Annotated in this window: 47 protein-coding genes (1 of these 47 running past the window's edge); 13 read left to right on the top strand and 34 right to left on the bottom strand. The window is 51.3% G+C overall.

Annotation, left to right across the window (positions count from 1 at the left end; all coding sequences use genetic code 11):
* Positions 1–91 precede the first annotated feature (91 nt).
* The 4 genes from JTN23_RS16525 to JTN23_RS16540 all read right to left on the bottom strand — a co-directional run bounded on the left by JTN23_RS16525 (position 92) and on the right by JTN23_RS16540 (position 2,389).
* Positions 92–577: a YdeI/OmpD-associated family protein gene (locus JTN23_RS16525; protein WP_247236100.1), complete on the bottom strand. Its 486-nt coding sequence runs from the start codon at positions 575–577 to the stop codon at positions 92–94.
* 55 nt (positions 578–632) lie between these two features.
* Entirely contained in the window at positions 633–950 is a 318-nt protein-coding gene (locus tag JTN23_RS16530) for a hypothetical protein (RefSeq protein WP_247236101.1), read from the bottom strand.
* Positions 951–1,559: 609 nt separating this feature from the next.
* Entirely contained in the window at positions 1,560–1,970 is a 411-nt protein-coding gene (locus tag JTN23_RS16535; RefSeq protein ID WP_247236103.1) for a hypothetical protein, read from the bottom strand.
* Positions 1,967–2,389: a DoxX family protein gene (locus JTN23_RS16540; RefSeq protein ID WP_247236104.1), complete on the bottom strand. Its 423-nt coding sequence runs from the start codon at positions 2,387–2,389 to the stop codon at positions 1,967–1,969. The genes JTN23_RS16535 and JTN23_RS16540 overlap by 4 nt, the downstream gene beginning before the upstream one ends.
* A gap of 368 nt (positions 2,390–2,757) precedes the next feature.
* Here JTN23_RS16540 and eat point away from each other — a divergent pair, with 368 nt between their 5' ends.
* Positions 2,758–4,086 carry an ethanolamine permease gene (gene eat / locus JTN23_RS16545; RefSeq protein WP_247236106.1) on the top strand — a complete coding sequence of 443 codons (1,329 nt, stop codon included), beginning with the start codon at positions 2,758–2,760 and terminating at the stop codon, positions 4,084–4,086.
* 30 nt (positions 4,087–4,116) lie between these two features.
* Positions 4,117–5,232, top strand: a complete 1,116-nt coding sequence (locus JTN23_RS16550; RefSeq protein WP_247236107.1) for a flavin-containing monooxygenase — start codon at positions 4,117–4,119, stop codon at positions 5,230–5,232.
* Positions 5,233–5,241: 9 nt separating this feature from the next.
* Here the strand turns inward: JTN23_RS16550 and JTN23_RS25845 are convergent, their stop codons facing one another.
* Both JTN23_RS25845 and JTN23_RS16560 read right to left on the bottom strand, forming a co-directional pair.
* Positions 5,242–5,445, bottom strand: coding sequence for a PIN domain-containing protein (locus JTN23_RS25845; RefSeq protein WP_262918556.1), 204 nt, complete (start codon positions 5,443–5,445; stop codon positions 5,242–5,244).
* Between the two features lie 12 nt (positions 5,446–5,457).
* Positions 5,458–5,703, bottom strand: a complete 246-nt coding sequence (locus JTN23_RS16560) for a UPF0175 family protein (RefSeq protein WP_247236109.1) — start codon at positions 5,701–5,703, stop codon at positions 5,458–5,460.
* Positions 5,704–5,848: 145 nt separating this feature from the next.
* Between JTN23_RS16560 and JTN23_RS16565 the strand changes: the two genes are divergently transcribed.
* From JTN23_RS16565 to JTN23_RS16595, 7 genes are all read left to right on the top strand, one after another.
* Positions 5,849–7,084, top strand: coding sequence for a nucleoside recognition domain-containing protein (locus JTN23_RS16565; RefSeq protein WP_247236110.1), 1,236 nt, complete (start codon positions 5,849–5,851; stop codon positions 7,082–7,084).
* A gap of 12 nt (positions 7,085–7,096) precedes the next feature.
* Positions 7,097–8,431 (top strand): APC family permease, encoded by a 1,335-nt coding sequence (locus JTN23_RS16570; RefSeq protein WP_247236111.1) that lies wholly within the window; start codon positions 7,097–7,099, stop codon positions 8,429–8,431.
* Positions 8,432–8,494: 63 nt separating this feature from the next.
* Positions 8,495–9,367, top strand: a complete 873-nt coding sequence (locus JTN23_RS16575) for an alpha/beta hydrolase (protein ID WP_247236112.1) — start codon at positions 8,495–8,497, stop codon at positions 9,365–9,367.
* 34 nt (positions 9,368–9,401) lie between these two features.
* On the top strand, positions 9,402–10,739 hold the full coding sequence (locus JTN23_RS16580; protein ID WP_247236114.1) for a DEAD/DEAH box helicase: 1,338 nt from the start codon (positions 9,402–9,404) through the stop codon (positions 10,737–10,739).
* 744 nt (positions 10,740–11,483) lie between these two features.
* Positions 11,484–11,870, top strand: a complete 387-nt coding sequence (locus JTN23_RS16585) for a T9SS type A sorting domain-containing protein (RefSeq protein WP_247236115.1) — start codon at positions 11,484–11,486, stop codon at positions 11,868–11,870.
* A gap of 341 nt (positions 11,871–12,211) precedes the next feature.
* Entirely contained in the window at positions 12,212–13,024 is an 813-nt protein-coding gene (gene fdhD / locus JTN23_RS16590; protein ID WP_247236116.1) for a formate dehydrogenase accessory sulfurtransferase FdhD, read from the top strand.
* Between the two features lie 186 nt (positions 13,025–13,210).
* Positions 13,211–15,523 (top strand): FdhF/YdeP family oxidoreductase, encoded by a 2,313-nt coding sequence (locus JTN23_RS16595; RefSeq protein WP_247236117.1) that lies wholly within the window; start codon positions 13,211–13,213, stop codon positions 15,521–15,523.
* On the opposite strand, the gene JTN23_RS16600 is transcribed toward JTN23_RS16595, so the two are convergent.
* The 9 genes from JTN23_RS16600 to JTN23_RS16640 form a co-directional block, all read right to left on the bottom strand.
* Positions 15,516–15,941: an ester cyclase gene (locus tag JTN23_RS16600; RefSeq protein WP_247236119.1), complete on the bottom strand. Its 426-nt coding sequence runs from the start codon at positions 15,939–15,941 to the stop codon at positions 15,516–15,518. The two genes, JTN23_RS16595 and JTN23_RS16600, sit on opposite strands and share 8 nt — an antisense overlap.
* A gap of 204 nt (positions 15,942–16,145) precedes the next feature.
* The gene (locus JTN23_RS16605; RefSeq protein WP_247236121.1) at positions 16,146–16,796 is read right to left on the bottom strand and encodes an HD domain-containing protein; all 651 of its coding nucleotides are present in this window, start codon (positions 16,794–16,796) and stop codon (positions 16,146–16,148) included.
* Positions 16,797–16,861: 65 nt separating this feature from the next.
* Positions 16,862–17,719 carry a helix-turn-helix domain-containing protein gene (locus JTN23_RS16610; RefSeq protein WP_247236122.1) on the bottom strand — a complete coding sequence of 286 codons (858 nt, stop codon included), beginning with the start codon at positions 17,717–17,719 and terminating at the stop codon, positions 16,862–16,864.
* A 91-nt stretch (positions 17,720–17,810) separates the two neighbouring features.
* Positions 17,811–18,275, bottom strand: coding sequence for a hypothetical protein (locus JTN23_RS16615; protein ID WP_247236123.1), 465 nt, complete (start codon positions 18,273–18,275; stop codon positions 17,811–17,813).
* Position 18,276: 1 nt separating this feature from the next.
* Positions 18,277–18,714: a DUF6010 family protein gene (locus JTN23_RS16620; RefSeq protein WP_247236124.1), complete on the bottom strand. Its 438-nt coding sequence runs from the start codon at positions 18,712–18,714 to the stop codon at positions 18,277–18,279.
* A 76-nt stretch (positions 18,715–18,790) separates the two neighbouring features.
* A complete protein-coding gene (locus tag JTN23_RS16625; protein ID WP_247236125.1) occupies positions 18,791–19,381 on the bottom strand; it encodes a TetR/AcrR family transcriptional regulator in 591 nt (196 codons plus the stop codon).
* A gap of 107 nt (positions 19,382–19,488) precedes the next feature.
* Positions 19,489–20,439 (bottom strand): homocysteine S-methyltransferase family protein, encoded by a 951-nt coding sequence (locus JTN23_RS16630; protein ID WP_247236128.1) that lies wholly within the window; start codon positions 20,437–20,439, stop codon positions 19,489–19,491.
* 151 nt (positions 20,440–20,590) lie between these two features.
* The gene (locus JTN23_RS16635) at positions 20,591–20,914 is read right to left on the bottom strand and encodes a nuclear transport factor 2 family protein (RefSeq protein ID WP_247236129.1); all 324 of its coding nucleotides are present in this window, start codon (positions 20,912–20,914) and stop codon (positions 20,591–20,593) included.
* A 20-nt stretch (positions 20,915–20,934) separates the two neighbouring features.
* Positions 20,935–21,729 carry an SDR family oxidoreductase gene (locus JTN23_RS16640; protein ID WP_247236130.1) on the bottom strand — a complete coding sequence of 265 codons (795 nt, stop codon included), beginning with the start codon at positions 21,727–21,729 and terminating at the stop codon, positions 20,935–20,937.
* 125 nt (positions 21,730–21,854) lie between these two features.
* Here JTN23_RS16640 and JTN23_RS16645 point away from each other — a divergent pair, with 125 nt between their 5' ends.
* Entirely contained in the window at positions 21,855–22,229 is a 375-nt protein-coding gene (locus JTN23_RS16645) for a winged helix-turn-helix transcriptional regulator (RefSeq protein WP_247236131.1), read from the top strand.
* A 90-nt stretch (positions 22,230–22,319) separates the two neighbouring features.
* On the opposite strand, the gene JTN23_RS16650 is transcribed toward JTN23_RS16645, so the two are convergent.
* The 19 genes from JTN23_RS16650 to JTN23_RS16740 form a co-directional block, all read right to left on the bottom strand.
* On the bottom strand, positions 22,320–23,057 hold the full coding sequence (locus JTN23_RS16650) for a DUF72 domain-containing protein (protein ID WP_247236132.1): 738 nt from the start codon (positions 23,055–23,057) through the stop codon (positions 22,320–22,322).
* A 295-nt stretch (positions 23,058–23,352) separates the two neighbouring features.
* Positions 23,353–24,105: a DUF6615 family protein gene (locus tag JTN23_RS16655; RefSeq protein ID WP_247236133.1), complete on the bottom strand. Its 753-nt coding sequence runs from the start codon at positions 24,103–24,105 to the stop codon at positions 23,353–23,355.
* Between the two features lie 372 nt (positions 24,106–24,477).
* Entirely contained in the window at positions 24,478–25,374 is an 897-nt protein-coding gene (locus tag JTN23_RS16660; protein WP_247236134.1) for a toll/interleukin-1 receptor domain-containing protein, read from the bottom strand.
* A gap of 404 nt (positions 25,375–25,778) precedes the next feature.
* The gene (locus tag JTN23_RS16665) at positions 25,779–26,924 is read right to left on the bottom strand and encodes an aldose epimerase family protein (RefSeq protein ID WP_247236135.1); all 1,146 of its coding nucleotides are present in this window, start codon (positions 26,922–26,924) and stop codon (positions 25,779–25,781) included.
* 48 nt (positions 26,925–26,972) lie between these two features.
* Complete coding sequence (galK, locus tag JTN23_RS16670; RefSeq protein WP_247236136.1) at positions 26,973–28,148, bottom strand: galactokinase; 1,176 nt, start codon at positions 28,146–28,148, stop codon at positions 26,973–26,975.
* Positions 28,149–28,384: 236 nt separating this feature from the next.
* Complete coding sequence (locus JTN23_RS16675; RefSeq protein WP_247236138.1) at positions 28,385–29,320, bottom strand: D-2-hydroxyacid dehydrogenase; 936 nt, start codon at positions 29,318–29,320, stop codon at positions 28,385–28,387.
* A 224-nt stretch (positions 29,321–29,544) separates the two neighbouring features.
* Positions 29,545–33,006: a DUF1080 domain-containing protein gene (locus tag JTN23_RS16680; protein WP_247236139.1), complete on the bottom strand. Its 3,462-nt coding sequence runs from the start codon at positions 33,004–33,006 to the stop codon at positions 29,545–29,547.
* A gap of 32 nt (positions 33,007–33,038) precedes the next feature.
* Positions 33,039–34,313 (bottom strand): Gfo/Idh/MocA family oxidoreductase, encoded by a 1,275-nt coding sequence (locus tag JTN23_RS16685; RefSeq protein ID WP_247236142.1) that lies wholly within the window; start codon positions 34,311–34,313, stop codon positions 33,039–33,041.
* Positions 34,314–34,470: 157 nt separating this feature from the next.
* Positions 34,471–36,189, bottom strand: coding sequence for a GMC oxidoreductase (locus tag JTN23_RS16690; RefSeq protein WP_247236143.1), 1,719 nt, complete (start codon positions 36,187–36,189; stop codon positions 34,471–34,473).
* A 361-nt stretch (positions 36,190–36,550) separates the two neighbouring features.
* Positions 36,551–37,087, bottom strand: a complete 537-nt coding sequence (locus JTN23_RS16695; protein ID WP_247236144.1) for a gluconate 2-dehydrogenase subunit 3 family protein — start codon at positions 37,085–37,087, stop codon at positions 36,551–36,553.
* 76 nt (positions 37,088–37,163) lie between these two features.
* The gene (locus tag JTN23_RS16700; RefSeq protein ID WP_247236145.1) at positions 37,164–38,138 is read right to left on the bottom strand and encodes a sugar phosphate isomerase/epimerase family protein; all 975 of its coding nucleotides are present in this window, start codon (positions 38,136–38,138) and stop codon (positions 37,164–37,166) included.
* A 105-nt stretch (positions 38,139–38,243) separates the two neighbouring features.
* Positions 38,244–39,908, bottom strand: coding sequence for a RagB/SusD family nutrient uptake outer membrane protein (locus JTN23_RS16705; protein ID WP_247236146.1), 1,665 nt, complete (start codon positions 39,906–39,908; stop codon positions 38,244–38,246).
* Positions 39,909–39,964: 56 nt separating this feature from the next.
* On the bottom strand, positions 39,965–43,483 hold the full coding sequence (locus JTN23_RS16710) for a TonB-dependent receptor (protein ID WP_247236147.1): 3,519 nt from the start codon (positions 43,481–43,483) through the stop codon (positions 39,965–39,967).
* Positions 43,484–43,711: 228 nt separating this feature from the next.
* Positions 43,712–44,779: a FecR family protein gene (locus JTN23_RS16715; RefSeq protein WP_247236148.1), complete on the bottom strand. Its 1,068-nt coding sequence runs from the start codon at positions 44,777–44,779 to the stop codon at positions 43,712–43,714.
* Between the two features lie 128 nt (positions 44,780–44,907).
* Entirely contained in the window at positions 44,908–45,513 is a 606-nt protein-coding gene (locus JTN23_RS16720) for an RNA polymerase sigma factor (protein ID WP_247236149.1), read from the bottom strand.
* A 374-nt stretch (positions 45,514–45,887) separates the two neighbouring features.
* On the bottom strand, positions 45,888–46,967 hold the full coding sequence (locus JTN23_RS16725; protein ID WP_247236151.1) for a phytase: 1,080 nt from the start codon (positions 46,965–46,967) through the stop codon (positions 45,888–45,890).
* A gap of 49 nt (positions 46,968–47,016) precedes the next feature.
* Positions 47,017–48,285, bottom strand: coding sequence for a right-handed parallel beta-helix repeat-containing protein (locus JTN23_RS16730; protein ID WP_247236152.1), 1,269 nt, complete (start codon positions 48,283–48,285; stop codon positions 47,017–47,019).
* A 48-nt stretch (positions 48,286–48,333) separates the two neighbouring features.
* Positions 48,334–51,054: a TonB-dependent receptor gene (locus JTN23_RS16735; protein WP_310586725.1), complete on the bottom strand. Its 2,721-nt coding sequence runs from the start codon at positions 51,052–51,054 to the stop codon at positions 48,334–48,336.
* 298 nt (positions 51,055–51,352) lie between these two features.
* Positions 51,353–53,014 (bottom strand): tetratricopeptide repeat protein, encoded by a 1,662-nt coding sequence (locus JTN23_RS16740; RefSeq protein ID WP_247236156.1) that lies wholly within the window; start codon positions 53,012–53,014, stop codon positions 51,353–51,355.
* A 221-nt stretch (positions 53,015–53,235) separates the two neighbouring features.
* On the opposite strand from JTN23_RS16740, the gene JTN23_RS16745 reads away from it, so the two are divergent.
* The 3 genes from JTN23_RS16745 to JTN23_RS16755 form a co-directional block, all read left to right on the top strand.
* Positions 53,236–54,192: an isopenicillin N synthase family dioxygenase gene (locus tag JTN23_RS16745; protein ID WP_247236158.1), complete on the top strand. Its 957-nt coding sequence runs from the start codon at positions 53,236–53,238 to the stop codon at positions 54,190–54,192.
* A 127-nt stretch (positions 54,193–54,319) separates the two neighbouring features.
* The gene (gene chrA / locus JTN23_RS16750) at positions 54,320–55,492 is read left to right on the top strand and encodes a chromate efflux transporter (RefSeq protein ID WP_247236159.1); all 1,173 of its coding nucleotides are present in this window, start codon (positions 54,320–54,322) and stop codon (positions 55,490–55,492) included.
* A gap of 91 nt (positions 55,493–55,583) precedes the next feature.
* A protein-coding gene (locus tag JTN23_RS16755; RefSeq protein WP_247236160.1) for a serine hydrolase domain-containing protein crosses the window boundary here: on the top strand, positions 55,584–57,671 show its 5' portion. The gene runs 882 nt beyond the window's last position; the window shows 2,088 of its 2,970 coding nt (coding positions 1–2,088); the start codon lies at positions 55,584–55,586; the stop codon falls past the right edge of the window.

Below are 57,671 nucleotides of genomic sequence, written 5' to 3' on the forward strand. Positions count from 1 at the left end.
ATCAGATAAACTTGCTGGAGGAAGATCCAGCCTTAATTCAAGTATTCTTCCGCAAGAAGGAAGTTGCATTCTTTACGGATTAATTCACGCATCAATAAGGCTTATCTCTCCCAACAAACCTTCCTCTCCCTAAAAGGAAATCTATCGCTCTGACTACGTTCCTATCGACACTTTCTTCTGACTTCAGACGGGAAATATAACGTACTATTTCAAGTTGTAAAGAGGGGCGCAAGCCATCAAATACTCGCTTGGCTTCGTGATTTTCGTCCAACGCCCTTATCAACTTTGGGTGAGGAGTTATAACTCGTTGTTCCGGGTCAAACTCTATCGTTACGTTAATGACTTCCCCGATTCGCCTGGGAGAGTTCTTCAACATTTTCAGATTAATGTACAGCCGCCAAATTCCATCATACTTTACTAGTGTTTGTGTATAGGGTTTGTCATTGATTGTTCCTCTTACTTGTATAGGTCCTTTATCCTTGCCCGCTTGTTTGAATAGTTCAGTCAAAACCTCGTCAGGTAGAAGTACATATGGATTTATTCCAATGATTTGAACTTCAGCTTTTAGTTTTTGCATTCCTCTATCCTTGTCGAGTTTGTAGTGTCTTCTTGCAATGACAGCTTACACGTGGCTATGTTCTCTCCATTTTCTTTCTCACCTCCTCTATCTGCCCGGCCAGAAATAGTGCATATAGCTCCTCAACTTCTTCCCAGTTCCTGGCGGTATATTCGATTTGTTCATCAGAGTCCGAGCCAAATTCTCCTACTAGGTTCAGATTCTTATTGACCTCCAATACATACTCATCTTCGTCAAATATCCCCACCCAGAAGGCTCCCTGCTCATCGTCCACTTCCTGTACTTCTGAAATGGCTTCCTTTACATCATCGATAGTAATTGATTCGATTGAATCACTCCAGGCTCTCTGAAGATAGTTTTCTTCTGTATTCATATTTTCCTTTAAATTAGATTCAATTATAGGTTCCACTCAGGGAGCTACTGCTCCGGAGGCCTTTTTCAATTCTTTATCTATTAATTGCTGGTAACGATCTAGTGTATGAGCAGTAGCGGGTTTTACCCCCCTAACCTGTCAGATAGCACCGTTTCCCTTCAAAGTTTCAAGTTAGCAATTTCCTCGCGATTGCTCATGCACATGGTTGGCAGATGGCTCCATAGAAGTTCCATAGGATTGAGCCGCGGCGGCGGGCCACTCAAGAAGCTTTTCTATCATCGACTTCACACGAGCTCGTGTCCATGCTTCAACATCAAAATCATGCTGCTGCCCCCCAAATTTAACTCCAGCACTAGTTCTTTCAACTGCTTTTCTGTCAGTCGGTAGACAGACCCCTAGGGGTTTACGCCATCCTAGACCCGCCTAGCCTTTCAGGAAAGGAACTATTCATTAACCCAAGAACAGTATCATAGGTTTTTCTGCCAAGAATATCTATGTCAATAAATATCTAAAATTCAGCATGCCCACAATCATCATCTTTGGTAGCCAAATAGCCATCAAGGCTCATAAAATGTATGGGATTACTTTTCGATTTTCATAAAATTTGATTCATGAAAATAAGAAAGGAATGGAAGCAAACAGTCCAATAAAGGATAGGTATGCTACATTCGTGAGAGTACCGCTTGGAGCATTTACAACAATGTCTGTATTTCTATTTGCAACAACAGTAATTTTAAATTTTTCAGAATGTAATTCACGACCCCAGGTTTGTTTGGATACAATATGTATTTCGTAAGATTCTGGAGTAACGGATTCTATTTTGATCGTCTTAAAACTCTCACCATTAATTACAAGGCTATCATTTAATGTTATAAAGGCATTTCTCAGTTGCCTAGTGCAGTGAATAGTAATACTTCCCTTATTAATACCACTTGATAGGTTACCATCGGAAATAGATTTTGGTAAAGAAGCACAGGAGGCAATGCTTAACATAGCAACTGCCAAAACAACTACTCTCATGGATTAACTTTTTTGTCTATAAATGCATCTACTGAATAATTACCCGCACCGCTTACCATTAAAGAGAATGATGTTAGGAAAAACAAAAAAGCTAATTCCTTTACAGCAAAGGGGTCTTGGCCATGTGCTACAAAAACGGCAACAGCCATTGTAACAAAAATCAGAAAAGAGAAGAAACGAGTTAAAAGGCCAAGACAGAGGGTTAGCCCGCCAATAAACTCAGCCAAAATTACGAGTCCAAGTGCTGTTTTAGATCCTAAACCTATGGGGTCAGAGAATTGGGAAGAATAAACTGAAAAGCTTGAAAGTTTATCAATTCCATGTATAGCCATCAAAGAGCCCACAGATAAGCGTAGAATGACTAAACCAATGTCATATTGGTTCTTTGTCGTTTTAAGAAGTATTTGATTGATTCGCATAAAACATTTTATTTTTATGCAAATGTCCGGTAGTGTGAAGACTTGAAATTGTACAAAATTTACCCTTCAGACTATACTTTGTTATTCAGAAATCGGCTTGAAGTAACACCATAAAACTGCTTAAATATTTTAAGAAAGCGTGATTGGTCATATAATTCCGACTTCAACTCAAACCGTATAAAGTTCAATATATCAACTATTTTCAACTTTTGTACGGCATAATCAACTTGATTCGGCTTGATGTACTGACTAAGGCCAACGTAGAAGATCATAGTCACTTTTATCCAAATTGACCACAGGACTCCCCCCTTGCATTACCACCCACAATTTACGAAATTGGGAGGATAACCTAAACCTTCCCGTTCAGTATGTCGCAGGACACCTCCCAACTTCAACGTACCCTGACCCCTACGCTACTGTGGGGGCTGGGCGTCGGCTATGTGATATCCGGTATGTACTTTGGCTGGAACCTGGGCCTTGAGAAAGGAGGTACTGGGGGTATGGCCATCGCAACGGGAGTGGTGGTGGTGATGTACGTCTGCTTCACGCTCAGCTACGCCGAGCTGGCCTGTGCCATTCCCAAAGCCGGAGGTGCCTTCGACTACGCCGGCCGGGCCATGGGAGTGCGGGGTGGCTTTGTGGCGGGGATGGCGCAGAACATTGAGTTTCTGTTCGCCCCTCCGGCCATTGCGGCGGGCATCGGGGCCTACCTCAATCTTTTCCTGCCGCAGCTCTCCCCTACCGCCATTGCCATTGGGGTGTATCTGCTCTTTACCCTGCTCAATGTGTGGGGTACGCACGCAGCGGCTACCTTTGAGCTGGTGGTGACGGTGGTGGCGGTGGCCGGGCTACTCCTTTTCGCCGGAGTAGCCTTACCCGAGTTCAGTACTACGGCCCTTACCGAAAATGGACTGCCCAACGGCTGGACGGGTGTACTGGCTGCCATTCCCTTTGCGATCTGGTTCTTTCTGGGTATTGAGGGGTTGGCCAACGTAGCCGAGGAGAGCATCAATCCGCAGCGCGACCTGACCCGTGGCTTTGGCTCGGCCATGCTGACGCTGGTAGCGCTCTGTGCCCTCACCTTCGTCGCCTCCGTCGGGGTAGGCGGCTGGGATGGTGTCGTATACGATGCTGCGGGACAGCCCTCCGACTCGCCCCTGCCGCTGGCCCTGCAGCAGCTGGTTGGCGAAGGACATATCCTGTACACGCTGGTGGTAGTGTTCGGGCTGTTCGGACTGGTGGCTTCGTTTCATGGTTTGTTGCTGGCCGCCGGGCGCTCTACCTACGAGTTCTGCCGCATGGGCAACGGCCCCGCCTGGCTGGGCAAGGTACATCCCCGCTTCCGCACCCCCGCTCCGGCCTTGTTGGTTAATATGCTGATCGGGATAGCCGCCCTGGCTACGCGTACCACGGCCGATATTATTGTACTTTCGGCCTTCGGAGCCCTCCTGATGTATAGCTTATCCGTAATTTCTTTGTTAATTTTGAGAAGGACGGAGCCCGGGCTACCGCGTCCGTTTCGTACGCCGGGTTACCCGCTGGTACCTTACGCCGCCCTCCTGATCTCGGTAAGTTCTTTGGTGGCATTGTGCCTCTTCAACCCGCAATCGGCGCTTATATTTGCATTGATTATGGTCGGGAGCTTCCTGTTACACCGGTTACTGCCCGGCAAGCGCCTGGAAGCCGATGCCGCCTGAATACTACCCGTTGTAATACTTAATAAAGCCATGGATATCATCATTATAGGAGCCGGTCCTTCGGGACTGGCCGTAGCCGGACGGCTGGCCGAGAAAAAGGTACCGTATCTGATGCTGGAAAAGGGACAGCACATAGGCGAAGCCTGGCACCACCACTACGACCGCCTGCACCTGCATACCGACCGTCGGTTTTCGGGGCTTCCCCACCGGCCTATCCCCCCATCGTACCCGGTATTCGTACCTAAAGACAAGCTCATCAGCTACTGGCAGGACTACGCCGAGTACTACGGCATCAGGCCCCAATTCAATCAGGAGATAAAGAAAATTTACCGCCACGGCGAGCGCTGGAAAGTAAAAACAGCCACCAACGAATTTGAGGCCGATCAGGTAGTAGTGTGTACGGGCTACAACCGCGTACCTAATATCCCCCACTGGCCGGGTGACAAAACGCTATTCGAAGGAGAGATCATCCACAGCAGTCAGTACCGCAACGCGGAGCCGTACCGGGGCAAGCGGGTACTGGTAGTGGGCATGGGCAACAGTGGCGCCGAAATAGCCCTGGACCTGAGTGAGAACGGCGTGGAAACCTACCTGTCGCTACGCAGCCCGGTCAACATCATGAACCGGGACATTGGCGGCAAGCCCACCCAGCTATCGGCTATAGTACTAAGTACCCTGCTGCCCAACTGGGCCTACGACCAGCTGTCGCGTTTTATCCAGAAGCGAACCATCGGGGATCTCAGCGCCTACGGGATCGCTACCCCCACCTATGCCCCCGCCAAAGGCATCCGGATGGGCCGTATACCCGTACTGGACGTGGGTACCCTGGCCCAGATCAAAGCCGGCAAGATCAAGGTAAAGCGGGATATTGAGCATTTTCTGGCCCACGGGGTGCAGTTTATCGACGGTACCCACCAGGAGTTGGACGCCGTGATACTGGCTACGGGCTACCGGGCTCTACTGGGTGAACTAATAGAGGGACTAGGACCGCGCCTCAACGAGCGGGGCTGCCCCGGCCAACCCTGGTACGACGACCTGCCGGGCCTGTACTTCCTGGGCTTTTCGGTACCGCTGACGGGCATCCTCCGCAATATCAATATTGAATCGGGCAAAATTGTGAAAAGACTATTGGCAGAAAGAGAGTAAGGCTATTCTCTATTCCTCTGCTTCTTTGAGAATTGCTTGAAGTAGAGCTGGTGAAACTCTATAATCTGTATTAATAAGTTTTTCTACAAGTACCCTTAGATCTGGTACAACGCCCATTCTTTTTGCTTCCATAAGTACTCCTAAAGTACCTATTATCTTGAGGCCTAAATCTTTTGCAATGGCTCGTCCTTTCTTTTCGTCTACTATTAACAGAGGGTTTGTTCGCTATAACCTTCTCCATTCCACCAGGTCTGAAAAGTCGTCAATAGCTTCATCAGCAGTGTAGCCAAATACAGAAAAACCATACTTACCAAGCATTTCTATAAAGGCCCGTTTAGACAAACCAACTATCTCCGCTGCCTGTCCAGCCGTGAGCTTGCCTTTTTCATATAATCCTCCTGCTACCAACATCTTCAGCTCAAAGGGGTCGGTCTGCGTGGAGGCGGGAATAGTTATGGTGATATTTTCCATAGGCATTGTATTGGCCGTAGTTGTTAGAAGTTAATATAACCACATTTTTTGAGAATTAGCACGAAAATTCAATTAGTTTTAACCCTTTGTTGTGCAAGTATCACCGAAGTAATCGTTAACTGGTAGCTGTAGTAATACCTCCTCCATGGCTCTGAATTACATTTTTGTTTTTTTCTTCGTCATTGCGTTTATCATTGCGCTTTTCAAGTTTATTTTCCTGGGTGACGTCCTGACGTTCAAAGCCATCGTAGAGGGCATGCTGGACATGGCTGAGGTGGCTGTGATGGACATAGCCCTGCCCCTGGCCGGGGTGATGACCTTCTTCCTGGGTATCCTCAACGTGGGTGAGCGGGCCGGGGCCATTAATGTACTGGCGCGGGTGATTGGTCCATTCTTCAATAAGCTGTTTCCCGAAGTACCCAAAGATCACCCGGCCAACGGGCAGATGATCATGAACTTTGCGGCCAACATGATCGGCCTTGACAATGCCGCTACCCCTTTTGGGCTTAAAGCCATGCAGAGCCTGCAGGAGCTGAACCCCGACAAGGATACGGCCTCCAACGCCCAGATCATGTTTCTGGTACTGCATACGTCGGGCTTACAGATCATCCCCCTTAGTATCATCGCGCAGCGGGCTATTTTGGGCGCCGAGAGCCCCTCGGATATATTCATTCCCTGCGTAGTGGGTACCTACGTCACTACGGTAGTGAGTATGATCATTACAGCCTTCTGGCAGCGCATCAACCTGTTTAACCGCACGGTACTATTGGGACTGGGAGGTGTAACGGCTGTATTGGGACTGTTGCTGGCCTACCTATCTACCCTTCCCAAGGAGCAGATCGAGACGGTATCGGTGGTGGTAGGTAACTCTCTGCTCCTGCTTATTGTAGCCGGATTCCTGGCCGGGGCGCTCTATAAGAAGGTCAATGTATTTGAGGCCTTTATAGATGGGGCCAAAAATGGCTTCTCCACCTCCGTTACTATTATCCCCTACCTGGTGGGGATGCTGGTGGCCATCAGTGCCTTCCGCAACTGCGGGGCCATGGACTACCTCGTCAACAGCCTCAAGTACCTTTTCTCCTTTGCCAGCTTCAATACCGACTTTACCGATGCCCTGCCCGTAGCCCTCATGAAACCCCTGAGCGGGAGCGGTGCCCGAGCCCTGATGATCGACGCCATGAAGCAGTTTGGCCCCGATTCGTTCATCGGGCGTCTGGTATGTATCTTCCAGGGATCGGCCGATACTACCCTGTACATTGTGGCGCTCTACTTTGGCTCGGTTGGGATCAAGAATACCCGCTACGCCATAGTAGCCGGCCTTATCGCCGACTTTGTGGGCGTGCTGGCGGGTATCTGGCTGGGGTACCTGTTCTTTCATTGATAAAACTCCATTATGGCTGAACCCTCCAGTACCATTCGCCCGCAGATCGGCCCCTTCGATCTGGGCATGATTGTCGTTAGTCTCGTAATTGGTATTGGTATCTTCCGGACGCCCGCTATAGTGGCCCGGCAGGCGGGGTCACCGGAGATTTTCTTTTCGGCCTGGGTAGCCGGGGGACTCGTCAGCCTCATCGGAGCCTTTGTATTTGCCGAGATTGGCTCACGGCACCACTTCCCGGGTGGGTTTTACAAGCTTATTTCGACAGCCTTTCACCCCCTGTACTCCTTCATGATCAACTGGGTGATCGTGCTTACGTACGGGGCCGGTATGGCCGGAGTAGCCCTGATCGGGGCTGAGTACATCAATCCGCTGCTGCCTACTGCCTGGCACGGAGCTACGGGCATACGTAGTACCGCCATCGCTACGCTGGTATTTTTCTACGTCGTTAATATGCTGGGCATACGGTCGGGAGCCCGCACCCAGAATCTCCTCAGCGGCCTCAAAATCGGGATGATGCTCATGCTGTGCGCGGGGGTATTTATGGATGTACCTCATATAGCTACCTCTGCGGTGCCCGTACCTGACGCATCCGGCTCTTGGTTTACGGCCTTTGGGGCCAGCCTCATCGCGGTATTCTACACCTATGGCGGCTATCAGCAAACCCTCAACTTCGGGGCCGATATCAAAGATCCCGTCCGCAATACACCCCGCGGTATCTTCATCGGGATAGCACTGATCTTGGGCCTGTACCTGACTCTCAACTATACCTACTACCACGCGCTGGGCTTCGAGGGCCTACAGGCCTCCAACCTCATTGCCGCCGATACGGCCCGTGCCCTATTTGGGCCGTGGGGACAGGTCTTCTTTTCAGTGGCAATATTCCTGTCGGTACTGGGCTTTATTAATGCCAATATGCTATCGCTGCCCCGGGTGTACTACGCCCTGGCTGATGATAATATACTTCCTCCCGCTTTCAAAAGGGTTAACTCCCGCACGCAGGTACAGGAGTTTGCCCTCACATTCCTGATCGTGACTACCCTGGCCTCGCTCTGGCTCCTGGATACCTTTGAGCAGATCGTCAACTACGTAATGTCGGTGGATAGCATCGCGCTGGCGAGTGCGGCGGCTACGTTGTTTGTATTCAGAAAGAAGGCAGGTCCTGATGATCCGCATCAGGGCTTTAAAGTAATGGGCTACCCCTGGCTTCCGGCCTTCTTCGTGCTGTTCCTGCTTGTGATCGCTGCTAATGTCATCATCACCGATCCTTCGTCGGCGCTTATCGGCTGGAGCCTCTTTCTGGGCGGTGCTCCGCTGTACTGGGTACTGCAGAAGGTGGGGAAACAGTAAGGGAGGTTTTCGGGTTCAGGGGTAAAGATCACCGTCTGAACTAGCCTCACGAACCGTACCGCCGTGCCATCCAAACGCCCCACTACAACTCTACCGCTCACACTTCCGCTGCTGGGGGTACTGCTGGTAACCCTGGCTGGTTGCTCCCTGCGGTCTGTCCATCGGACCAAAGATATTACCTATACACAGGCTGACGCGGCTAAGAACGTACAAGAGCAGCAGCTGAATGTATTTGCTCCGCGCAAACGGGACGCTATTAAGAATGTTCTGGTGTTTTTTCACGGTGGGAGCTGGAACTCCGGCAACAAGGACCTGTACAACTTTTTCGGGAATCGCTGGGTTCGTAAGGGCATCGTCACGGTAGTAGTAGGCTACCCGCTCAGTCCCCAGGCCAACTACCACCAGATGGCTACCGCAGCGGCGCAGGCGGTAAATTGGGTCAGGGATAACATCCGGCAGTACGGCGGTGATCCGGAGCGTATCTTTGTGTCAGGACATTCGGCGGGTGGTCACCTGGCTGCGCTCATTTCCCTGGACAAGGAGTACTTCAACACATTAGGCATAGCCAACCCCATCAAAGGTACCATCCTGATCGACGCGGCCGGACTGGATATGCATGGGTATCTGATGGAGCAACGGTTTGACAGCGGCCATACCTACCTCCAGACTTTTACCACCAGTCCTGAGGTATGGAAAAAAGCCTCTCCTATGTATCACCTGCACGAGGGTATGCCTCCCATGCTCATCTACCGCGGTGGCAGGACCTACCCCTCCATCATCAAAAGTACCGAACGGTTTATCACGGCCCTCAAAACCCATGTACCTGCCCCAAACTACCATATCCAGCAAGGCAGGAGGCACGTCGGCATGATACTCCAGTTTTTCTTTACCTGGAACCCACGCTACGACCAGATGCGCCGATTTATGGAGGAATAGCTCTACCTTTGTACTCTATTGTAATACCTGTGCTATGACTTTTGACGAACTGAATCTAAATAAGCCTTTACTCAACGCGCTGAATGACCTGGGCTACACAACCCCTACTACCATTCAGCAGAAGGCGTTTCCGGTGGTAATGTCGGGAAAAGATGTGTGTGGAATAGCCCAGACGGGTACCGGTAAAACACTGGCTTATCTGCTTCCCTGTCTTCGTCTGCACCAGTTTTCTAAGGAGAAGCTCCCGCAGGTCCTGATCCTGGTACCTACCCGCGAGCTGGTGGTACAGGTGATAGAGACGATCCAGAAGCTGAGTACCTACATGAGCCTGAGCGTGGTGGGACTGTACGGAGGCAGCAACGTCAAGCCCCAGGTAGCCGAGCTCCAGCAGGGGGCCGACGTAGTAGTAGCTACGCCGGGGCGACTGATTGATCTGGCCCTGAATGGTACACTCAAAGTAAAGGCAATCAAGCGGCTGGTGATTGACGAATTTGATGAGATGTTGAATCTAGGCTTCCGTAGCCAGATCGATACCATACTGGACCTGCTGCCCCAGCGTCGGCAGAATCTGCTCTTCTCGGCTACCCTGTCACCGGAGGTGGAGACGCTTCTGGATACCCACTTCAATGCTCCGGTGCTGATCGAGGCGGCCCCCGTGGGTACCCCGCTCGAGAACATCACCCAGACCGGCTACTACGTCCCTAATTTTTATACGAAGGTCAACTTCCTGAAATGGGTACTGAGCCAGGATACCGACATGACCAAAGTACTGGTATTCGTGGCGACCAAACAAATGGCCGACCAGCTTTACGAAGAGATAGAAGCCCGGTTCAGAGAGGGAGTGGGCGTGATCCACTCCAACAAAGCCCAGAACAGCCGCTTCAACACCGTGAAGCAGTTTCAGGAGGGGCAGCACCGTATCCTGATCGCTACAGATATCATAGCCCGCGGACTGGATGTAGCGGAGGTATCGCACGTAATCAATTTTGACATTCCCGACGATCCCGAGAGCTACATTCACCGGATCGGACGGACGGGCCGGGCTGACAAGAAAGGCATAGCCATCAGCCTGGTGACGGAAAACGAGAAGGAGAACCTGGCGGCCATCGAAGGCCTGATGAACTACATCATACCCGTAGCGGAGCTACCGGCGGAAGTGGAAGTGTCGGAGGTACTGACGGAGGATGAACAGCCGAAGGTGTACATGAAGAATGCCCCCGTTAAAGTAACCCGGCCGGAAGATGGCGGTGGCGCCTTCCACGAAAAGATCGACAAGAACAAAAAGGTGAACGTTCGTCGGGACCATAAGGAAGAAAAACGATTGAAATACGGCCGCCCCATCAAGAAAACCCGAAAAAACAAGGGAGACTAGCCAACAGGTAGTCTCCCCTACTCCTTTATATCCTCCCCGTCCACCTGGCTACTTCCCTCATAGTGCTGATCAAAAGACAAGTGGTAGAGGCTACTTCCTCCGCCCGGAACTGTATAGTGAACATCTACTTTACCAGATAGATGGGAGGCCTGATCAAAGGCTATCCCCATCACAACTACATACAGAAACAGAAGCCTGAGAAGCGTATGGTACAGCTGAGGTGATGACCTGTGTGTGTATATGGCTCCAGCTAACCATTCACAACCAGATACAGGTAGTAGAAATGCTGCCTGCGAGGTACTTATCCTTTCATTTCCCTACTCATTTTGCGTCACCTTGTCCACCTCGGGAGGCTATACCATCCACCTGATTATTCCTTTCAGCCATCAGCTTCCGGTACCCATTCGGCACAGGTACGTTTTATTTTAGAAATATATAAAAATAGTGCAAGTTCTATTTTTAAACTATGGCTTACCATCCTAAAAATAAGTTAGAATACAATAAACTATATGTTGTACTTTTTCTATAAGTATGGTACTATTCTAATATATACATAGGATCGTAGAATGAACTTTAAAAAGCAAAAGTTTATCTATTGACTTATATACAAGGTTTTATCTACGTTTGTATCAACCAAGAGCAAAAAACAAGAGCTTCTGGGGCCAGTTATTCAAGTACTAAGGCAAGACATTATCAGTATTAGAATAATACAACAACATCACAAAAATTAACTTAGAAATTACTATGAAAAAAGCATATTTAGTTCTGGCAGTTTTGATGGGAGTATCAACTGCAAACCTGGTTGTAGCAAACGACGAAACTAAGAAAGTAGAAGTTCGTACTAACGATTCAGAAGAACTTAACATCCAGGCTACAAAAGACCTGAAGTTCAGACTGACCGCTCAGAGCCTGCCTAACCGCGCTTACATCGCGATCCGCAACGCCGATGGTAAAGTACTTTACTACGAGTACGCTACCAAAACTGAGAACTTCTCTAAGATTTTCGACCTGTCGAACCTGGAAGATGGTACATATACATTCGTAGTAGAAACTACCAATGGCTACGTTGCGAAGCCTTTCGAAATCAAAACCGAAGTTACTCGCACAGTATCTGCTAACCTCGTTAAATAAGTCATGAGTCAACGGACTACCGTTTAGCTCTTGCCTGATTACTTGAAGGGAGCCGCCCATTTGTACAAATGGGCGGCTCCTTTTTTTATCCCCCCTGCCTTATTAAATGCCACCTTTGCTGCGTAGTTTCGGACAGAGCCTCACTTTTAGTTTGGGCTGGGCTCTGCCCCTCAAGCCCAGAAAGGCGTACTATGAGGTGGTGAAGGCTTAATGTAGAGTCTATGAGTTTAGAGTTAATGAGTACTTTGAGTTTGAATGCATGAGTAATGTACTGGTAACAGTATCTCTTTATAGTATAAAAGAAGCCTGTTGCATAAAGCATACAGCTTACCGCTTAGAATATGTCTTCCCCTACCCTACATACCTCCATTCACAAATACCGGGACGGGCAGCTACGCGCGGCTGACGACGTGCTGGCGGTGGAGGAACCGCTGGGCATAGCGGTACTGTACGGTCCTGACCGGAAGCGGAAAAACCTGGCCGTGACCATGCGGACGCCGGGGCATGATGAAGAACTGGCGCTGGGGTTCCTGTTTACCGAAGGTATCATCCGCAGGGCTGATGAAGTAGTGGAACTACGACGGGATGACGACAATCGGGTAACAGTGATCCTGCGGGAAGAGGTACTCCTGGACGTACAGAGTCTGGATCGTAACTTCTACACGACTTCCAGTTGCGGTATCTGCGGCAAGGCCTCCATTGAGGCCATACAGGTAACGTCCGAGCTACGTACCCACGCTGAATGGCACATTTCCCCTGCCCTGCTGCACCTCTTGCCGGACCGGCTACGTCAACAGCAGAGCCTATTCGAGCATACCGGGGGGCTACACGCCTCAGCCCTCTTCGATCAGTCGGGACAGTTGCTGTCAATACGCGAGGACGTCGGAAGGCACAACGCGCTGGATAAGCTCATAGGTTCAGCGCTACGATCCAACCAGCTACCCCTGAGTCAGTACCTGCTGCTACTGAGTGGTCGGGCCAGTTTTGAATTGATCCAGAAAGCCGGCATGGCCGGAATCACCTTTATAGCCGCCGTGGGTGCCCCTTCCAGCCTGGCCGTTCAGCTCGCCGAAGAGCTGGGTATAACGCTGGTAGGTTTTCTCAGGGAGAACTCGTTTAATGTGTATACAGGGAGAGAGAGAATTTATCTGTAAGGAGGAAAGGAGGAAAGTGTCAAAGGGGCTTTTATCTTTAAGCATCCAAAAAACTTCCTACGCTGGCTTATCTACAAACTGTACTTATCCTCCCTTTCGCGTTAGCAAATGATGAAACAAAAACGCCTTTCCTCCTTTTATTCTTTCCTCCTTTAGTACCTTTACTACTACTATTGCCAACCGACTATGACTACTCAACCACCCATCCCCCAGGCCGAAAATCCGGCCCGACTGACCGGTCTGAAACTAGACGAGCCCTACGTCGTAGCCGCCGGTATGGAGGCCGTAGCCGTGAGTATGAAGACAGTTTATGAGGAGGCGGGCGTCAACCGGGGCTTGAAAGCACTTTTTAAACTGAATCAGAAAGGTGGGTTTGACTGCCCGAGTTGTGCCTGGCCCGATCCGGATGGCCACAGGTCGGCCATTGCGGAGTATTGTGAGAACGGGGCGAAAGCCGTAGCCGAAGAAGCCACCGAAAAGGCTCTTTTTGCCGATTTCTTCGCGGAGCATTCCGTGGCCGACCTGGCTCAGCTATCGGATCGGGACATCGGGAAGCAGGGACGGGTGGCCGAGCCTATGTACCTGCCCGCCGGAGCTGCCCACTACCAGCCCATCAGCTGGGAAGCGGCGTTTGATATGATAGCCACACATCTCAATAGTCTCCAATCGCCGGACGAGGCGGTGTTCTATACCTCCGGTCGTACCAGCAACGAGGCAGCCTTTCTGTACCAGCTTTTTGTCCGCGAATACGGCACCAACAACCTCCCCGACTGCTCCAACATGTGCCACGAGTCCAGTGGAGTGGCCCTGCTGGAATCGGTAGGTATCGGAAAAGGCAGTGTCACCTTAGAGGATTTCTATGAGGCGGAGGTTATTATCGTGATGGGGCAGAATCCGGGTACCAACCACCCCCGTATGCTGACGGCCTTACAGCAGGCCCACCGCAACGGGGCCAAAATCATAGCCGTCAATCCACTGCCGGAGGCCGGGCTGATGGGCTTCAACAACCCGCAGACCCTGAAAGGAGCCCTGGGTATGGATAGCCAGCTCACGGACCTGTTTCTGCAGGTAAAGCTCAACGGCGATATGGCGCTGCTACAGGCCATCGAGCGACTCCTGCTTGATGAAGAAGAGAAGCAGCCCGGCTCTGTATTTGACCACCCTTTTATCAACGAACATACCGAAGGCTACGAAGCCCTTATCCAGCACCTGCGGCAGCAGAACGCCTCCAAACTGGCCGCCCTCAGCGGCGTGCCTCTGGCTCAGATCCAGGAAGCCGTCAGCCTTCTGAAACATAAGAGTAAGATCATCATCTGCTGGGCGATGGGCCTTACCCAGCACGCCAACGCGGTGGATACCATCCGGGAGGTAGTGAACCTGCTGCTGCTGAAAGGTAGCATCGGCAAACCCGGTGCGGGTACCTGCCCAGTCCGTGGCCACAGCAATGTGCAAGGCGACCGCACCATGGGTATCTGGGAAAAGCCGCCTAAATATCTGCTGGATAATATCAAGGCTAGATTTGGCTTTGAGCCTCCTCACCACCACGGCTTCGACACCGTAGAGGCCATTCGGGCCATGCATGAGGGCCGGGCCCACGTATTCTTTGCCATGGGCGGCAACTTCCTGTCTGCTACGCCCGATACGCAGTTTACGGCCGAGGCGCTGCGCCGCTGTCGGCTGACGGTACACGTATCGACCAAGCTCAACCGGAGCCACCTGGTACATGGCCGGGAGGCGCTGATCCTACCTACCCTGGGCCGCAGCGACCGCGACCTCACCGGAGGTACCGACCAGTTTGTCAGTTGTGAAAACTCCATGGGCGTGGTACAGGCCTCGCGGGGCGTGCTGGAACCTGTCTCTGACCAGCTCCTGAGTGAGCCCGCTATTGTATGCCGACTAGCCAAAGCCACCCTGGCCGGACGTACCCGCATCAACTGGGACACGTACGAGCAGCACTACGACTTTATCCGGAACGAAATTGCGCAGGTCATACCCGGCTTCCGGGACTACAACGAAAAGGTACGCCAACCGGCCGGCTTCTACCTGCCCAACGGTGCCCGCGAAAGGAAGTTCAACACCCGCAACGGCAAGGCCAATTTCAACGTGGCGCTTGCCACCGTGCCTGCCCTGTCCGAAGGTGAGTACCACATGATGACTATCCGCAGCCATGACCAGTTCAACACCACCATCTATGGCCTCGACGACCGCTACCGGGGCGTACGCAACGAGCGGCGCGTAGTATTTATGAATCCCAAAGACATATCAGCAGCCGGCTTCACACCGGGTGAGGTAGTGGACATCTACAATACAACCGACGGCAAAGAGCGCGTAGCCCGCACCTTTATTCTGGTAGCCTACGACATCCCACCGCGCTGCATCGCCACCTACTTCCCCGAAGCCAATGTACTCGTCCCCATCAGCACCACCGCCAGCAAGAGCAACACACCCGTGTACAAGACGGTACCGGTGAAGCTGAGGAAGGGGGAGGTAGCTATTTAGAACCGGCTTTCAGATGAGCTAATACTACGGGAAGCGTGTTGATGCCCCAATGCTCGATGTATTTTCCGTTTTGGATGCGGACAATATCAATGACATCAATGCTGATTGTCTGACCCGTTGGTACTATTCCCAACAGTGTGCCGGTATGCGTACCGCTGATATTTTTTCGGGTCGTTACCAGATCGCCTTCTGCCACCTGTTCATAAATTGTTACTTTCAGGTCGGGCATAGCAGGACGTAAAATAGTATTAAAGGTGTTGAGCATACCTTGCGGGCCATTATCAGATCCAGGTACCGCCGCATGGTTGATAAAGGCTTCATCCATCAGCTCCCAGAAAGTGTTCAGGTCTCCTTTTTCAATAACTTCCTGGTTGAAGCGGCGAACCACAGCTTTGTTCTGTTCGGTTTGAGATTCCATGTACTTAACAGATTTACATTCTATCTTTGGTTGAGTGGTAACGCGAGGCCCTGGCTGACAAGCAGGCTCAGATCCAGTACCACCGCGTCCCTGTTATTACTTTAGGTATTTATGCAGCAAAGGTAAGCCTGCCCCAAAGACGTACGCTAAAAATCATAAATGTTAACAAAAGAAGCCTCTGATAAGAGGCTTAGGGGCAACCAACTACTCCGACCAGGGAGAGTGCAGTATACAATCGCAGAAGTTCTTTCGGTGAAAGTTAGGCATCATAAAGGCACAAACATCGGCTTTGATATTCCCAAAGGTAGTTTCGGTTTTGTGTTCAAAGCCCGAAAAGAAGGTGGGGATAATCTTCTTTTTGAAGTCCGTTCGGGGAAAGGCGGCAATAATCTCCTCCCGCGTAGCGGCACTCAGGTTTTCATATCCTTCGCCCATTACGTCCAGGCCAACTCCTGAGTACAAAAGAGCTACTTCGGTTTCTTTGTGCTCAGCGATACCAATAGTTGTATGCAGGGCAATGGCATCCCAAACCAACTGTACAGACTCTTTCGGCAAGCCATGACTCTTCAGAAAATCACGGGCCGCATTGGCACCATCCACTTCAAACCGAAGGTCGGGGCTGCTGTACTTCGAAACCAGGCCCAGATCATGGAATACCGAGGCAATGTAAAGCAGCTCAGCATCGTAGGGTACCCCCCTTCGCTGGCCATTGAGCGAGGAGAATAAGAACACCCGTAAGGAGTGGTTATAGATAAATTCGGTGCCATGATCCAGCAGGAGTTCGGTAGCCTGTCGGGCCATGGTACTGTCGGGAATGTTGATCCCGGCCACGGAGGTGAATGTTGTAGTAGCCATATCGCTTTTTGTTTTTGACAAAAGTATAGGCTTATGAGGCGGTGGAGAATGTCAAAAACCGACTACTACCTGTCAGAATCTACATACACCCTTCTGAATTCATGGGGGGCTATGCCGGTGTTCTTTTTAAAGAAATGGCTAAACTGCTCCGGGCTGGTAAAGTTGAGGGCAAAGGCAATCTCTTTGACGGGGCTGGCCGAAAACAGCAGCGAACGCTTCGCTTCGGCTATGAGCTGACCATTTATAATCTCTTTGGCTCCTTTTCCACTGCTTCGTTTGCATATTTCGGTGAGCTTGCGGGCAGTTATATGCAGTTGGTCGGCAAACCCGGCTACTTCATGCCGTAGCTTGTACTGAGTACTCACCAATTCAATGTACTGGCGGTATAGTTGCTTTTCTTCATCATCATAGCCCTGATGCAAACTCGCATTGATATTCGCTATCTTGATCATGATTATCTTCAGGTAAGCGGCCAGGGCGTCCAGTTTGTTACTATAGCCAGGTTTCTCATTTTCCTGGTATAGCGCCCGGAACAAGAACAGGAGTTCCTGTAAGTCAGCGGGGGAAATATGTAGTTGCTGGTTGGCTTCCGCATTATTAAAGAGTACGGCCTTGCAGTTGCTGGCACTGGCCGGTGCTTTTTCCCAGAAGCAATTACCGAATAGTATTTCATAGCCTTCCAGTTGTACCCCTTCCACAAAGGCTTTCACCTGCCCTGTCGCCATCAGCAGCAGCTGATTTGCCCCCAACACATAATGGCCATCGTCAATCTGTATAGCTCCACTAGCCTTTACAATCAGGTAAATTCTATTGTACCGCAACCTGACCGGCCGGCTCTCTACATCCTGACAGGTTTGCAAAAGCTTTACCGAAAAAGAGTCCTGAACCTCCTGGTCCATTATAATAGGGGTAGCAAGCAACATAGTAGAAATGCTTAAAGGCACAAAGATAGTAGGCAATTTACCCTTGGTCGTCCCCAACGGCTTTTACTAATGTACTGAATTTTGACTACACCTAAAATGCCCGGAAATTAGGTCGGCTTGTGAGGGGTGAAAATGACCAGGGTATGGAGGTCAGGACGATGAAAAGTCCTATGGCAAACCAGATCGCCATAGTCCTGAACTTCTCGGCGTCGGTCGGTCTGCGTTTTGCTTTTGCTGAACCGATTGTAATAACTACAACGGCGGTGATCATCATGGAGCTGTGCTCCATTCCGAAAAAGCGGATTTCTCTCTGGTGAATAGCGTTCCAGAAATTGTGCAGAAAGTAGTCAACAATTGGGCTGATGAAGTAAAGCACCAGTCCCAGGGTCAGTTGAATGTGTGCAATGGTAGCAGTCCAATGCCGGACGGAGTTATCGAATCCTCTAAACTCCCTCTTGGAAAGCCAACCTCTATAAGCATGAACTATGGCAAATAGTAAACTGGCCAGTACCAGCCAACGAATGGATGAATGTAAGGCTAATAGGATTGAATACATTTTATATCGTGATCATCTTTTGCTTCCGGAAGAGATTCCAAACCGAAGGCGCTCCAAAAAAGAACCAAACAGCAAGAATGGGGTCGCAAACAGCACAACCTGCCGAGGAAGAGGGTTCAAGATACACGATTGGACTTCCGTATACATGGTGTAGTAAATCCCAAACGGTATGAAGCAACCAACCAATCCCAATAAAGTAATAATGCTTTAGCCCTTTGTAGGCTACAAATAGCATTATTGTACCAAACATAAATTCCCACACACCCAAACCGCCACTCCAATACACACCGCCTGCCCCTGCAATAAGTATGGCATTGATCTTTTGTCGGCTGGGCTCTTTTACCAATGACATCAGGGCAATAAAAGCAAAAGCAATCAACACCGCAGCCAGTGCATTGGTGAGTGTAAATTCAGGAACTACATGATTGGGTGTATCCATATCCATTAACTGGTTCTCTATTTCGGTGCTAAGGTAAACCGAAAACATACTAACTAGTATGTTTTCGTACAAAAAATTATTTCAGACTATCCAGGTACCTTCTAAGCTCCTTTAAATAAGGCATATATACTTTTTTACTATTCTCCAGCTTTCCGTAGTTTCGTATACCCCAATAGCCCGACATGACAAACAGGGTTACCTGCTTCGCGTTCACATCTTTACGTATAGATCCGTTTTCCTTTCCTTTTTCGATCGTAGCGGTCAATACCTGGGTCCACTGCTGGGTCAGTTCGTCCAGTACTTTGCTGAACTCGGCGTTCCAGGGTGTCATTTCCTGCGTAAAATTGGCAACAGGGCAACCGTATTCCACTTTCAGAAACTCATTTTCCATGAGCAGATGGTGCATCAGGTTGTAAATAGCATCCAGTGGATCCAACCCCTTTTGCAGAGGTTCAATAAAGCTACTGGTAAGGTTGGGTTTCAGTATATCGTTGATAATGGCAAGACCCATTTCGTCCTTTGTCTTGAAATGGTAGTAGAACGCCCCTTTCGTTACTTGCGTAGTAGCTATAATGTGGTCAATGCTTGTAGTCTGGTAGCCATTCACATAAATCAGCTCAAACGCTTTCTGTAAAATCATCAGCCGGGTTGCCTCTGCCTTCTTCATAAAAGATACTGCTTAGTATTTTTACAAAGGAACGAAGAATTTAGGAAGAAGTGGCATCTAAGGTAGCTTCAGCCTCACGGCTGTATCAGCGTTCAATAATGTTTTCTTCAGGCTGTACGGGTCTGACTGGCAATGGTACGAACATGCTCTTCGTCGGTACCGCAGCAGCCGCCAAATACATTGAGGTGAGCAAAGAGGTCTTTAAGCCTTTTATTTTCTATACCCAGCTCCTGCGGGTCGCCTCTATCTAATGTTGTTGCCTCATCCAACTCCGCATGACTTTTACACGAAGCATTCGCTCTGATTCCTCGTATACGTTTGGTCCACTGTTGGTTCTTTCCTGCCTGCAATTCATCAACAAAGTGCGTGGGGTGAGCGCAATTGATCATAAAGTAAGCTGGCGGGTTCGCCACACTTTGGTCGACTTGCTCAATGGCGTCCTTCAGCCGCATCCCCGTTGGTAACTTCCCGTCGGTCTCTACCGTAAAGGAGATGACCACCGGCAGGTTGTTGGCATTCGCTGCCCGGACTATACCGATGGCTTCTTCCACATAATTCATGGTGATTGCTGAGACCATATCAACGGACGTATCAGCGAAAACCGCTATTTGTGCAGTATGATACGTTTCTGCCTCTTCGGCAGTCATCCTGTTTCCTGGCGTATAGCCGTCGCCGCGTGGGCCAATGCAACCACTCAGCACAATGCTGTCAATATCACTCTCGAACTCCTTTTTAAGGTCTACAAGAAGCTGAACTGCCTTTGTATTGATTTCAGTCAAGGCTGTTGCAGGATATCCCAGTTTATGGATCCAGTCAGGATTGGCCCGCCAGGTAGGACTTTCGAGGATGAAGTTCGTCCTGAACTCTTTGGCAATGTTCAGGTATCGTCGGTAATACTCTTTGATAGCCTGGTAGCCTTTCTCATCTTTCAGTAAGTCAAAGGCAGCAAAGTAAGGAAGGTCAAAGCCTTCCAGAAAAACCAACGTCGTTTCCAGTCCGCCGTCTGTTAGGAACAGCTCAGCAGACTCATTTGGTAGATTTGATTTGATCCGTGCCATGGTGTAGGTCTTGGTTGTGTATAGTACTTAAATATACACAATTTCTGCGGACGCTGAGTTGTCCTATTTCCGGGGCTATAAAGCTGGTGCGGTGAAACTTAGGATGAGAGGCGGAGGCCAGGTCATAACACGAAGTACGCCTGCTCCTTTGTCAACCTGCTATTTTCATCGACTGGATTAGTCCGTCTTTTAGGTCAACATAGTAGTTGAGCACAATGGGACTTCCGTCAAACGAGCCTGAGACTTCTGCTGTCAAGAGACTTGCTGTATCTGTCTCAGTGAAAGCAGTTGGTTTCAATACCGTTCTATACTTTTGGTTTGATTCGGCAATCCAATGCTGTATGTCAGCTTTTCCTTTGTACGTTTTGCCCTCGTCAAGTACTACGGCTGTTTCAGTAAAACAGTCAGCATACGCAACACTATTGTAGTTGTTTTGCGCTTTTACTAAATCGGCTACAACTTTCGGTACATTCATCACTTTTATTAGTAAGGTTATTAAATGGTGGGTATCGTTCCTCCGTCAATGACATATTCGGTACCTGTCAGATAGCCGGCTCTTGGCGATACCAGAAAACCAACCAGTTCAGCTACCTCTTCGGGGTGGGCTGGCCTGCCCATTGGTATTCCACCCAAAGCATCCATTACGCTTTGTGTGGCTTGCTCTACCGTGCTATTAGAGCTGGCAGCAATCCGTTCCATCATTCTTGTTGAAGCTGTAGTCATGATCCAGCCCGGTGAAACGGTGAGTACCCGAACACCTTGCGGCGACACTTCGTTGGATAAGCCTTTGCTGTAATTAATTAATGCAGCTTTGGCAGCCGCATAAGGCAACGTGGAATCATACAAAGGTAACCTGCCCTGAATGGAAGCGATGTGGATAATGACGCCGGTCTTACGTTCCAGCATTTGCGGTAAAAATCCCCGATCCAGCCGAACCGGTGCCAGTAGATTAGTCTGGATGGATGTTTTCCAATCTTCCTCCGTCAGTACAGCGAAACCGCCGCCGCCCGTTTCCGAACCGCCCATGTTATTGACCAGAATATCCAGTCTGCCGTATTTAGACAGAACTTCCCCGACTACTTGGTGCGTCCCTCCGGAAGTACTCAAATCAGCTGAAATAAAATGCAGACCTTTGTTTAGGCTTTCGGATGCATTTCTGGCTGTAACAATGACCGTTGCACCGGCGTTAAGCAAGCGTTCGGCTATGGCTTTTCCGGCCCCTTTTGTACCGCCTGTTACCAATGCTATTTTGCCTGCTAATTCGTTGGTATACTCAAATTGGTTTTCCATACTCCCTTTTTTTTGATACAAAATTGGGAAGTATGTGCAGGTACTACAAGTACGGAAAAACGAATGGCATAGGGATAAATTTCTCCCCTATTGCCTCTTTTGGAACATCAGAACAACTTTGCATTATGTACGAAAGAAAAATACCGTTGAGCCTTAATTGTGGCCTTGACCTGATCGGCGAAGTACTTTACGGTAAGTGGAAGATGCGCTTGCTGTGGTTCATCCACGAAGGAAGCCAGCGACCTAGTGAGCTGCAGCGAAAGATTCCTGATGCTTCACGCCGGGTTTTAAATATGCAGTTGAAAGAGTTGGAAGAGCACGAACTAGTCTCAAAAGTCATTTATCCGGTAGTGCCGCCTAAGGTTGAGTACAGCCTGACCGAATTTGGAAAAACCTTGATTCCTGTCATAGCGGCTTTAGGTCAGTGGGGTGATGAACACGAAGAACGCCTGCGTTCTGTTATCGTGAAGCGGTTAGAACAGAATACGTCAGTAGATTAGCTAGCAGTTAGCCGTTGGTGGTGTTATCATCAACAACGGCTAAAAACTACGTAATGAGATCTTGTGTTCCCTTACCCAATCCTTCTACCTCTACATATTCTCCAGCATCTTCTGCAACTTTTCGGCATCCTGGGTGGCGGCGCCGCCAATGGTGTTGTTAAAGAATACCCATACCTCTTTTTCGTCCAGCAGCCAGTCGTTAATCATGTAGCCGAAGCGCTCCAGGGCATCGTCTGAGTAGGGGCCTGAGTATAGCTTCTCTTCCCCGTGCAGGCGCAGGTACACCTGGTCGGCGGTAACGGTTTCAAGCTTGGGCCAGCGGGGCGAATCAGCAATCACAAAAGCAATATGGTAGTAACGCAGCATTTCAATGGGCTCTTCCTCCAGCCACGATTTATGCCGTACTTCCAGCGCAAAAGGCTGGGTAGGGTACTTGTCGCGCAGCAGCGAGAAAAAGTTTTCGGCTACCTCTACGTTAAAACGAAAACTGGCCGGAAGCTGAATCAGCACCGGGCCCAGGCGGTCCCCCATGATCAGGAAGCGGCTCATCCATTTTTCCAGCTGATCGGCCACATCCACCAGACGCTTTTCGTGGGTAATTTCCTTGTGTAGTTTGGCAGTAAACTTAAAATGGGCGGGAGTCTGGGCCAGCCACTTTTGGATGGTTTTGGCCATGGTATAGTGGTAGTAGCTGCTGTTTACCTCGGTAGTATTAAAATGCCCGGCAAAGTAGGTCAGGTAATCGGCCGATTTCAGGTCTTCGGGATAGAAAATGCCTTTCCAGGCATAGCTCCAGCCCGAGGTGCCGATGTAGAGGTTTTCGCGCATACTGCTCAGAGTTGTTGATGAAAGTGGTGAATCTTGAAGTATGGTAGGCAAGAGGGGAATTGGATGGAGTTGCCGCTACTGTCTGCTCCTTTAGGTTGACGAACAGGGCTTTGCATTATGGCGATATTCTGCGTTCCATCCATCGACAACAGAAGCCCACTTAAGAGTTACTGTAAAAAAAATTTAAAATGCTTAACAGTGTTTGGTCAAGCTGGATCCGTTGATTATTAAGGAACAATAAGCTAATGCTGCGTTAGGTAAGCCACCATAACGTCAAGCTGCATGTTAGCTACCGCTATTCACTCAAACGTAGATCGATTATAGCAATTCGCTTCGGGTAAATTCCAACTTGGCTATTGTACAATTCATGAGGAAAATATTGTAATATGCCTATCTCTCTTGCGTTGATAAACTCGTTCGACAGTCTTGCAACTTTTCTAAAAGTTTCGCCGAAGAAATCTCCGTCTTGTGAAAGGGTTGTTGTGTCTCGATATAAATCTCTAAAGAACGGACATTTGAACAAACAGCGAATAGGTAACGTACTTGAAAATCTGTGTATTTTGTCAAAAGTTCTGCTTCCCCTCGTGTTAATAGCTTTTTCAACATTTTTTAGTGGAGTAAATGTCCACCCCAATAGCTCTCTGTCAAAGTCTTGCTGGCAATGCCAATGGTCGGCTTGAGTTGCTTTTGGAAAGTAGTTATAGAAGTTATTTAACGGAACAGCACCATTAGCATGGGCAAAGTCTCTTAACACTTTTATTTGATATTCATCTTTTGGCGGCTTTCCAACCTTATGACTTAAAATTTTGTATCTGCCTGTAGAAAGGTCAAGCTTCTTTGCATGGATTGCATAGCGTATCCAACCAAAGTTGTTTGAGCCAACAAACCACTCCCAATCTGTCCCCTTAATAGCCTCGAAAGGCTTAGGTGTTTGTAAAATTCTTATATTGAAGTAATTCTGTCGAGCTAATTCGAGAAGTATAAGGTCAGTTATCGTTTCCTCGCCATAAATAGTTCCATAACTATCTGCAGAATTTATTCTGTCCAAATTCGCTTAGATATCTCTTCAAACTTTTGAGTTATCATGATATAATTGCAGCTAACGTAGAAGCATTGGCGAGATGGCTGCCTTCTATGTTCCTTCCACCTAATACCACTGCTAATTAAGGGTGCAAAAGATTATTATTTTTAAACTTGACGTTATCCGCCAGCTTGAACTGAAGCTAAATAGCGAATAAAAAGTTTTGAATATATTGGTTACACGCATTTTGACAATGCAATGTTAGCGGTTGTTATTCTTTTTTTTCAATCATTCTGCTTAAAGATCTTTCCATAAAATAGGAGAGCTCATCAAGCATCATCATTTGGTCTTTCGAACCCACCATATTCATAAATATAGGATGATGAATTGTATTTTTGATTACCCTTCAAAATTCATTATGGCTTTTTCCTTTGCAGCAATAGCTTTGGAAGACTTTAGAACTTCATATGTCTCTTTGCCGATTTCATATACCCACGGCATATCGTCTCTAAATAAACTAATTATAATTAAAATACCAAAGAAATCATCTTCGGAGCTCTCGGAAATATACATTAACTCATGCAACATTTCTGTATGGAATCGAAACTTTTTCCGCTTATAACTAGGTTCAACATTTCTTTCAATTCTTGCTGGCAGATCCTGAAACATAATTTTCACCTCTTCAAAAAGTTTAGCAACAGAAGAGTCTTCCATCAATTGTCCATCATTCGTCTCAACTTCCGGCTGTCTCTTTAAAATTTCTTCTGCTTGTCTTTTAAACACTTCTACTTGCATTTTAATAACAGCTGCATCAGGTTCAGAATTTGGAATCCTGTTTACAAGTTGAACTACAAGTTTCGTAAGAGAATCTATATCGTCACCTGAATTCTGGAATTGTGCAAACGGTCCATTATTCGCTTTGTTTAAAGGAATGCCTATTGCTACTCCCAAAAGGGGTGTCTCTAATTTCCCTTTCGCAACACCTGCTTCATACAAAATCCACGGTCTATCCACACTATGTTGGGTCAATAGTGCAACAACGTCAGAAGCATCAGCAAGTTTCTTCATTATTTCAGGATACCATTCAACTCCATAAGCAATACCTTGATTACCTCGTTTGTCTGATGACCGAAAAGATTTTAAAACACCAGCACTTACGGAACTTAAAAGCTTACTAAATGCTTCGGCAAGTTCAGCATCCCTCGTGTCATGGCTTATAAACACCAATGGTTTTGCTCCTCTTGGTGAAGGTTGCTCGTCTTTTATTTCTTTTTGATTGTCTTTAATGTCTTCCATAATTAGTTTTGATGTGTGTGGGTATAATTGCCACTAACGCATAAATATGCGAAAGCTTTGCAGGACTTTTTATATTTGTTTAGACTCTACTTACAAACTATGGTACTTTTAGTATCATATTTATAAATACGGTTACTTCAACCACTCAGCAACTGCAACGAAAGGTTCCGATTGTAATTTAGTCTATTTTCAAGTCAATTTATTAAATTGTTCTTATTTTAAGCTTTATGTATCACGTGGCCCATGCGTAGTCATTCATAAGCTTAAACTTGGTATTGGTATCCGCTTCCTGCAATGTCAATCATAAAAAACCTTTACCTTAATGGCATTTATGACACCTCCATACAAAAAAGCCCGTGCAAACACGGGCTCTGGAATATTATCTAAAACCTAAAAGCTCCCCCCTACTTCGCCGAGAACGTAAACTTCGTCATCGTATGATACTGCTCGCCGGGGCGGAGTACTACCGAGGGAAACTGAGGCTGGTTGGGTGAGTCAGGGAAGTGCTGGGTTTCGAGGCAGAAACCGGTGCGCTTGTTGTAAGTCTTGCCTTTGCCTTTGTGGGCGCCAGTCAGGAAGTTACCGGTATAAAACTGTACACCCGGCTCGGTGGTAGCTACTTCCATCACGCGGCCGCTCTGGGGCTCCGTTACCGTAGCAAACTTTACCAGTTCGTTACTATTACCCCGGTTGATCACCCAGCAGTGGTCGTAGCCGCCGCCATTCTTCACCTGCTCGTCGCTCAGGTCATCAATGCGGGCTCCGATGGGTGTAGGCTTTGTAAAGTCAAAGGGAGTACCCGCTACTGGAATCAGCTTGCCAGTTGGGATCAGGGTAGCATCCACGGGTACCAGGCTATCAGCATTTAGTTGTACGACGTGGTCCAGGATGGTTTGGTCTTTACCGCTCAGGTTGAAGTACGAGTGGTTGGTCAGGTTGACGATAGTAGGCTTATCGGTAGTGGCTTTGTAGTCGATCAGCAGGCTGTTATCATCAGCCAGGGTGTAGGTCACAGTCACATCCAGGTTGCCGGGGTAGCCTTCTTCCATATCCTTGCTCACATACTTCATGCGCAGCCCTACACCTTCGTTTGATTTAAATTCCTCGGTCAGCCACAGTACCTTGTCAAAGCCTTTCTTGCCACCGTGGAGGTGGTTGGGGCCATTGTTGGTAACGAGGGTGTAGGTTTGCCCTTCCAGGTCAAATTTACCTTTGGCGATGCGGTTGCCGTAGCGGCCCACGAGCGCTCCGAAGAAAGGGTTTCCGTTGACGTAAGCAGAGAGAGAATCAAAGCCCAGTGCTACATCCTCGAAGTTGCCATTCTTGTCGGGGGCCATCAGGTGCGTAATGATACCACCGTAGTTGGTGATTTTGACGGTCATGCCGTTGGCATTGGTGAGGGTGTAAAGGTCGGCCTTCTGCCCGTCCGGCAGTTGCCCGTAATCGGCTTTGGAAACAGTTGATTGCATGGAGTCATTAGGTTTTTGGGACTGACATCCGGCCAGGCATAGTCCGGCCAGCATAGATGCCAGAAAGAAGTAGTGCTTCATGATTTGAAAAAGGGACAAGGTTGGTTTACGGGTAAAAGCAGTTAAGTGTCAAATTCTATGCACCTCAGCCGTTCCATCCATGATTCTTACGCGGTAGCAGGGAAGATCGATATTGAAAGCCTGCCGGTAGGCTTCTTTCATCTGGGTTTCAAAAGCGTCCACCGCGGTATTCTTGATAAGATTGAGGGTACAGCCGCCAAAGCCGCCGCCCATCATCCGGGCTCCCAGTACGTCCGGGTTAGAGCGGGTCTGATCGACCAGAAAATCCAGTTCCTCGCAGCTCACCTCGTACTCGTGCTGCAGGCCATCGTGTGTTTCGTACATTTTCCGGCCAAAGCTGGTCAGGTCGCCCTGCAGCAGCAGCTCGCAGGCTTCCTGCACCCTTACGATTTCTTCGGTGACGTACTTGCAGCGGCGGTAAATTACATCACCCAACTCCTCCCGGTGCTGCTCCACCATAGCGGGGGTAGCATCGCGCAGGCTCTGTACCTCCGGGTGGTACTTCTGCATTATAGCCACTCCGGTTTCGCACTCCTGCCGACGCGTATTGTACTCCGAACTGGCCAGCGAATGCTTCACGTTGGTATCGCACAGGACAAGCAGGTACTCCTCCATCGGGAAGGGGAAGTACTCAAAGTCCATGGAACGGCAATCCAGCCGGATCACTGATTCTTCTTTGCCAAACACCGAGGCAAACTGATCCATGATACCGGACTGTACGCCCACGTACTGGTTCTCGGCCTTCTGGCCCAGCCTTACAATAGACATCCGGTCCAGGCCCAAGCCGAACAGCTCATTCAGCGCGAACAGCAGACAACATTCCAGCGCCGCGGACGACGACATACCTGCCCCCAGGGGAATATCTCCCCCAAAGGCCGTCTGGAAGCCTCCTATCTGGTGTCCGTTCTTAGCCAGCTGATCCACAACAGCCAGCTGGTAGTGAGGCCACGACTGATCAGGTTTGGAAAGGTCATCCAGCGTAAACTCGTAGGTTTCGTCCAGGTCCACCGCATGCAGGATCACCCGGTTGTCCTCACGGGGCGTAATGGCAAAGAATACGGCCTTATCCAGACTGGCCGGCAGTACAAAACCCTGGTTGTAGTCGGTATGCTCGCCTATAAGGTTGATACGGCCCGGGGAGCGAAACAGCCGGGGCGTTTCTCCAAATAGCTCTACAAATTTATTGGTAACGCGGTCGGCGTTACTGCATGTATTGTCTTTCATTACAACATCATTTTTTCTACAACATCAACCGCCCCGCTGGGGCTAATTGGATCTAAATCTAAATCGGCATTCGACCTACAACATCGGCTGCCCTACAATATCCATCGCCCCTCTGGGGCTACAACATCAACTGCTCCGCTGGGTCTTTACTTATGCTGGAAAAATGGAATTCAAAAGTCCCAATTCTCTCAATCAACCATTCTCTCAATCACTCAATAAATTAATCACTCATTCCCCTAGTACCCTCTCCGCAGATCCACTTCATTGTCAAGCAGGTGGTCCCTCTGCAGCTTTTGAAGATTGTGAAGGAACAGCTCTACTTTTCCCTCATCTTCCTTCACCTGACCGCCGCCCGTATGCTGGGTGAGTACCACATTGGGCAGCGACCACAGTTCGCTCTCGACGGGTAGCGGCTCGATCTCGGTTACGTCCAGCACGGCTCCGCTCAGGTGACCTGCCTGAAGTACCTCAATGAGGGCCTGCTCGTCGGTAGTACTGCCGCGCCCTACATTGGCGTAGACACTCCCCTTGCGCATGGTAGTCAGTACCTCCCGGTCTACAAAGTGATGGACGGTACCTGGTAGCGTATTGACCACCAGATCCGTATCACTCAGCTCACTGAGTAGCTCCTCCCGGGTGTGGAGGTCGGCCGAGGGAGAGGTGCGGGCCATCATAAGCACCCGGCAGCGGAATCCTTCCAGTATATCACGCACGGCGGTACCGATGGTACCACTGCCCAGTACGATGACCTTCTGCCGGTACAGGGTACCCAGGTACGGGCGCAGGCCGCTACCAATCCATTCTTTTCGCTGCCGTAGCAGCGTCAGTACATCCACCCCGCGGTACAGCGCCAGTATACCTCCTACGATGGTTTCGGCGCAGGGGCGGGCAAACCAGTCGCCCATGTTGGCGACCCGGGCATTCAGCTCCAGGCCCTGGTACTTATCAAAGCCGGCTGAGTCGAGCTGCCAGAACTGCAGATTAACAGGCGGCGACTGAAACCACTCCAGCGGAGGGTTTCCCAGCATCATGTCGGCCCGGCTGAATATGTCTATCAACTCGTTGGTGGAATCTTTTTCAGAACGGAAATACAGATGATGTTCGGCAGAGAGTGCCGAACGTAACTGCTTTCGCAGCGAATCATCTAGTATCGTATGGACGTATATATACATGGTTTTAAGAGTAAAGAGCACGAATCAGCCGATTTTACCTACAATAAAAGTCGGCGTTCGCTCTGATAAATAGCCTTTAAAGTTTTAACAGACTTTGAGCCATATAGTTAAAGCAAAAATTAAAGCTATACTAATTCCCATAAAAGTATTATCAAAGAGATGTTAACTAACAAAGCCCGGTGAAAGGTCACCGGGCTTTGTTATACTATATCACAACCAACTACTTATCTGCTGGCTCTGGTCTTCGCTTTTGCTTTGGCAGGCTTTGCCGGCTCAGTCTTTGCTTCCTGCTGCTTGCTCAGGTCTTTGATCCGGATGTTACGGAAACGTACCACATCACCATGTCCCAGGAAACCGATATGTCCGGATGTTCTTTTAAGACCGGGGTGGTCTTTCTTATCCAAAGTACCGTTCTTGCTGGCTTCGGCGAGATCGCCATCCAGAATAGTAGTACCATTCAGGATTACCTGGATCTTCGAGCCCTGCATGCGTACTTCCTGGTAGTTCCACTCGCCCGTAGGCTTCAGGTACCCACGCTTGGCGGGTATCACACCATATACGGAGCCGTGGAACTGGTAGTCATGCAGATTTTTGTAGATAGGTGCTTCATTGTCCAGGATCTGGAGCTCCATACCGGTATAGGCTGCATCGCCTTCGAGCGGGGCGCGTACACCTAATCCATTGTTGGCTCCGGGTGTCAGTTGGAATTCGAAACGGTACACAAAATCGCTGTACTCATCTTTGGTGAAGAGATTGCCCCGTCCACCATTACCAGGATAAACAACAATGGCTCCATCCTCAATGACGTAGTCTTTGGTATTACCAACCCACTCGTGCATGTTGGTTCCATCGAATAGTACCTTGAAGCCTTCCTTCTGTTCTTCCTGACTCAGCTTGAAGGGCTCCGTACGGGGCAGCTCACGAACATAGATATCCCGATAGGCTACCTCGGTACCGTGGGCCTGTAGCTCGATCTGCTCTTCGGGGAAGATAGGCAGCTTGCGGTCCCAGTAGTTTTCCAGCGGTACGTTATCCACTACCAGCTCACCGTTCAGATGTACCGTTACGCGGTCACCCACCATTTTGATAAAGAATGTATTCCACTCACCTACCGGATTGTCAGCTACTTTGAGGGGCTTGCTCTCGTGCTTCTGGTTGTTATACAAGCCACCTGATCCTACCTGCGCACCTACTTTCACGCGGGCCGTATCCCAGATCTGTACCTGAGGCGTACCACGCAGATAGATACCGGCGTCACCGTCTTTCTGAATCTTCCAATCCACGTACATTTCGATATCACCGTACTTCTTCACTGAAGCCAGGTTATCGCCGTGTCCGGTAAATATCAGTTCCCCATTCCGTACGATCCAGTCGTTTTTGGCCTTAGCGTCGGCTTTGGCCTGCTTGGCGGCCAGGGTATCGGGGTGCATGGCGGCGCGCTTGATGGGGTTCTCCACCAGACCTTTCCAGCCGGTCAGGTCTTTGCCGTTGAACATGGCTACGTAACCTTCGCCCTTAGGCATTTCGGCCAGGTGCTTCCGGATCGACTCCTTCTGGTACTCACTATCCTGACCTTTCAGTACCGCGATAGTCTTGTTCAACAGGTTACGTACTACATCTCCCTGGTACTCCTTGTTAGCCAATGCGATGTTCATAACGGCCTGAGCCGCTGCCTGCTGCAGTTGAGGATCGTCCAGGTAGTTGCCGGCTATCAGCATGGCGTTGAAGGTGCGGTTGCGCGGCAGCTCTTTCAGGATCATCTCCTTCTGAGCCGGAGTCTTAGCTACTTCCAGCGCCTTACGTAGCTTCAGTACCTTCTGTACCGGATTCTCTTTCGACTTACTTACAGCCTTTACGTACCCCTGAACCGCCTGATCCAGGTGCTCAGTGTTAGTAGTGTTCTTGCTGATGGTGTACAGCTCATTGGCTGCGCTGGCATCAGTCCACCCAGTCAGGGCTGTGAGTGAAGCCAGTTTGGAAGCAGCATCCCCCCCGTTATAGGCAGCTACTACGGTCTGCAGGGCTTTATTACCACCTACGCTGGCCAGTACCTGGTAGTAACGATTTTTCTTATCGGCAGCCGTGCTGTTCATCTGCTTCAGGATCAGGTCCGCCTGCTGGGCCTGGGTACCGGCGCCTTTTACCGCCGCAATTACTGCATTCTGATACTCCTGTACTTCCTGGGGCTGGCTGGATGCATCCATCAGGCTGAACAAGGTCGGCAGGTCCTTCTGGGTAGCCATGTGCTTCAGAGCCGCCAGCGCTGACTTTTTCACAGCGGCATCCGAGCTGTTGAGCTGCTTGAGTACGACGTCCATTTTGGTATCCGCGGCACGGGCTGCCAGCACATCAATTAGTGCCGCCTGCGCACTAGCCGGCATGGAAGGCAGCGTTGCCGCTACTTTATCCACTACGGTATTTCCTTTCATCGTAAGGAGGGCGTTCTTAACGGCCTGTACCTCCTCGGCGCTACCTTTCTTCAGTACCGTCATCAGGTCATTGATCGCAGCGTCCTGCCCTACTCTACCGGCGGCCTGGATAGCGGCCAACTTCACGCCATTGTCCTTGCTGCCAAGTGCCTTGGTAATGGCAGGCAGAGCGTCCTTAGCACCGGCCAGTCCCATCATGTTGATGATCTCGGCCTGTACGTTGGGCTTGGCTTTCTTAAGAGCTTTCAGCCAAAGAGCAGTACTGGCAGCTCCGGTATGCGCCTGAGCGTACTTCAGAGCAGCCGCGCGGTAGGCCGCATTGTCGCTGCCCATAGCCCCGATCAGGGTAGGCACGCTGGCCTCGCCCTGCATATCAGCCAGTAGCTTCAGAGCAGCGGTACGGGTATGTACCTGATTGGCTCCGGCTGATCTTTTCAGGAGGTCAGCGGCCGCTTTCTCCGCCACAGGACGGTTGCCTCCCTCAGCCAGACGGCTCAGGTAGTACAGATACGCCGCAGTAGCGTTGGCTTCGTTGTAGATGAAGGTAGCTTTCTCAGCCGCCTGTGCCAGTACCTTTTCGGATGAGGGGGCACCAATACTGGCCAGTGAGTACAGGGCTACTTTACGAAGATTGTTATCCTGAGCATCTACCAGCTTTTCGATAGCAGGAGCTGCCTGGGTAAAACGGCTGTCACCCAGTGCTTCAACCAGGGAAAGTTGTGTAGTACCCGAAGCACCATTCAGTGCGCTTAGCAGCGCCTGCCCGGCTTCCGGTGTTCCGATTTTCACCAGGGCTCTGGCAGCAGAGCCGCTTAGCTGCTCGTCTTTCAAATACGACTGCAATACAGGTACTGACTCATTCTTACCCACTGTCTGCAGTTGGTAGATCAGAAATGCCTTGTTATAGGTATCCGTCAGTTTGCCAAGCGCTTCGCCGTAGGCTTCAGCGGCCATCTTACGAAGGGCCTCCTTGCCGGGTTGGGTGACGTAGAAGGTAAAGCCCCCCAGTGCGTATTCCAGCGCGGTATTATCACCTTTATCTTCGGGTACCAGCATGCTGGCCATCTGTACCAGCCCGGGCTTGCCCAGGGCTGCTATTTCCTCCATGTTTTTGGTATGCTGGGCGGCGTTCCTGGCGGGCATCATCGCCAGCGCATCGGCCACACGGGTCGTAACCGTTCGTTTGTCTTCACGCTGTGCCATTACGCCCGTATGGAGCATACAGAGAGCAGCAAGCGTATATATTATTTTTTTCATGATTCTATGTAATGCAGGGATTAGGAAAAAGATTAGATGGTCCAGGCAGCGCGCATCGGCTGATCGATGAGGCGATTGGCCCCTTCGTCATCAATGAACTCCTGCTTGACGGGATCAAACTTCAGCGAGCGTCCCAGACGCAGAGCGATAAGACCCATATTGACGAGTGTACACGAACGGTGTCCGTTCTCTTCGTTCAGGGCAAATTTCTTACGCTCTTTCACGGCTTCCACGAAGTCGGTCACCTGAGGCTCCGGATCGGGGAAGGCCGCCAGTTTCTTTTCCAGATCCGGAATGTCCGAGCGGAAGTTAGGGTATAGCTTACCCTTAGGCCCTTCGATATACGGTACATTGGCATCCTTGGCTTCTCCATCCAGGATGATCTTACAGCCGTCGGCGTAAGTGTACTCAATACGGCGCCAGGTACCTACCGCATCGGTATGCTGCTGGGGCGCGTCTATTTCTACACTAACGGGACTGGTGTGGTCTTTGCCCAGGAAGTACTGGATCGGGTCGAGGTAGTGCTGGCCCATATCGCCCAGTCCACCTCCATCGTAGTCCCAGTAGCCCCGGAAGGTACCGTGCACGCGGTGCGGGTGGTACGGCTTGTAGGGAGCGGGTCCGAGCCACATTTCATAGTCGAGGTCGGCGGGTACGGGCTGAGGGTCAAGGTTGGTCTGACCTACCCAGAAGAACTTCCAGTCGAAGCCGGTGTGGCGGCTTACGGTTACTTTGAGGGGCCATCCCAGCAGTCCGCTATCGACCAGTTTCTTGATGGGCTTTACGGTGGTATTCATACCGTAGAAGTTGGCATCGAAGCGGAACCAGGTATTGAGGCGGAAGATACGACCGTGCTGCTGTACCGCTTCCACCAGGCGCTTGCCTTCGCCAATAGTACGGGTCATAGGCTTTTCGCACCATACGTCTTTCCCGGCGCGGGCGGCATCCGCCGCAATGATTCCGTGCCAGTGAGGAGGAGTAGCTACGTGTACAATGTCCACTTCGGGCAGCTGGATAAGCTCCCGATAATCACTAAACGTTTTAACGTCTTTGCCCACCATACCGGCAGCCTGCTTAAGGTGGCCGCGATCCACATCACATAGGGCTACTACCCGGGTACCTGCGTACGGAATGTGGCCTCTCCCCATAGAACCCACACCCACAATCGCTTTGGTGAGCTGGTCACTCGGGGCCAGGTAGCCTTTACCTAATACATGCCGGGGAACAATGGAAAACGCGGCTACTGTAGCCAGTGAGCCTTTGAGGAAGTCACGTCTCCCAATGGACGCTTTCTTTTCTTCTTTCATACTATAAGGGATAGGAATGTTTCAAAATGTAAAGTAACAGGATGTACCCGTTATGTTTATAAATTATTTTAAAAAATTAAGAGGCTCTCCGTCAAGCAGAGAGCCTCCGATTAGTATACTATGACTCTTGCTACCTCCTCTCTACCCATCCAGGCTGTTACAGATTTCCTTTACGGAGTTCTTCAACAGCATGATTGGCGGCGCGTGCCGTTATAGCCATATACGTCAGCGACGGATTCTGGGTAGAGTTGGTAGTCATACAGGCTCCGTCGGTTACGAATACGTTCTTGCAGGTATGGAACTGGTTCCACTTATTTAAAAGCGACGTTTTCGGATCTTTACCCATGCGTACACCTCCCATTTCGTGAATATCCAGTCCGGGTGCCTTTGCGGGCTTGTCGTGCGTCTGGATATTTTTGAATCCGGCCACGGTCAGCATTTCGGTCATCTGCTCGTGGAAGTCGCGGATCATCTTCTCGTCGTTGTCATCATAGGCTACCGAGGTACGTAGCAGAGGGACACCCCACGCATCTTTCTGCTGCTGGTCCAGGGCTACGAAGTTGCTCTCCTTAGGGATGGTCTCTCCCATCATCCAGGAGTTGACGCGCCAGTTGCCAAATTTACGGCTCATCAGGCTGGCTTTCAACTCCTCACCGAAGCCTTCCTGATCGCTGTACGTCATGCGGCTACTTCCAAAGCCGGCGGCATAGCCACGCAGGAAGTCGGTCTCCTGCTTGAATACGTTGCGGAAGCGGGGAATGTAGCTACTGTTCGGGCGAATGCCTTCGGTAGTCGAGTCGAGTAGCCCTTCGTATTCAGCGGAGATGGTGGTCCGGAAGTTATGGAATGAGATGTACTTACCCAGCAGGCCGTTATCATTGCCCAGGCCGTTGGGAAAGCGATTAGAAGTCGAGTTCAGCAGGATCAGGTTCGAATTAAGCGCCGAGGCATTCACGAAAATAATCTTCGCGTAGTACTCGGTCATCTCTTTGGTATGGGCATCAATGACACGAACCCCCGCGGCCTTCCCCTTCTGCTCATCGTAGATGATGGAATGTACCACTGAATCGGGACGCATGGTGAGCTTACCGGTCTTGGCGGCCCAGGGTAGCGTAGACGAGTTACTGCTGAAGTACCCTCCGTACGGACACCCCCGGCGGCACAGGTTCCGGTTCATACACTGGCCCCTACCCTGCTCAATATGGATGGGCTGGGGCTTGGTCAGGTGCGCACAACGACCGATAATAACCGGGCGCGCTCCTTTATAATGTTTCGCCATCTCCTTCGTGAAGTGCTTCTCCACGCACGACTGCTCGTGCGGTGGCAGAAACTCGCCGTCGGGTAGCTGGGGTAAGCCGTCCTTATTACCGGATATTCCGGCAAACTTCTCCACGTAGCTGTACCAGGGTGCGATGTCTTTGTAGCTAATGGGCCACTCCACCGCGTAACCATCCCGCACGGGACCGTCGAAGTCGTACTGTGACCAGCGCTGGGTACCCCGCGCCCACATCAGCGACTTACCTCCCGTCTGATAGCCCCGGATCCAGTCAAAGGGCTTATCCTGGATGTAAGGATGCTCGTTGTCTTTAACGAAGAAATGCTCTGAATCCTCTGCCCAGGCCCCGGCACGACTCAGAATAGGATTGGCATCTTTGAGAGCTTTGGGAAGCTGTCCAAGGTGGTCAAACTCCCACGGCTGCTTCATGGTAGTAGGGTAATCGGTCACGTGCTTTACCTCGCGTCCCCGCTCAAGTACCAGCGTACGCAGCCCTTTGCCCGTCAACTCTTTGGCCGACCATCCTCCGCTAATCCCGGAGCCAATCACGATGGCATCAAAGGTGCGCTCTTTTATGGAATCTATATTGAAATAAGACATGTCTTAAAATTCTGAATTCTGAATGTTGAATTGTGAGTTAGGAGTGTACGAAGGAATTGTATTTGGTGCAAAAGTGGCCCCAGAGGGGATACACCTTAGTAGTAGAATAACGATTAAGCGTATTTTAGCCCCCGGCGGGGCGACACCTGAACTTATATGTGCCGCTCCTACGGAGCTGTACTTACACTTTTGATGCTACTTCTACTAAAGTACCGCCCCTCTGGGGCTTATTTAGAATTCTTTCGTACACTACTAATGTTGAATTGTGAATTAGCTACTGAGTGAAAAAATTCTGAATCACCAATTCACTCATTCACCGCAGCGGCGGCCGCTAAATCACTCACTGATCACTGGTCACTGCTCACTGCACAACCGGTACGCAGCCGTGGTAGTAGCCGGGAGCCATGTTGTACTTGAGTACATGGGTCATATAGTACTCCGAGTTGGTATAGCCCTGGATAGTCAATCTCTTGATCATACCGACAAATTCTTTGGCCGCAGCATCCGATGAGCTGTTCATCTTTTGCAGCACGTCCACCCGCTCCTTAGGGGTGAGTGCCGCAAAGCCTTTCTGGTACGTCTGGTTGGCTAGTTTTTCGGTAATAAGTAGGCCCTCTTTCAGGCTGGCCTGTGCCGCCTCACCCAGGCAATCGCTGATCATGCGGGCGGCAAACTGGTGTACTCTCAATTCTTTGGCACCGGGCGATACCACACCGGCGACATTGGTAGTCTGGGGTAGGATGGCTTCTACGAGTTCGCCCAGCAGGGCCTCTTCACTGGCAGAAAGCGTAGTAACCGGACCGACGGATTCGGGTGTCCAGTTGGACGCCCAGGCAGGCAGGCTCACCAGACCTCCCAGTGCCAGCCCCAGGCTTTTGATAGCGGATCGTCTTTTCATGCAGCAATAGGAGTTTAATCCACCGGGTGCTGGCCCCGGTGGATAATATAATAGTTAAGGGTAGGATCAGATAGTATCAGCTAAATACATCACGCAGCACTTTCAGGCTCTTGGGTACTGCCGTTTCGGGATCTTCCTTGCCCTCCATTTCCAGTGATACATAGCCCTTGAAGTTGGCCTTACGCAGGATGTTCGCGATCTTTTTGTAGTCCAGAGTCAGGTCGTAGAAGTGGCCTCCGCCGTAGTACGTCTTGGCCTGGACGATGGTAGCATAAGGAGCCAGACGCTCAAACTGTGGGTAGGGGTCTCCGACGAAGTTGCCCGTATCGACATTCATCCCCATAGCCGGCGACGAAGCGAGTGGCTTGTATATCTCGAGCAGGTAGTCGATGTTGGACGACAGCCCCCAGTGGTTTTCGATGGCCAGTACCACGCCGGCTTTTTCGGCCGTTACCAGACACTCACCTAGGGAGTCAATGCACCACTTGATGGCATCTTTATCGGTGTAGCCTTCGATAGGTGGCTCCTGACCTGTCTTGTAGTAGTTGGCATCACGCTTTACGGTGCGCCAGCTGCCGGTGTTCATACGAATAGCAGGTATGCCCATCTGGGTAGCCAGATCGATACAGCGCCGGGTATGCTCAATGTCTTTTTTGCGGTCCTCGGCTTTGGGTTGTACAAAGCTCTGGTGAATTGAAAGCATCGGCAGGGCCAGTCCGTTATCAAATGCCAGGCGCTTGAGCTTGTTCATGTACGGGATGGTTTCGTTCTCCATCTGACGGTGCAGGATCTCTACGCCTTCAAAGCCCAGACGAGCCGCATTCTCGATTACTTTTTCGATGGGGTACTTCTGCTCCTGGAAGTGCCAGTACGAGTAGGTTGATACCGCCAGCGGGATCCTCTTGGTGGGTGGTGCTGCTACCGGTGCGGCAGTTGCCTCAGCCTGGGCAGACTGACCGGCCAGGGCGGCCACTCCGGCCAGGGCGGTAGCTTTGAGCCAGCCTCTTCTGGATGAATGGCTTTCATCCGTAGTACGTGTGATGTCTTGCATGATTGGTAAGGAGTTAGGAATAGTATAAAAACACTATGAGACGCTATTTTTACCTATACAATTTTCGCCTGCCCCACATATACATGAGGCAGGCGAATAAAGGGTTTAGGGATTCTGCTTCAGGACACTGGCTCCCATGATATCGATCTGGGCCTGTGGGATCGGGAAGTACTCGTTCTTACCCTTGACGAAGGTAGCTCCGTTCAGGTACGTTCTCTTCTTGCTTTCCTTAGTCAGATACGCATTCAGCGTCTGGTCGGCTACGCCCCAGCGTACCAGGTCGAAGAAACGGTGTCCTTCCATGGCCAGCTCGACACGACGCTCAAAACGAACCGCTTTGCGGGCGTACTCCTGGCTTGGGAACGATGGGTAAGGCTTCACCAGGTAGTTAGCGGCTGGCTTACCATCGGCAGTAGTTACGACTACGTTACCGGCACGCGTTCTGATCTGATTTACTATTTTGAGGGCCATATCCAGGTCGCCTTCTTCTACGGCTACCTCGGCACGCATCAGCAGTACATCAGCAAAGCGCAGGGCGCGGTAGTTGTTGGAGTTAGCACGGGGAGACTCAGCACCGGCGTTTTCACCGCTATACGCAAAGAACTTCTTGAATGTATACGGACCCCCAAAGCTCTGATCACGGATCCAGTTTCTACCGGGGTGTACGCCCCAGTTCAGGAAGGGGATACCTCTGCGGCCTACGGTCCAGTCCAGACGGGGGTCAAGGGTACCTTCGTGCGGAGTAAAGGCAGCCGATGAAGCTAGGCCTTCGTCATTCTTCACGTCTTCGTCGTTGAATGTATCCAGCAGGGGCAGACCGTTCGCATCGGTTTTGAAAGCGTTTACGAGGTTCTGGGAAGGCTGGTAGAAACCGCAGCATCCACCGGGAGCCGATCCGTAGGGGAAGTTCCAGTTGTCCCCCCAGCTACCATTCTGACCAAGACCACCGTCACCTACCGACATCTGTACTTCAAATACCGACTCACTGTTGTTTTCGGTAGCAATCCGGAAGTTGTCGTGGTAGCTGTTGACCAGGGCGAACGGACCGTTATTGATCACATCGTCCAGCAGGGGCTTGGCGGCTGCATAGTCGCTCTGGTACATATGCGCCTTGGCCAGTACAGCTTTGGCGGTCCACTTACTGGCTCTACCTACGGCTGCTTTGGTCTCCGAAAGGTTATCAATCGCATACTGGAAATCAGCCTCTATGTTAGGCCATATGTCCTTGTCGTTCGGCAGGTTGATGTAGTCGGTTACGTTTTCGTCCACGTAAGGTACCATGTTCCAGAGCTTTTTGGCTTCGAAGTGGTACCAGGCCCGCAGGAAGCGGGCTTCGCCCATGGCCTGCTTTTTCTCCGCCTCTGACATATCGTTCGCTTTCGCGATCAGCTTGAGTGCATCGTTGGAGCGCGAAACCCCATCGTAAATAGCGACCCACTTATCATTGAAGGCTCCGATATCGGCCTGATTCTGATACCGCTCGATGGTGGTGATCTGCGCCTGGTCACCTACGTCACTACCTTTGTAGGCGTCGTCCGACGCTACCGAGCCGTAGATCCAGTTACTGGCCGAGGCCGTGTTGGTTGGGCCGGCCCCTACTCCATCCAGCAAGCTGTACGCCCCGATCAGTACCGCGTTTACACCTGCTCTGTTGGCGAGCATCTGCTCATTGGCTACCCCCAGCGGAGTGGTTTCCAGAAACCCACTGCCACAGGAAGTCATCATTCCCATGCTGACCAATGCTGCCACTACTAAGACTTTCTTTTTCATATACTTAGAATAGACTTGAGGTTCTTAGATAAAATACTTCTTACTACACCCGCGGATTAGAATCCGAAGTTGATTCCGATCTGGTACATCTTAGCATTTGGGTAGTTACCCTGATCGATACCCAGTACAGTACTGCCCGGTGTAGAGCCTACCGAGGTGATCTCAGGGTCGATACCGCTGTACTTGGTGATGGTGAACAGGTTCTGAGCCTGAACGTACACACGGGCACTTGACAGACCAATCTTGGACAGTGTACCGGCAGGCAGTGTATAGCCCAGAGTGATGTTCTTCATACGCAGGTACGAGCCGTCTTCAATGAAGTAGCTGGAAGGCTGCTGGCTGCGGCTGTCGTTGGCATCCAGGATCGGCAGTACAGCGTCAGGATTCTCAGGAGTCCACGAGTCGTACAGCATACGGAGGCTACGGTTACCGGCCTGGTTGTTAAAGTCAACCCAGCGCTTCACCATGTTGAGTACCTGGTTGCCCTGTACGCCCTGCAGGAAGGCCGAGAAGTCGAAGTTCTTATAGCCCAGGTTCAGGTTGATACCGTAGGTAAAGTCAGGATGCGGGTTGCCCAGGAACACCCGGTCATTGTCAGTGATGGTACCGTCACCGTCGGTGTCCTGGTACTTGTACTTACCCACAGCCGCGTAACCAGGGTACTTAGGTCCGGCGTCAACTTCACCCTGATTCTGATAGATACCGTCGATCTTCAGACCGTAGAACGAGTACAGCGGCATACCGGCTACGGAGCGAGTCCAGGTATAGCTACGGATAGCCGGTCCCAGCAGTACGGCGGTGGCGCTGTTGTTGAGCTTTACTACGTTGTTGCGATAGGTAGAGAAGTTAATACCTACTCCGTAGGTCAGGGCACCGTTCATGGCCTGATCGTTGTAGTTCAGGCCCAGGTCAAGTCCTTTGTTGCTCATTTCACCTACGTTCACGAAAGGAATAGTAGCCACACCCTGGGTAGCCGGTAGTGCCACCTGGTACAGCATATCCGATGTAACGCGGTTGTACACATCCAGGTTGAAGCCAAACTTGCCCTTCAGGAAGGTAACGTCCAGACCGATGTTGGTCTGCGTAGTAGTTTCCCACTTGGCGTCCTGATTCCCGAAGGCTTCGGTATCAAATCCGGCCACTACGGAGTTGTTGGAACCCGTGATCGGATACGACGATTGGTTGAGGGTAGAGCGGTAGGTACTGAAACCATTGTAGTTACCGATCTCCTGGTTACCGGTCTGTCCCCAGCCGGCTCTCAGCTTCAGATCATCCAGCCAGGTCAGATTCGACATGAACCCTTCCTGTGAGATACGCCATCCGGCACTGAACGCCGGGAAAGTACCGTAGCGGTTGTTCTGACCGAAGCGCGAAGAACCATCACGACGTACGGTAGCTTCGAGCAGGTAGCGGTCCAGGAGGGAGTAGTTGACCTTACCGAATACCGAGAAGAGCGCCCACTCGTACCCGGTGCCACTGTTGTTGATACCAGCACTACCCGAGTTGAGGTACATAAAGAGCGGATCTTCCGAGAAGAAGGTCGTACGGGTGGCCGAGAAGTTACGTCCCGTGCCTTTGATGGCTTCAGTACCGGCCAGTACGCTCAGCTTATGAATATCCGCGAAGGACTTGCTGTAGTTCAGGGTGTTGGTCCAGGTCCAGTTGATATCGTACGCGTTGGCGTTGGTCAGTGAGTTGGCTGGTTCGATCTCCGCCTCTTCCAGGTCCATCAGCACGTAGGATACGCGGTTGGCATTGTTATAGTCAATACCCATGCTCGTACGGGCCACCAGATCCTTCATGATATCCGCTTCGGCGTACACATTTCCGAAAGCACGGAAGGTGTTCAACTGGTTGTTGCGGCCTCTCCAGAGCTGAGCTACCGGGTTGGTAGCAGGTCCCAGACCAGCCGCGCGGGTAGCGGCAAAGTTGCCCATGATGTCATACACCGGAATGATCGAAGGTATACGGTATCCGTTACCGATGGGGTTACCATCCTGGTTGTTGGCGGTGCTGCCGGTACCGTTGTTGTGGTAGTAGCCTTTGTTCTGGGTGTAGCTTACTTCCAGGTTTTCGCCGAAACGTACGCGCTTCTTAAAGGTAAACTCCGTGTTAGAACGTAGTGAGTAGCGGTCAAACGACGTATGGATCATGACACCATCCTGCTTGAAGTAGTTCAGGGAGATAGCGTAACGGCCATTTTCGGTACCACCTGTAGCTCCCAGGTTGTACTCCTGAATGGGAGCCGGACGAAGAATTTCTTTATGCCAGTCGGTACCTTCCTTATTCGCTTCTACAATCTGGTAGAAACCTGCCGCATTGTAGTTGTACAGCGAAGGGTTAACCCGGGGATCTGTTGCCGACAGGCCATACGCAGAACCCGCCAGGATATAGTCAGGTACTACCGCCGAAGGGCCATTGCCGTACTGCTGGTGCGACGGATTACCGTTGGTCAGTACACCGGCGTTTCGGCGCTGCGTCCAGAGCAGGTCACCGAATAGCTGCGGGTCTTTGATCAGTCCCAGCTCTACCTTACCGGTCTGGATGCCGGTACGGCTGTTGAATGTAAACTGAGGCGCTCCGATCTTTCCTTTCTTGGTAGTAATGATGATTACCCCGTTGGCCGCGCGTGCACCATAGATAGAAGCCGAAGAGGCATCTTTCAGTACCTGCATCGACTCGATGTTGTTGGGGTTGATGCTGTTGAGGCCCCCTTTGGTAGGTACCCCGTCAATAATGTACAGCGGATCGTTGTCGTTGACAGTACCAAAGCCGCGGATACGTACGGTAGCTTCACCACCCGGCGTGTTGTTAGAAGTAACGGTTACACCGGCTACCCGGCCCTGCAGCTGCTGGGCTACGTTAGGTGCCGCTACTTTGGTCAGTTCGGTGGCATCTACGGTGGATACCGCACCGGTGATATCCCGCTTGGACTGCGTAGAATATCCCGTTACAACTACTTCGCTCAGAGTCTTGATATCACCCTGGAGCGTCACGGTTACCTGCGACTTATTAGTCACATTGATTTCCTGAGTCAGGAAGCCAATGGATGATACCACCAGCGTAGTACTTCCATCGGGTACATTGATGGTAAAGTTACCGTCCACATCGGTAGTAGTACCCACCGAGCTGTTTTTTACAACCACAGTCGCTCCAGGAATTCCTTCACCGCTTCCATCCACGACTTTTCCTTTGACCGGAAAAAGCACGCTCTGAGATGTTTTGACTCCTTCCGGCTGATCGGCCGACTTAGCAACCGATCTTTTTAGGAGGATCTGGGTACCCGATACTTCGTAGGAGATCTGCAGGGGAGCCAGGAAGTTACTCAGTACCGACTCCAGTTTCTCCTCCTTCGCACTGAAGGATACCTTGCGCTGTGAGCGTATCAGCTCAGGGCTGTACATGAAGTTGACACCCGAGGCTTTACTGATCTTTTCGAGGGCCGCTCCTATCCGCTCTTCCTTGATACTGATCGTTAATCGGCGATTCAGTACTTCCTGGGCAAAGCCGCTGGAAGCCAAGGACAAGCCCGAAAACTGAATGACAATAAACAACTGTATGAGGCTGATTCTCATAATTTTAAGCAGGCATTTCCGCTGGTAAAAGGTTTTTTTCATACTTTTGTCTGTGTTGTTGGTTTAAAAAATCAGCAAAAAGGGTCCCTGATCCCCATTGGGGACTTTTCTTTGCGCCAGCCTAGAAACGGGGGATTTTCAATCGGGGTGAACGGTGTTGCCGCACTGTTCACCCCATTTTGTTCTCTGTGTTTTTATCGAATAGAGTTAAGGGTTTAGGTTAGATAATTATAGACAGGAATTTCCTTTGATACGTATCTTCTCCTCGGTAATCTCATAGTCGGCTTCCAGTATCGTACAGATCCATCTGATCTTATTTTCCAGTGGCTCATCCCCCAGCGTGGCCGTGATACTGCAGTTGGCCATCTGATCTTTATTGTAGTCTATATCTACCCCGTACGCATTTCCGAGTGCGGCGAATACTTCCCCGACCGGGGCTTCGGAGTAGGTAAAGGGCTGATGTTCGATAGCCAGGTTCAGGAGTACGGAGCTCTTCTGTGTCGACCGTACCAGCGTCAGATTAGTCCGGTCAAAGCTAGCCTGCTCGTTTTGAGTCAGCACTAATCTGGCGGCCGGTTCACCGTTTGCGGACTCCGCTTCCCTATGACTATATACGTACACCTTTCCCGTCTTTACGGCCACCTCCACTTGCCCGTCCTTGCGGCCCGCCCTGATACTGAAACTCGTCCCGTGTACCTGCGCCACCAGTTCATTGGCATATACATAGAAGGGCTGCTCCGGATTTTTGGTCACTTCAAAGAAAGCCTCACCTGACAGGTATACCTCCCGCTTAGCCGGGTCAAACTGCCGGGGGTGCCGGATGCTGCTATATCCCTGGAGCACTACCGAACTTCCGTCCGGCAACCGAACATACTTCACATCCCCGTCACTATTTTTGATTTCGGTGAGGCCTGTATACTCCCCTTCTCCGATCTTTGATAAGGCTGAGCCCTCTCCCGAATGGACAGATCCGTACAGTAGTAACCCTATACCAAGTGCAACAATCAGTGAAGCCGCTACGGCCCAGCGATACTTTATCCGTGCGAACAGGCGAACTACTTTGTTGCGTCTCCTCTCCTCCTCTATATTCTTAGCAATACGGAGTGCCTGCCTGATCCTGTGCTCAACATATATATCAGATACCTCCAGACTATTAGCTTCTACGGAGTTGACCAAAGCTATGGCATTTTCCAGAACGGCTCTCCGCAGCGGCTCTACTTTCACCCATTCCTCCCAGCGAGCATCATCCTCAGGCTTTTCTCCTCTTGCCCATTTCAGGAAATCAGAGTTTTTCATCAGGTACTCTAAGGATGCTGTATAGGAGTGGTTCATGAGTGGATAAGAGTGCCATTTCTACTAGTATCCTTTTATATGGCTGGAATACTCACTTGCCGCAGAGAATTTTTAAAATTATTTAAATAGTGCTATACTATTTGGCAAAAAGAACAAACAGCGATCATATAAGGTAAGGTAGATGGCCATAGCTCACGCAGATTGCCAAGCGCCCGCTGAATAATGTTACTGACGGATTGAGGATTGATGGAAAGAAGACCCGCTATTTCCTCGGGCTTGAGGTTTTGGAAGAAGCGCAGATAAATAACCTCCTGCTGGCGCGACGGAAGCTGGTCGAGTACCCCCTGCATTTGCTTTTGAAGAGCCTGATCACTTTCTACCTGTATGAGTGAGTCCTCTCGTGAAAACTCCGGAACCAGATCGTCAAAGCGCCCGGTGAGCTCTACCTCTTCCGTGCGTGGTTTGATGGTTTTCAGGATGCGGTGACGGAACGACTTGAGCAGGTAAAATCTGACCGAAGGTGTGTCATTGATGGTTTCCCGGTGCAGCCACAAATGTACCAGCAGGTCCTGCAGTGCATCCTCAATCAGCTGTACATTGGGCGTAAACTTCTGCCCGTATTGGAGTAATGTCCGATAGTACCGCCTGGCCAGCTCGGTATAGGCCTCCTCATCTCCTTCTCTGAAATAGCTCCAGAGCACTGCATCATCTGTAATTTTCGTAAACCGGGGTGACATAAGTACAGCAGAAATAACATTCGCTGAATCAAATGTATACAGTCAGGTTATCTTATAAAATAGTATTCTGCACTTTATAGAAATATCAAAATTAAATTACGGAATCGTCCCAAGTAGCCCAAATATTTAATACTAAATTAACTAGTTACTTCTTTTTATAATAGTCAAATTTAACTATGCAACTGAGCTCCACGCTCTGGCAGCCAGCCGACTACTATCAGTAGGTAATCTGAGACATCTGATAAAATCAAACCCCCAGTCGAAGTAGGCACTGGTAGCGCCACCGGCTTTCCAATAAGCTATCATAAAAAATACGTTCGGCCCATGGGGCCGGACGTATGCTCATTTCTATACTAAGCCTTCTTAATTAGCTACTACTGCAGTTCGGTTCCGGCTATATCTTCCCAGCGGTACAGGTGGAACGTCCGGTCGTTGCTCATGACTACGAAAAGTCCCTTCTGGAAAAGCCGGTCGAGGGGGAGTGAAACCACCTCGGAGCCATCACTCTCCGCAGCCCTTACCCGTACTACCTTCAGCTCGGTATGCTGGTGCGGCGCCCCGGCTTCGCCTTCCCGACGGAAAATATGAAACTGGTTGTGCTGCTGGTCCGACACCAGAATATAGCCGGTAGTGGGCGACGTCTGGTAGATGGAGATACCCTCGTGGTCGGCGGCAAAGCCGGTAGTGGCAAAGAGCGCCAGTTCTTTATTTCCTTTGTCCGGATCGGCGAAGTACTTACGTACGCCTTTGCCTTCGTCGGAGTAGTACACGTAGCCCAGTTCGTCATCCACCGCAATGGATTCGATCTCTTTGAGGCCGCTGTAGGCTCCGAACTTACGTACCAGCGTAGCTTTTATCTGTCCGCTCCCGTTGTCTTCCAGCAGGTACTGCCACAGGTAGGTACCATCGGTGGGGCCGGTCTTGCGTCCTACAATGGCGTAGATCTGCCCCGCCTTCGAACGGTACAGGCCGATGCCCATCAGGTCACGCTCCTCCTTACCCGTCTGCCCCTCAAATACCTCGATACCTCCCTGGTCTATAGGTTTCATATCGGGCAGGGAGAAGATTCGCAGCTTATGCGTGTAGCGCTCGGTCACAACAGCGATGTCGGTGGGCCTGCCGCCCAGCATCAGGCCGTACTCCACATCCACGTTGTTGGGGCGCTGCAGGCCGCGTACTACCTTCTCAGGCTGTATCTTCCCTTCCAGGTTGAACACGTACAGCGCTCCGTCCTGGTCTTTGTCGGTACCTAGTATGAGGCTTTGGGAGGGGTCGGCGGGGTTGATCCACACCGCCGGGTCGTCGGAATCGTGCTGTACCGGCTCTGTTACATAGATCGGCTCTACTACGGCTACCGAGTCGGCTACTCCGCTGTCGGTATGCAGGCTGTTGGCAGTCTGGCACCCATACGCCAACAGGCTGCATCCGATAATTATTAAGATATAATTTTTCAAAACTGTGTCAGTTAGCAACGACTATCATACGTGTACAAAAGGCTACCGCTTACTTGGTACCAAAGGCACCGATGTAGGTAGCAGGCGCGGGCGACTTGTAGGTGACACCGTTGATGGCAAGACCATCGGCATAGAGACGGGTAAAGTCGGTACGTCCTTTGCCCAGCGCGGGTGAACCAGTCTGCAGGTGGAAGTCCCAGGCTGTATTAAAGGTAGGGTTGGTCATGCTGGTGCTCAGTGGGTAGTTTACGAACTTAGGATCGTTGTCACCTACTTTGGCCGCCAGCAGGTCGTTAACACCGGCAATGATTTCGGTAGATGGCTGGAACTGCTTCACGGCGTCTTCACTGTGGCCGTAGTACAGCGTAGTGCCAATCACGGAGCGGTTGTCTTCGGGAGCGCCCTTATCACGCTTGATACCGAAGCGGTCGTTGGCCAGGAGGTTGTTGTACAGGTCGGCACGCACCGACTTTTCCAGCCAGATCGAGCCCCCTTTGGTAGTAGGACGGCGCCAGCCCGCGTTGATGATGGTGTTGTTGTAGCCAACAATGTATGCCTGAGGGCTGCGATCACCGGAGTTGGAAAGTTTGAGGGCGTTGGTATTGGGGCTGTACACCAGGTTGAAAGCGATGTCTGCCTGTACACCTGACTTAATGTTGATAGCATCTCCACCCGATACACCCGTCGTGTAGAAGAGGTTGTTGGCAATGATCACTTTACCCCCTTCGATGTAAAAACCATCTTCGTTGAAGTTACGGATCGTGCTGTTCATCACCACCAGCTTACCGTTGAGAGCCGGGTAGTAGATAACGGGTACGTGCTCACCTGCTGCGGCCTTGTACAAGCCTGCCTTTACCGAAGGTGACTCTTCGGTAGTAACGGCACCACCGTACTCCAGGATGGTATTCTTGATCACGAATTCGGCAGCGTTAGGGCCCGCGATCAGACCACCCCACAGGTTTCCGAATTCATTTTTAGCCGTTTTCCAGGCATCGGGTACCGTAAACTTCACCGGTGCTTCGGCCGTACCGAGGCTATACAGGTTACCCAGTACTACTACCTCCGGCTTCACCACCGAATCACTGAACAGTACCGTAACGCCTTCTTCGATGGTCAGGGACTTACCGGCCGGGATCTGCAGGTGACCGGTGATCTTGTAGGTATTTCCTTTTTTCCAGGTACCTGATACCTCACCGGCTACCGACTCCTGAACGGTTGGCTTTTCCTCCTCAACGGGAGTTACCTCAGTGTCATTATTGTTGCAGGCCTGGAAGCTAAGCAGGGCAGCGGCTGCCATGTACATAAATACCTTTTTCATTTCTAACATGATGGTTTGTTGTTATAAATTGGTTGACTGTTTTGTTGCTTATAGTTTGTAGCGTACCCCCAGAATATAGGAGCGCTGGTAGTAATCGCGCCGGATCAGCGTGCGCTGGCTTCCCTTCTGGAACGGAATGCCGTCGTTACGGGCGCTTACGTTGTTGATGTACACCTCCATGGGCGTGTTGAGCAGGTTATTGGCCTTCATAAACAGGCTCCAGCCCCTACCCAGGCGCTTTTCCAGCGACGCATCCACCTGTACGAACCCCTTCTGCCACAAGTCGTTGTCCACAAATTGCGATACCGTATTGATGCGGTCGCCGGTATAGCCAGCAGCCAGTTGGGCATCGAGCTGGCGACGGGTATCCTTGTAGAGCAGCGTCAGGTTGGCCACGTGCGCCGACTGTCCGAAGAGGGGCCGGGTCTGGTTGACCAGGATGGTCTCGAGGTCACCGCTCTCGTTGCGGATCCGCTTTGATTTGAGCGTGGTGATGGTAGAGTGTGTATAGGTGTAGTTGGCCTTGATGCCCCACCGGCGCAGGTACCGGATGTAGTCCACTTCCAGGCCGTAGTTCGTGGCATTGCCGAAGTTGCCGGGCGAGTAGTACTGGTCCTGGCCCCGGATGGCGTCGCGCTGCAGGGTATACTCAATGGGGTCTTTGATGGATTTATAGAAAACACCTACCATAAACTGCTCCGAGGCACTAGGGTACCGCTCGTAGCGCAGGTCCAGGTTGTCGGCGATGGTGCGTCTCAGGTCGGGGTTACCGCGCTCCTGAAACTCTTCGTTGACGATGCGGTAGGGAACAATCTCAAAAAAGCCCGGGCGGTTGATAGAGCGGAAGTAGGAGGTCCGCAGATTGCTATGGCCGTGCATCTTGTACGTCAGGTGCAGGCTGGGGAGCCAGTCGGTGTACACCTGGCTGTTGGTGGGGCGCCCTTCGCCAATGGGAAACTTCATGGTGTAGCCCTGATTGGTGGCCTCGGCCCGTACTCCACCCAGCACTTCCAGATTACTCACCTGCCCTTTGACCTGCAGGTACCCGGCCCGGATAGACTCGGTGGCGTCGTAGTTAAGAGCCGTCGCTACGGCTCCGCGCGGGTTCTGGATGGTCCACTCGATCTGCGAGTAGTCGGTGAAGTCCTCGCCGTAGCGGGCAAAAAGGTTGGCAGGGCGTAGCTGGTAGTTGTTGTAGAAGTTGGTGCGGGACTTGTCGCGGTACAGCCCTCCTGCCGACCACTCGGTGGCTACTTCGCCCAGCCTACGGGTGTAGGTCAGGTTGAGGTAGGCGGCCAGGTCGCGGTCGGTGTTGAGTTCCCAACGGCGCGAGGCGTCATCGACGGTAGTGCGTCGCTCAACGAAGTTTTCGCGTACCCCCACCAGCGGTACCGTCACGTTGTCGGGCTCCTCGTTGGTAGCCAGCGAGTACACCGCCGACCAGCGTAGCTGCAAAGCATCCAGCAGCTGATGCCGCCCCTGCAGGGTACTGTTATGGATCTGCTGGCGGGTCAGGCGTGAGCGGGTCGAGTAGCCAAGGGTGGCGTTGCCCAGTTGGGGGTCATACCCTCCGATGGTGAGTTGGGTCGTTTTCTGATCACGCACCTGAATATTGGTCAGATTCAGGTAGGCATTGTACCACTCCAGGCGGTGACGGGCATTGAAGCGGTAGTCGGCTTTGGCGTGCAGGCCATAGCGACGCTGCTGCTCCGAGAACTCGCGATCCCGCATTCTGTTAAGGGTGACGCCGCGCAGGGTATCTACGGTTTCGAAATCAAAAAACAGGCTGTTGCTCCCCCGGTAGGTATTCTGGAAGCTACCTGCCACCAGTACCCCCAACTTATGGTTCAGAAACTGGTTTCCGATGGATAGTCCTCCGACGAGGTTGGGCAGGGGCGACTGCGAGCGATAGGTGACCGCCGCCTTCGAAAAATCCTTGGGGGTGGCGCTGTACTGATTTCCAAACCGCTCGTAGGGCGACTGCGTCTGGATGTTGCGGTTGTCGTAGCTGGTAAAGGGGCGCTGCACGAACAGCTCATTGTAGCCCGTAGCCAGATTGCCCGATACCACCAGGTGGTCAGGAGCATCTTTCATGACCATATTGATCACTCCACCGACGGCATCACCTTCCATATTGGGCGTCAGGGCCTTTACCACCTCCAGACGGTCCAACAGCTCCGAGGGGAAGATATCCAGGGGTACGTAGCGGTACTTGTTGTCGGGGCTGGGGATCTTTACGCCGTTGACGAGGGTGTAGTTGTAGCGCTTGTCCATACCGCGCAGGATGGCGTGCTGTCCGTCACCGTTGCTGTTGCGCTCTACCGACACCCCCGATACCCGCTGGATCACGTTGGCTACGGTCAGGTCGGGCGATAGCTCGATGGCCTTGCCCGATACGATATTAAGTACCTGGCTGGCGTTGCGCTCCATGGAGCGGGCGGTCGTTTCGGACGCGCCGTCGCGTTTTCCAACCACGGCCACTTCGTTCAGGGTACTGTACACCGCCGGTGCCAGGGACAGGTTGAGCGGCTTAGCCTCCGGCATGGGTACCTTCACATCCAATGACTGCGACGCATAGGATACGTGCCGGACCACGAGCCGGTAATCGCCTTTAGGCAGATTGGCTATGGCAAAGGTGCCGTCCAGCCCGGATACATCGTAGTAGGTGGTGTTTTCGAGAAGTAGGGTGACGCCTACAATGGGCTCACCGGTTTCGGCTTCTACAATTCTCCCCCGAAGTACCTGCGCCGAAGCGCTTCCAACAAGCAAACACAGAAGTAGGAGGAGTAAAGGAGTACGTGCCATCAGTGCAAATCATTTTTTTCATACTAGCCCGACCCGTTGAGCTGGGGCGGGTGTCAAACGACAGCACGAAGGTGAATACAGTAGGGGCAGAGCTCCAAATCAGGGGCGTTAACAAACAGGCAACATTGGGCCCAAAGCCATAAACAAAGCGTTAACAAACGTAACAAAACAATCTCAACCTACTGATTTACAGTACCAACCGGCGTTACCAGCAAGCCATTATCTTTGTATTACGATACTGTTACCTCAATGTTAAGCGGGCTCAGATGGACTGGATATAGGCAGAAAGGCTATCGCCCTGGGGAAGGTTGAGTTTCTTGCGCAGACGGTACCGCATCACCCTGAGGCTGTCAGTCGAGACGCCAAGTAGCGTGGCCACATCGCGCGAGTCGAGGTTCATGCGGATGAGCGCCACCAGACGAATATCATTGGTGGTGAGGTGGTCATACTGCTGCTGCAGTCGGGTCAGAAACGACTGGTGTACCTGGTCAAAGATGGTCCTGAACTCGTCCCAGTGGTCGTCGTGGGTAATGTTCTGCTGGATCTGTTCGATGAGCTGCTTCAGCTGCTTTTTCTGGTCGCGCTTTTCATCTTTCACCATCGACTCCATAGTACCACGCAGGCCATCCAGGAACTGATTCTTCCCGATCAGATGCAGCGTGTGGGAGGTTAGCTCTTTGGCCTTTATTTCCAGCTCCTGCTTCAGCGACTCCTCTTCCAGCTTTTTGTTTTTCAGCTCCAGGAGCATGAGCTGGTTGCGGGCCTCGTTCTGACTGCGGAGCGCCTGCTCGTTTTTGAGCTTGAGGCGCTGGCGGCTGATCACCAATCCTCCGACTACTACCACCAGCAGCACGATCAGCACCACCGCCCCCGTAATGAGCCGGGCCCGCTCCTGCTCGTGGGTCAGGCTTTCTATTTCGTTGTCTTTTTTCTCCAGATCGTACAGCGTCTGGAGCAGGGCCATCTGCTTGTTGGCTTCGTCCGAATAGATATCAGTCTGGTACTTACGGCTGAGGTTCAGGTAGTAGTAGGCGCTGTCGTTGCGGTTGAGAAGGTTGTAGCCTTTGGCTAGGTCGTTGTAGGCTCCGGTAAGCTGGTAGCGGATCCCCTTCTGCTGAGCGAGCGCCAGGGCCTGCCAGCTGTAGGCGAGCCCCTGACGGTAGCGGCCGGTTTTGCGGAGTACGTCCCCGAGGTTGTTCAGGATTTCGATCTGCGCTATCTCATCGCCATTCTTTTTATTGATCAGCAGGGCTTTGTTATAATTGACAAAGGCCGAGTCGTACTGCTCCAGATCCTCATAAATGCTACCCAGGTTTTCGTAGATCTTGGCGATACCCGGCTGGTGGGCTACGCTCTGGTAGTCGGCCAGTGCCTGACGCTGCAGGTAAAAGGCACTGTCGTAGCGTTGCTGTTTTTCGTAGAGCTGCCCGATCTTTCCCAGCGTTTCGGCCCGCCCCGCCCGGTTACCCGTCTGTTGGTAGATGGCCAGCGCTTTATCGTAGTGCTGGCGGGCCTGGTCCGGCTGGTGGCTGTAATAGTACAGCAGTCCCTGGTCGTTGAGGTTGCGGGCCAGGGGTTCGTCCTGCCGGTGCTCCCTGAATCTTTTCTCGGCCTGCTGGTAGTAGTCCAGCGCCTGCGGGTAGTAGCCCGTCTGGTACATGACACGCCCCATCTCATGCAGGTAGCGCGCCGCGTCTACCTCCTTCTTATCGTGGACTGCCCGGGCGTAGTGGGTACGCAGCTGCAGCAGCAGCGAGTCCGGGCGCCCTCCGTCTGGTGACTTTTTTAACTCTGAGTGGTCAATTTCGGCGGAGTAGTTTCCCAGCGCAATACCTGAGGATATAATACCAATAAAGAAGACCATTAGCAGGTACCTGGTCAAAACCTTGACGAAACCCACTGAGTTGTAAATAAAACGTCGCACAGATGCAGTAACTAACTGGTTCAATAGCGCCAAATTAGCTAATTATGATACGCCTGCCGGCAAGTTCACAAATTGTTAACGTTGGGATGAGGATGAGAGGAATTTCATTTTATACGGAATGCTGTCCTCCCTTCCGCCTTTCTTACACCTCCTGCTGCACTGCTTTACGTTATAGTTGCATAAACAACAGATTGTCCTGACATTTGTAAAAAATATTGACTATGGAACAAGCATTGCTGGAAGAAGTACCTTCGCTGGACCTGGCCGAATTTAACTCGGGTGATCCGCAGCGAAAAGCAAAATTTGTAGCAGACCTGGGTGCTGCCTTTAATAACATTGGATTTGTGGCGATCAAAAATCACGGGCTAAATGAAGAGCTCCGCCACAACCTGTACGACGCGGTACAGCGTTTTTTTCAACTCCCTGAAGACGTAAAAAAGAAATACGAATTCGCAGAACTGCACGGACAGCGCGGCTATATCGGCAAAGGCAAAGAGACGGCCAAGGGCTTCAAAGTAGCTGACCTGAAGGAGTTTTATCACGTGGGGCAACCTGAGCCCGAAGGTGATATGTTCAGGAATATATTTCCTGAGGAGGTACCTGATTTTCAGACCTATACTCAGCAGGTATATAGTACCTTCGAAAATACCGGGAAGACGCTCCTGCGGGCCATTGCCATCTACCTGGAACTACCCGAAGACTACTTCGAAGACAAAGTACGCAACGGCGACAGCATCCTGCGGGCGCTGCACTACTTCCCCATCGAAAATCCGGACCTGTTGCCGGAGGGAGCCGTACGGGCTGCCGCTCACGGTGACATCAACCTCATCACGCTGCTGATGGGAGCCAGTGCGGAAGGTCTGGAAGTACTGCGGCGCGACGGCAAGTGGATTGCCATTACGGCCCTGCCCGACCAGATCGTGGTGAACGTGGGTGATATGCTGGACCGCCTTACCAACCACAAGCTGAAATCGACCATCCACCGCGTAGTAAACCCGCCGCGTGAGAAGATGGGTACTTCACGCTACTCGATTCCGTTCTTTATGCACCCCCGTGGTGATATGAATCTGACGTGTCTGGAAAGCTGTATCGACGAACAACATCCAAAACTATATACCGACATGACGGCGGGTGAGTTTCTGGATGAGCGTCTGCGCGAACTGGGACTGAAGAAATAGCAGGATTTTCTTCGCCCGCTACGGGCGCTTTCCAGCCTCATTTCAAAGAACTTCCTGTGTAAAGTGCGCAGGAAGTTCTTTTTTTACGACTTTTACATACTGTTCCTACGTATACAACCCACTATTAATGCGGAGATTCCGGTACATCATTTACCTGAGAGACATACTACTACTGGCCTGTACGGCTTTTGGTGGACCTCAGGTACACCTGATGATGATGCTGGAACTGCTCGTACAAAAGCGCAGGTACCTTACTGAGGAAGAGCTTCTCGAACTGCAGGCACTCTGCCAGGTACTACCGGGACCTACCTCTACGCAGACGGTCACCGCCCTGGGCTTTAAGATCGGCGGCCCTAACCTGGCCTACCTTACGCTGCTAGTGTGGTCGTTACCAGCCATGGTACTTATGACACTGGCGGCCATTGGTACGCACTACCTGCAGGCCAATGACATATCACTGTCCTTTACCCGCTTTGTAGGTCCCATGGCGGTAGCCTTTCTGATGTTTGGCGGGTATCGCATCGCTCAGAAGGTGATCCATGGCTACCAGGGATGGACGTTGATGATTATCTCATCCGTAGTAGCCTACCTGTTTCCCTCACCGTACGTAACGCCCCTGCTGATCCTGGTGGGTGGGGTGATGGCTTCGCTTAACTACCGCAAGCACGAGGTCATGGATAAGGAGCCCCTGCGGATCGAGTGGGCCAATTTTTTTCTGTGGCTGGGGGTGCTGGTAGCGGCGGCGGCATTGGGTGCTATTACGCGCTCGCTGCCGGTACGTCTGTTCGAGAACTTCTACCGCAACGGCAGCCTGGTATTTGGCGGCGGGCAGGTACTGATCCCCATGCTTTACAATGAGTTTGTGGTATTTAAGCACTACCTCACCCGGCAGGAGTTTCTGTCGGGTATGGCCCTTACGCAGGTAGTACCCGGGCCGGTGTTCTCGATCTCTACCTACGTAGGGGGCATGTCTATGGAGCATTACGGGATCAGCGGCCAGATCCTGGGCGCCGTCATAGCCACGGTAGGCATTTTTCTGCCGGGTACCTTTCTGATCTTCTTTGTGTACCGCTTCTGGGACCAGTTGAAGAAGTACCGGGGTATCCGGGCTTCGCTGGACGGTATCCACGCGGCCAGTTGCGGTCTTACGGTAGCCGCCGCTATTATCCTGTTTCAGCCCATGGCTACGCAGCTACAGCCCCTGCTCACGGTAGTAGGCACCCTGCTGGTCCTTTACTTCACCCGCGTTCCCTCCTACCTCATTATTCTGGGAGGTCTGGTACTGGGGCTTGTTTTTTAGCTCAGCTAAATAGCACATATTCATGCGGGCTGGGTTGCAAACCTGCGCAGGATTTCCAAACTTTGAAGATATTTTAATCTATTCCAAACCCATGAAAAAAGTACTGACGGTCCTCTGTCTGACTATTGCCTTTATTGTTTCTCATTTCTCTGCCTTTGCCCAGATTAGTACCCCGCCCGACTTTCTAGGGGCGAATCGCCAGTGGGTCGACTCGGTATTTGCGACCCTTACCCCCGATGAGCGCATTGCGCAGCTGATCATGGTGGCCGCTACCTCCGATACCCGTCGAGCCCTTATTGACACTGCACGCAGCAATCCGGCCTACGTAGCGAAGCTGATCCGGGAGAATAAGATCGGGGGGGTGGTATTCTTCCAGGGAGGGCCGGTACCACAGGCACGGCTGACCAACTATTTCCAGTCTATATCCAAAGTACCGCTGCTGGTAGCCATGGATGCCGAATGGGGCCTGGCCATGCGCATCGACAGCACCGTACGCTACCCCTACCAGATCACGATGGGAGCCATGCAGGGACACGACGACCTCATCTACCAGATGGGCGCACAGTTGGCCCAGCAGGCCCGGCGACTGGGTGTACATATCAACTTTGCTCCCGTAGCCGACGTCAACAATAACCCTAATAACCCCGTTATTGGCTTTCGCTCGTTTGGGGAGAATAAGTACCGGGTTGCCGAAAAGGCGGTGGCCTACATGAAGGGGATGCAGGACCACGGCCTGCTGACCAGTGCCAAACATTTCCCCGGCCACGGCGACACGGGTGTGGATTCGCACTACGACCTGCCCGTGATCGGCAAAGATATTACGCAGCTGGACTCGCTGGAACTGTATCCGTTCCGGGTGCTGATCAACAACGGACTGAGTGGTATGATGATCGCGCACCTGAGTATACCGGCGCTTGATAAAACACCCAACCTTCCCTCTACCCTCTCAAAGCCCATCGTGACCGACCTGCTGAAGTTCAAGCTGGGCTTCAACGGGCTGATCTACTCCGACGCCATGAACATGAAGGGCGTTACCAAGTACTTCTCCAATGGCAAGGCTGACGCTATGGGTCTGGAAGCTGGCATGGATATTCTAGAGTTTACGGAAGATGTCCCCATGGCTATCGCCGAGATCAAGAACGCCATCGCGGCAGGCCGGATCTCCCAGGCCCAGATCGACGATCGTGTTCGCAAAGTACTGGCGGCTAAAGCCTGGGTAGGTCTCGATCGCCTTAAGCCTGTTGATATGACCAATCTGGTAGAGGATCTGAACCCCAAAGCCGCTGAGCTGACCAACCGGCTCATGGTAGAAAACGCCCTGACGGTACTTAAAAACGATGGCAATCTGCTGCCACTTCGCCAGCTGGATACACTCAGGATCGCGGCGATTTCGCTGGGGTCTGATAAACCTACTAAATTCCAGGAGATAGCGGGTCTGTACACAAAGGTAGATACTTTCAATATTCCGGCTCGTCCTACCGAGGCACAACTCGCTGCACTTAATGCAAAGCTCAACGACTACAACCTGCTGCTGGTAGGGGTACACCTCAACAGCGTGTCGCCCCGCCTGAACTTCGGCCTGACGGAGCAGATGAACGCGGTACTTAACCAGCTCACGGCTACGGGCAAGGCCGTAGTGAGCCTCTTTGGCAACCCGTACGTCCTGAACAAGGTCCAGAACCCCGAGCAGGCCAAAGCCCTGGTGATGACCTACCAGATGACGCCTTATACCGAAGACCTGGCCGCCCAATTGATCTTTGGCGCGATACCAGCCAGAGGCAAACTACCCGTGACGGTGAATGAGCGCTTCGCCTACGGAGCCGGTATCGAAACACCCGCCATCTGCCGCATGAAGTACACCATTCCGGAAGAGGTGGGGCTGGATTCAAAGATTATCACGCACAAGATTGACTCCATTGCTAACTACGCCATTGCCCAGAAGGCTACGCCCGGCTGCGTGGTACAACTGGCTAAGGACGGCAAGGTATTTTTCCGTAAAGCCTACGGTACCCATACGTACGAGCAGCAAAAGCCTACGCAGCTCACCGACCTGTACGACCTGGCTTCGGTAACCAAGGTAACGGCCGCTACGCTGGCGCTGATGAGCCTGTGGGATCAGAAGAAATTTGACCTGGATGCCCCCATGAAGGCGTACCTGCCCTTCTTTGCAGGCTCTAAC

The sequence above is a fragment of the Telluribacter roseus genome (assembly GCF_017355915.2).
In the GTDB taxonomy this organism is placed as follows: domain Bacteria; phylum Bacteroidota; class Bacteroidia; order Cytophagales; family Spirosomataceae; genus Telluribacter.

Bases quoted from the DNA above. Each gene is read 5' to 3' on its own strand.
- eat (WP_247236106.1), top strand. From the start codon at position 2,758: ATGTCGCAGGACACCTCCCAACTTCAACGTACCCTGACCCCTACGCTA.
- JTN23_RS16535 (WP_247236103.1), bottom strand. From the start codon at position 1,970: ATGAGAGTAGTTGTTTTGGCAGTTGCTATGTTAAGCATTGCCTCCTGT.
- JTN23_RS16660 (WP_247236134.1), bottom strand. From the start codon at position 25,374: ATGGAAGACATTAAAGACAATCAAAAAGAAATAAAAGACGAGCAACCT.
- JTN23_RS16730 (WP_247236152.1), bottom strand. From the start codon at position 48,285: ATGAAAAAGGTATTTATGTACATGGCAGCCGCTGCCCTGCTTAGCTTC.
- JTN23_RS16620 (WP_247236124.1), bottom strand. From the start codon at position 18,714: ATGGATACACCCAATCATGTAGTTCCTGAATTTACACTCACCAATGCA.
- JTN23_RS16665 (WP_247236135.1), bottom strand. From the start codon at position 26,924: ATGAAGCACTACTTCTTTCTGGCATCTATGCTGGCCGGACTATGCCTG.
- JTN23_RS16645 (WP_247236131.1), top strand. From the start codon at position 21,855: ATGTACGAAAGAAAAATACCGTTGAGCCTTAATTGTGGCCTTGACCTG.
- JTN23_RS16715 (WP_247236148.1), bottom strand. From the start codon at position 44,779: ATGAAAAACTCTGATTTCCTGAAATGGGCAAGAGGAGAAAAGCCTGAG.
- JTN23_RS16675 (WP_247236138.1), bottom strand. From the start codon at position 29,320: ATGTATATATACGTCCATACGATACTAGATGATTCGCTGCGAAAGCAG.
- galK (WP_247236136.1), bottom strand. From the start codon at position 28,148: ATGAAAGACAATACATGCAGTAACGCCGACCGCGTTACCAATAAATTT.
- JTN23_RS16635 (WP_247236129.1), bottom strand. From the start codon at position 20,914: ATGAATGTACCGAAAGTTGTAGCCGATTTAGTAAAAGCGCAAAACAAC.
- JTN23_RS16700 (WP_247236145.1), bottom strand. From the start codon at position 38,138: ATGCAAGACATCACACGTACTACGGATGAAAGCCATTCATCCAGAAGA.
- JTN23_RS16685 (WP_247236142.1), bottom strand. From the start codon at position 34,313: ATGAAAGAAGAAAAGAAAGCGTCCATTGGGAGACGTGACTTCCTCAAA.
- JTN23_RS16540 (WP_247236104.1), bottom strand. From the start codon at position 2,389: ATGCGAATCAATCAAATACTTCTTAAAACGACAAAGAACCAATATGAC.
- JTN23_RS16625 (WP_247236125.1), bottom strand. From the start codon at position 19,381: ATGAAGAAGGCAGAGGCAACCCGGCTGATGATTTTACAGAAAGCGTTT.
- JTN23_RS16745 (WP_247236158.1), top strand. From the start codon at position 53,236: ATGGAACAAGCATTGCTGGAAGAAGTACCTTCGCTGGACCTGGCCGAA.
- JTN23_RS16585 (WP_247236115.1), top strand. From the start codon at position 11,484: ATGAAAAAAGCATATTTAGTTCTGGCAGTTTTGATGGGAGTATCAACT.
- JTN23_RS16550 (WP_247236107.1), top strand. From the start codon at position 4,117: ATGGATATCATCATTATAGGAGCCGGTCCTTCGGGACTGGCCGTAGCC.
- JTN23_RS16680 (WP_247236139.1), bottom strand. From the start codon at position 33,006: ATGAAAAAAATAATATATACGCTTGCTGCTCTCTGTATGCTCCATACG.
- JTN23_RS16565 (WP_247236110.1), top strand. From the start codon at position 5,849: ATGGCTCTGAATTACATTTTTGTTTTTTTCTTCGTCATTGCGTTTATC.
- JTN23_RS16690 (WP_247236143.1), bottom strand. From the start codon at position 36,189: ATGTCTTATTTCAATATAGATTCCATAAAAGAGCGCACCTTTGATGCC.
- JTN23_RS16705 (WP_247236146.1), bottom strand. From the start codon at position 39,908: ATGAAAAAGAAAGTCTTAGTAGTGGCAGCATTGGTCAGCATGGGAATG.
- JTN23_RS16605 (WP_247236121.1), bottom strand. From the start codon at position 16,796: ATGGCTACTACAACATTCACCTCCGTGGCCGGGATCAACATTCCCGAC.
- JTN23_RS16640 (WP_247236130.1), bottom strand. From the start codon at position 21,729: ATGGAAAACCAATTTGAGTATACCAACGAATTAGCAGGCAAAATAGCA.
- JTN23_RS16630 (WP_247236128.1), bottom strand. From the start codon at position 20,439: ATGGCACGGATCAAATCAAATCTACCAAATGAGTCTGCTGAGCTGTTC.
- JTN23_RS16695 (WP_247236144.1), bottom strand. From the start codon at position 37,087: ATGAAAAGACGATCCGCTATCAAAAGCCTGGGGCTGGCACTGGGAGGT.
- JTN23_RS16600 (WP_247236119.1), bottom strand. From the start codon at position 15,941: ATGGAATCTCAAACCGAACAGAACAAAGCTGTGGTTCGCCGCTTCAAC.
- JTN23_RS16720 (WP_247236149.1), bottom strand. From the start codon at position 45,513: ATGTCACCCCGGTTTACGAAAATTACAGATGATGCAGTGCTCTGGAGC.
- JTN23_RS16595 (WP_247236117.1), top strand. From the start codon at position 13,211: ATGACTACTCAACCACCCATCCCCCAGGCCGAAAATCCGGCCCGACTG.
- JTN23_RS16525 (WP_247236100.1), bottom strand. From the start codon at position 577: ATGCAAAAACTAAAAGCTGAAGTTCAAATCATTGGAATAAATCCATAT.
- JTN23_RS16560 (WP_247236109.1), bottom strand. From the start codon at position 5,703: ATGGAAAATATCACCATAACTATTCCCGCCTCCACGCAGACCGACCCC.
- JTN23_RS16650 (WP_247236132.1), bottom strand. From the start codon at position 23,057: ATGCGCGAAAACCTCTACATCGGCACCTCGGGCTGGAGCTATGCCTGG.
- JTN23_RS16610 (WP_247236122.1), bottom strand. From the start codon at position 17,719: ATGTTGCTTGCTACCCCTATTATAATGGACCAGGAGGTTCAGGACTCT.
- JTN23_RS16580 (WP_247236114.1), top strand. From the start codon at position 9,402: ATGACTTTTGACGAACTGAATCTAAATAAGCCTTTACTCAACGCGCTG.
- JTN23_RS16710 (WP_247236147.1), bottom strand. From the start codon at position 43,483: ATGAGAATCAGCCTCATACAGTTGTTTATTGTCATTCAGTTTTCGGGC.
- JTN23_RS16570 (WP_247236111.1), top strand. From the start codon at position 7,097: ATGGCTGAACCCTCCAGTACCATTCGCCCGCAGATCGGCCCCTTCGAT.
- JTN23_RS16615 (WP_247236123.1), bottom strand. From the start codon at position 18,275: ATGTATTCAATCCTATTAGCCTTACATTCATCCATTCGTTGGCTGGTA.
- fdhD (WP_247236116.1), top strand. From the start codon at position 12,212: ATGTCTTCCCCTACCCTACATACCTCCATTCACAAATACCGGGACGGG.
- JTN23_RS16530 (WP_247236101.1), bottom strand. From the start codon at position 950: ATGAATACAGAAGAAAACTATCTTCAGAGAGCCTGGAGTGATTCAATC.
- chrA (WP_247236159.1), top strand. From the start codon at position 54,320: ATGCGGAGATTCCGGTACATCATTTACCTGAGAGACATACTACTACTG.